A 55794-nucleotide genomic window follows, 5' to 3' on the forward strand; every position below is an offset into this window, starting at 1 on the left:
CCCCGTGGACGATCACGTCGACGGGGGGCCTCGCCGCCCTCGTCCCATATGGTGATGGGGGTCGTGGCGGGGGAGGGCGCTGACCGAGGTTGCGCCGGAAGGGCGCGCTTATGCGCCTGTGGATGCTTTAGGTCAAGATCGCCGGGGCTGGCCGGGCCCGAGGCAGGGCCGCGGCGGCCCGCGCCAGCTCGGTGATCCGGTCCCAGTCGCCGGCCGCCACGGCGTCGCGCGGCGCCACCCACGAGCCGCCGATGCAGGCGACATTGGGCTCCTTCAGATAGTCCGGCGCCCGCGCCGCATCGATGCCGCCGGTGGGGCAGAACACCGCCTGGGGGAAGGGGCTGGCGAAGGCCTTCACCAGGCCGACCCCGCCCACGGCGCTGGCCGGGAACAGCTTGAAGGCGGTGAAGCCGTGGTCGAGGCCGGCCATCAGCTCGGTGGCCGTGGCGATCCCCGACAGCAGGGGGACCGGCCCTTCGGCCCGCTCGCCGGCGATGAGGCCGGGGCTGACGGCGAAGCGGGCGCCGGCGTTGGCGACCGCCTGGCGCGCCGCCGCCGAGGTGATGGTGCCGGCGCCGACCACCGCATCCTCGACCTCGCCGGCGATGGCGCGGATGGCCTCAAGGGCCGCAGGGGTACGAAGCGTCACTTCCAGGGCGCGCAAGCCCCCGCGGGTCAGGGCGCGGGCCAGGGGGACGGCGTCAGCGACGTCCTCGATGATCAGCACCGGCACCACCGGGGCCAGGGCCATGATGTGGTCCAGCGTCATGGGCGGGGTCACAGGCGCATCCCTTCCAGCTGGGCCAGCTCCCGGCTGCAGCCCACCAGGGCCGCATAGGGATGGGTGATCAGATAGGTGGGGATCTCGCGCACATAGTCGCTCAGGCGGCCCTTGGCCTCGAACCGGGCGCGGAAACCGCCGGACATCAGGCGATCGCCCATACGCGGCGCGATGCCGCCGCTGACATAGATTCCGCCCCGGGCCCCATGAGTCAGGGCCAGATCGCCGGCCACCCCGCCGAGAATGGCGCAGAACCGGTCCAGCACGGCGCCGGCCGCGGTGTCGCCAGCATCGGCCGCCTTGACGACCGCGCGCTCGTCGGCGAGCGCCGGGTCGCGGCCGGCCATGTCCTCCAGGGCGAGATAGAGGTCGAACAGGCCCTGGCCCGACAAAATCCGCTCCACCGACACCCGGCCATAGAGCCCCTGAAGCCGACGCCAGACCTCCGCCTCGACCTCGTCATGGGGGGCGAAGCCGGCATGGCCGCCTTCGGTGGCCACGGCGATGTCCACATGCTGCGACCGGGCCACGGCGCCGACCCCAAACCCCGTGCCGGCGCCCAGCACGACAATGGGGCAGGTGGTGGCGCCGCGCAGGTCCGGGCCAATGCGGCGCAGGTCCGTGGGATCCAGCACCGGCGCGGCCATGGCCTGGGCGGCGAAATCATTGATGAGCTTGATGGCGTCAAAGCCGAAGCTGGCGATCAGGTCGGTCTCCGACACCCGCCAGTCGAGATTGGTGAATTCGATCTCGCCGTCCACCACAGGGCCGGCCACCGCGATGACGGCCCTGGCCGGGCGCTTCTTGCCGGCGGTCTCTTCCAGATATTCCGCGATGATCTCGTCCAGCGCGCCATAATCGGCGCAGGCATAGACCTTGGTGTTGCGCAGATGGCCTTCGCCATCGACCAGGGAGAAGCGGGCGTTGGTGCCCCCCACATCCCCCACCAGGCCGGCATAGATCACGCCCATTACGCCACCTCTTCAAACAGGACCGAGGCGCCCGCCTCGGCCGGACCGGCTGCGCGACGCATCCAGCCAAACAATTCACGCCCAAAGCCGACCTGTCGTTCGTGCGCGCGGGCCGGCTCCCGCCCCGCCAGCTCGCTCGGATCGACCTTGATCTCCAGCCGGCCGGTGCGCGCATCCACCAGGATCACGTCCCCGTCCCGCACCCGCGCAAGCGGCCCGCCGTCGGCGGCCTCCGGCGTCACATGGATGGCGGCCGGCACCTTGCCCGAGGCGCCGGACATCCGCCCGTCGGTGACCAGGGCCACCTTCAATCCGCGATCCAGCAGCACGCCGAGCGTCGGCGTCAGGCTGTGCAGCTCGGGCATGCCATTGGCCTTGGGGCCTTGGAAACGCACCACGGCGACGAAGTCCTGCGTCAGCTCTCCGCGGCGGTAGGCCTCCAGCAGGGCGTCCTGGTCGTCGAACACCCGGGCCGGCGCCTCGATCACGTGATGCTCGGCCTTGACCGCGGAGGTCTTCATCACCGCCCGCCCCAGGCCGCCCGCCATCAGGCGCAGGCCGCCCTCGGCCTGGAACGGGTCGCTGACCGGCCGCAGGATGTCGAGATTGAGGGAGGTCTCCGGCCCGTCGCGCCACACCAGGCGGCCCTCCTCTAGGAAGGGCTCGCGCTGATAGGCCCGCAGGCCGCCGCCGGCCACGGTGACCACGTCGTCGTGGGCCAGGCCCGCGTCCAGCAGCTGGCGGATGACGAAGGCCATGCCGCCGGCCGCCTGGAAGGCGTTCACATCCTCCGATCCGTTGGGATAGACCTTGGTGATCAGGGGGACGACGCGGGACAGGTCATCGAAGTCCGACCAGGTCAGGATGACGCCGGCCGCCCGGGCGATGGCCACCATGTGCAGGGTGTGGTTGGTCGAACCGCCGGTGGCCATCAGGCCGACCATGGCGTTGACCAGGCTCTTTTCGTCCACCACCCGGGCCATGGGCGTATAGGCCTCGGTCCCCGCGATGATCTCCACCGCCCGCTGGGCGGCCGCCGCCGTCAGGGCGTCGCGCAGGGGCGTATTGGGATGGACGAAGGCCGCGCCCGGCAGGTGCAGGCCGGTCATCTCCATCATCATCTGGTTGGTGTTGGCCGTGCCATAGAAGGTGCAGGTGCCCGGCCCGTGATAGGACTTCATCTCGGAGTCCAGCAGCTCTTCGCGGCCGATCTTGCCCTCGGCATAGAGGCCCCGCACCCGGGCCTTCTCGGCGTTGGAGAGGCCCGAGGTCATCGGCCCGGCGGGGACGAAGATCATCGGCAGGTGGCCGAACGCCAGGGCGCCGATGGTCAGGCCCGGTACGATCTTGTCGCAGATCCCCAGCATCAGGCCGGCGTCGAAGGCGTCGTGGGAGAGCGCGATGCCGGTCGACATGGCGATCACGTCCCGGGAGAACAGCGACAGCTCCATGCCGGGCCGCCCTTGCGTCACCCCATCGCACATGGCCGGCACCCCGCCAGCCACCTGGGCCGTGGCGCCCACCGACTGCGCCGCGGCGCGGATCACATCGGGAAACCGCTCGTAGGGCTGATGGGCCGAGAGCATGTCGTTATAGGCCGTCACGATCCCCAGGTTGGGCGCCGTGGGGTTGCGCATGCGGGTCTTGCCGTCCTCCGGCATGGCGGCGAAGGCGTGGGCGAAGTTGGCGCAGGACAGCTTGGCCCGGCCAGGCCCAGACCGGCTGGCCTCGTCGATCTGCGCCAGATAGGCGGCGCGGCTGTCCTGGCTGCGGGCTATGATCCGCGCGGTGACTTCGGCGACGACCGGATGGATGGGCATGTCTGTTCTCTCAGGGCGTCCAGAGAACCCGCACGGGAACCCGGGCCTGGGTCAAGAGCGCCCGGACCGGCAGATCGGCTCCCGCCAAGGCCCGCTCAATGACCCGGCGTTTCTCTGGACCGGCGATCAGGATGATGATGGCGTGGGATTGTAACAACGCCGCCAAGGTCAGGGTGATCCGCGGCAGGGGCGGATCGCCGATCGCCTGATCGAAACCCAGGCAGAACCGCGCGCCGTCTGGCGCCATGGCGGCCTCGAGCCCGACCGCGCCGGGAATCAGCGAGGCCACGTGGCCGTCCGGTCCCATACCCAGCAGGGTCATGTCGAAGGGCGCCAGGGCTGCGACCTGCGCCTCGGCCAGATCGGCGGCGGCGGCGGCGCTGGGCGCCTCGCCCATCAGGGGGACGAAGCCGGCGGCGGTCGCCTTGCCGGTCAGCAGGCGCGATCGCACCAGGGCCTCATTGGAGGCCGGATCGCTCGCGGGGACGAACCGCTCGTCCGACAGGGTGATGTCGACGGCGCCCCAGTCGAGGTCGGCCTGGGCCAGCCCGTCATAGACGGCGCCCGGCGAGCGTCCGCCTGTGGCCACCAGCCGGCCGCGGCCCCGGGCGGCGATCCCGGCGGCCAGGGCCGACACCGTCGCCGCAGCGGCGGCGCCCGCCAGGGCCTCAGGGGTGTCGAAGGGCTCGATCATGCCTCCTCATAGACCCTCTGACGCCGGCATACAGCCCCGCCCCTACGGCATGAACGCCTTCGTGAGCCGGGAGGCCTAGCGCCGGGGCACGTGGGCCAGACGCAGGATATTGGCCGCGCCGGGCGAGCCCATGGGCAGGCCGGCCAGGATCAGGATGCGACGCCCCGGGGCGGCCAGGGCCAGGTCCCGGGCGATCTCGGTGGCGATCTTGGCCAGCGATTCTGAGTCCGCCGGCTGGGGCACCACCCGGGCCTCGACGCCCCAGGTCAGCGCCAGGCGCCGGGCGACGCTGGCGTGGGGCGTCAGCGCCAGGGCCGGCTGCAACGGGCGCTCGCGGGCCAGGCGCAGGGCCGTCTGGCCGGTGGTGGTGAAGCTGGCCAGACAGGCGATGGAGGGCCCTTGCGCGGCGCGGCCGGCGGCGGCCACCAGGGCGTCGGCGTCGGCGTCTTCGATGGGATATTCCGCGGCCATCAGCTCGGGCCAGCGGGGGTCACGCTCCACCCGGGCGATGATGCGGTCCATGATCGAGACCGCCTCCAGGGGAAAGTCGCCAGACGCCGTCTCGGCCGACAGCATCAGGGCGTCGGCGCCCTCATAGACCGCGCCAGCCACGTCGGAGGCCTCGGCCCGCGTGGGCGTCGGCGCCGTGGTCATGGATTCCAGCATCTGGGTGGCGACGATCACCGGGATGCCCCGGGTGCGGCAGGCCCGGATCAGCGCCTTCTGCACCACCGGCACGTCCTCGGGCGCCAGTTCCACCCCCAGATCGCCGCGGGCCACCATCAACCCGTCGCAGAGGTCGAGAATCTCGTCCAGAGCCTCCAGGGCGGCGGGCTTTTCGATCTTGGCCAGGACAGCGGCGCGGCCCTGGACCAGCTGGCGCAGCTCGGCCATGTCGGCGGCCCGTTGCACGAAGGACAAGGCCACCCAGTCCACCCCCTGGTCGAGGGCGAAGGCCAGGTCGGTGCGGTCCTTGGGCGTCATGGCCGGGATCGGGATGGCGTGGCCCGGCAGGTTGAGCCCCTTGTTGTTGGACAGGGTCTCGCCGACCATCACCTCGGTCTCGGCGAAGTCGGCCCCGTGGCGCACCACCCGCAGGCGCACCCGACCATCATCGATCAGGATGTCGGCCCCGACCTTCACCGCCGCCAGGATTTCCGGATGCGGGGCGCAGACCCGCGCCGCGTCCCCGGGGGTCGGGTCGAGGTCCAGCCGGAAGGCCTGGCCGGGGCGGACACGCACCTGGCCATCGGCGAACTTGCCCAGGCGCAGCTTGGGGCCTTGCAGGTCGGCCAGGACAGCGATAGGCCGCCCGGTGGCGATCTCGGCCTGACGCACCGTGGCGATGGCGCGGGCGTGGTCCTCGTGGGTCCCGTGGCTGAAATTGACGCGGAAGACGTCAGCCCCGGCCCTGGCCAACGCCTCCACCTGGGCAGGGCTGCGGCTTGCGGGGCCCAAGGTGGCGACGATACGCGCGCGGCGGGCTCGGATCATGGGGTCCCCGTTTGGAAGAGCGGCCCGCACAGGGCCAAGATGGCGGCGAGTCACTTGGCGCGTCCCAGCTTAGCAAACGGCGCTGACCCGCCGTCGAGAAAAAGGACGCTGCCCCATGCGACACAACTGCGAGGCGCCTAACCTGTGATCCAGACCCTGGACCTGTTTCCCATCGGCAACTGCGCGGCCAGCGGCCTCGTGGACCGCCACGGCCGCATCGTCTGGGGCTGCGTGCCCCGGGTGGACGGCGATCCCTTCTTCTCGGCCCTGCTCAGCGACCGCGATCCCGCCGACCGGGACGTGCATGGCCTGTGGGCCATCGAGGCCGAGGATCACGCCAGCACCCGCCAGGCCTATCTGCGCAACACGCCCATCGTGCGCACCGAGGTGACCAACAAGCACGGCGACAGTTTCGAGATTCTCGACTTCTGCCCCCGCTATCGCCAGTTCGGCCGGGTCTATCGGCCGACGGCCTATATCCGTCTGGTCCGGCAGATCACCGGCGCGCCACGGATCCGCATCCGCCTGCGCCCGACCATCAACTGGGGCGAGGCGCCGGCCAAACAGACCACCGGCTCTAACCACATTCGCTATGTGGGCGGGCCGACCACCATGCGCCTGACCACCAACACCTCGGTCAGCCACATCACCGAGGAGCGCGTCTTCCGTCTGGAGGAGCCCATCGCCATGTTCCTCGGCCCCGACGAGGGGTTCGACGCCGATGTGATGGCCACCTCCTCGCGCATGCTGAACGAGACCACCGACTATTGGCGCGGCTGGGTGCGCACCCTGTCGGTGCCGGTGGAATGGCAGGAGGCGGTGATCCGCTCGGCCATCACGCTCAAGCTCTGCGCCTACGAAGAGACCGGCGCCATCGTCGCGGCGCTCACCACCTCGATCCCCGAACATGCGGAGTCCGGGCGCAACTGGGACTATCGCTACTGCTGGCTGCGGGACGCCTACTACGTGGTCCAGGCCCTGACGCGGCTGGGCGCCGCCGACATGCTGGAGAACTACCTCTCCTATCTGCGCAACCTGGTGGACACCGAGGGCGGCGGCCCTGTGCAGCCGGTCTATGGGGTGGGGCTGGAGCCTGGCCTCGTCGAGCGGTTCGCCGACGCCCTGCCCGGCTATCGCGGCATGGGGCCGGTGCGGATCGGCAACCAGGCCCACGAACACCTGCAGCACGACGTCTATGGCCAGATCATCCTGTCCACGGTCCAGGCCTTCTTCGACGAGCGCCTGCTGCGGCCGGCCACGGTGGAGGATTTCCGCGACCTCGAGCCCGTCGGCGAGCGGGCCTATGAGATGTACGCCACGCCGGACGCCAGCCTGTGGGAGTTCCGCGGGCGCGAGGCGATCCACACCTATTCGGCGGTGATGTGCTGGGCGGCCTGCGACCGGCTGGGCAATGCGGCCGTGCAGCTCGGCCTGCTGGAGCGGGCCAAGTACTGGAACGCCCGGGCCGACGAGATGCGCGCCGTCATCGAAGAGCGCGCCTATAATCCGGCGCTCGGCCGCTTCGCCGCCACCTTCGATGGGGATGAGCTGGACGCCAGCCTGCTGCAGCTGGTGGATGTGCGCTTCGTGGCGCCCAGCGACCCGCGCATGGCCGCCACCATCGAAGCGGTGGAAAAGGGCCTGCGCCGCGGACCCTACATGCTGCGCTACGCCCTGCCCGACGACTTCGGCGAGCCGAAGACCGCCTTCAACATCTGCACCTTCTGGCTGATCGAGGCCCTCTATCTCAGCGGCCGGGCCGGCGAGGCCCGCGAGCTGTTCGAGGAGATGCTGACAAGGCGGACGGCGGCGGGGCTGCTGTCGGAGGACATCTCGTTCGACGGCAACGAGCTGTGGGGCAACTATCCGCAGACCTATTCCCTGGTCGGCCTGATCAACTGCGCGGCGCTCTTGTCCAAGCCCTGGGCGGCGGTGCGCTAAACCAGCACGGTTAGAGCTTCAGCTCAGGCGCGGTGAAGCCGCGCACATTCTCGTCGATGGCCTGGGCCAGCGACAGGAGCCGCGCGTCGCCCCCGTGCGGCCCGATCAGCTGCGCGCCCACCGGCAGGCCGTCGGCCGAGACGCCGGCCGGGAGCGTCGTGGCCGGCAGCAGGCAGGCTGTGGCCAGACCGATCCAGCCCAGCAGGGTGACATAGGGGGCGCTGGTCCCATCCGACAGCTTCAGCGCCCGCGACGGGAACGAACCCTGGCTGTGGGCAAAGGCGGTGACCGGGGCCACCGGCGCCAGGATGGCGTCATAGGTGGCGAACACGCCCTCCATCTCGCGGCGCAGGCGGGCGCGGATGGCGTCGGCGGCCAGCCACTCGCGGTGGCGGGCGGTATAGGCCAGCGCCGTCGCCGCCCAGGAGAAGGGACCCGCCCCGCGGCTCCGGGCGATCTTCGCCGCCGGGCGCATCCACTCCATCTTGCGCAGGTCCTTCTCGCGCATGTCACCGCCGATGATGGCGCCCAGCAGGACCATATAGGCGTCCAGCAGGGTGGCCACGTCCACCGGGGGCGAGATGAATTCCACCGTGGCGCCGGCCTCCGACAGCTCGCCGGCGAAGGTCTCGATCACCGTTCTGACCTGCGGGTCCAGCGGCAGGCCCGGCGCCTCCACCCAGACCCCGATGCGGGCCTTGGCGAGATCGGCCGGGGGCGCCTTGGGCGAGACCCCGCCATCGCAGATCACCGACAGCAGAAGCCTCAGGTCCCGGGCCGAGCGGGCCATGGGGCCGATGACGTTCAGGTCCGGCTCCTGCCAGGAACCCGGCGCCGGCGGCACGTGGCCGTGCTGGGGCACCAGACCCCAGGTGGGCTTGTGCGAAAACACCCCGCAGAAATGGGCCGGAATGCGCAGGGAGCCGCCGATGTCCGAGCCGATCTCCAGAGCCGTGACCCCGCTGGCCAGGGCCGCGGCCGCCCCGCCCGACGAGCCGCCGGGCGTGCGCGTCACGTCCCAGGGATTGTTGGTGGTCCCATAAAGGCCGTTGAAGCTCTGCCAGTCGCCGGCCATCACCGGCACATTGGTCTTGCCCCAGATCACCGCCCCGGCCTTGCGCGCCAGAGCGCTCACCGTGGCGTCCTCGGCCTGGCGTCGGCGATGGGCCTCCAGGCCCGCCGAGGCCGGCAGGCCGCTGACGTCCAGGGTGTCCTTGATGGTCATGGGCAGGCCGGCCAGCGGCCCCAGCGTCCCGTCCCGAGCGCGAATGTCGTCGATGGCCTTGGCCCGCTCCAGGGCGCGCTCCAGGTCGGCGGCGATGACGGCGTTCAGGCGATGATGGGTCTGGGCGTGGCGGGCGAGCGCCAGCTTCAGCAGCTCCACGGCGCCGATCCGGCCGGCCGCTAGCAGGGCCAGCTGGCCGCTGGCGTCCAGGGCCAGGACGTCCAGATCGGGGTTCACGCGCCGGGCTTCCTGAGGCCCAGCACGTCCTGCATGTCATAGGCGCCCGGCGGCTGGCGCACGGCCCAGAGGCCGGCCTCCACCGCCCCGCGGGCGAACAGGCTGCGGTCCCGGGCCGAGTGGGAGAGGGTCAGAATCTCGTCGTCGGCGGCGAACACCACCGCGTGCTCGCCGATGATCCCGCCGCCGCGCATCACCGAATAGCCGATCTCGCCCTCTGGCCGCGCGCCGGTGATCCCGTCCCTTGCGGCCCGCGCCACCGTCTCCAGCGCCACACGACGCCCGTCGGCGGCGGCCTCCGCCAACATGATCGCCGTGCCCGAAGGCGCATCGACCTTGCGCCGGTGATGGGCCTCGAAGACCTCGATGTCATAGTCGGCCGCAGCCAAGGCCTGGGCCGCCTGCGCCACCAGGCCCAGCAGCATGTTGACGCCCAGCGAGAAGTTGCCGGCCCGCACGATGGGGATGGTCTTGGCCGCCTCGCCGATCACCGCGATCTGGGCCTCATCGAAGCCGGTGGAGCCGATCACCAGGGCGATATCGCCCCGGGCCGCGCACACCTGCGCCAGCTCCGCCGAGGCCTTGGGCGTAGAAAAGTCGATCACCAGATGCGCCGCCGCCAGCGCCGCCCCCCGCTCCACCAGCCGCGGGTCTTCCGCGCCCGGCCGATCGAATCGCGCAAACAGCTCGGCGTCCTCCCGCCCCGCCACCACGGCGGCCACAGCCTCCCCCATACGCCCCAAGGCGCCCGCGACAGCGATACGAACAGGTGCGGTCAGGACGGTCTCTCCGGGGCTGGGCGCGCAAGGGATGCGAATGTCGCCCCTGGGCGGCCGCGGTCAAGGGGATGTCGCGACAGGCCGAAGCGAAATGACGCCGGCCGGATGCGAGCGCCAGAGACTCGGGCGTTCCCCATCCTGCGACGCCGCTGATCATTTGTCGGACTAAACCGACGGAGGGGATCACCTTAGATTTCCAGGAAGCATCGAGCGCTCCGCCCTGTCGTCACCTGGACGTGAGGAGGCTCGCTCATCACAGGAAGGAGGCCCTCATGCCGAACCGCCGCTACCCCGTCGGCCTGAGCCTGAGGGTCGCCTTCGACCCGTTCTCGGCGAGGCTGACTCTAATCTCGGAGAGCCGGCTGAGGTTCGAGATCGAAGATGGCCCCTTCGCGCGCAGCGAGACCGTCGACATCCAGGTCACGCCCATCGGCGACAGTCTGTTCTTGGTCAGCTGGCAGGAGCAATCGGGCGCCACCGTCACCCACATCCAGGATTTCGATCGGGAGGTGATCCACTCTCATGCGACCCTGCCCGATGGCCGCTTCCTGCGGATGACGGGTCCCATGACGATCGTCACGCCCGCCGAACAGCCGTCCGACGAGCGCCCCCAGCGAAACAAGGCGCTGGTTCTTGACGCCATGACCAGTCTCTTCCAGCGGCGGGACGCCTCGGCGGTGGACCGCCTCTACGTCGAAGACTACGTGCAGCATAACCCGCACATCCCACAGGGGCGCGCAGCGCTGAAGGCGCTGGTCGCCAGTCTGTCCAACGAGGTCTGGTACGAGCCGGGACTGATCCTGGCGGAGGGCGACTTCGTCGCGATCCACGGGCGCATCCGCGGCTGGGCTGACCGACCGCAGGTCGTCGTGGACCTGTTTCGCATCGAGGGCGGGCGGCTGGCGGAGCATTGGGACGTGCTCCAGGACGAGGTTTCCGCCGACCTAGGCCTCAGCCCGTCCATGTTCGACCCGCACGAAGCCCCGCGGGCTCCGACGATCCAAGTCCCAACCCTGGAGACCCCATGACCGAGCCGGAGATTCGCGACGCCCCTGAGCGCCGCCGCTATGAGCTCTCGATGCTCGGCGACGTCGCCGTCGTCACCTACAACCTGAATCCGCCGAACCTGATGATCACCGAGACCCTGGTCCCCGAACGGCTTGAGGGTCAGGGGCTGGCGAGCCGACTGGCAAGACACGTGATCGCCGACGCCAAGGCCCGCGGCCTGCTGATCCTCCCGGTCTGCCCCTACTTCTCGGCCTATCTTCAGAAGCACCCCGAGGAGGCCGAGGTCGTCCATCCGACCTATCGCGGCATCCTCGGCGTCTAGCCGGCCGCCCCGAGGCGTCGCTTGGGCTGATTGCAGTATTCGATCAGCAGCTCGGTGAGCAGGCGGATCTTGCGCGCAGGGTGCTGACCTGGCGCCCGAAGGATGTAGGCCGCAGCGGGCGGGGACGGATAGCGGGTCATCACCGGCGTCAGGGCGCCGGCCGCCACATGCTCGTCAATGTAGTAGTCCGGGACCCTGGCAAGCCCGACGCCGGCCAAGCACGCCTCGACCAAGGCGGCCGCATTGTCGGCCTTGAAGCGGCCCTGCGGGCGGACCGTGACCATCTTGTCCCCGTCGAGAAACGACCAGGTCTCCGTGCCTTGCATGAGCGCTTCGTGCCGGACGAGGTCGTCCGGCGTCTCGGGGGCGCCGTGCGCCGCGATATAGGCAGGGCTCGCGACGAGCTTTCCCAGGATCGGGGCGATGCGGCGCGCGATCAGATTGGAGTCCGGGAGGTATCCCACGCGGATGGCGCAGTCGAAGCCCTCCGCGACGAGATCGACGAAGCGGTCGGTGTAGCAGGTCCTGATGCTCAGTTGCGGATGGCGTCGCGCCATTTCGGCCAAGGCCGGCGCGAAGTGTGTCGGTCCGAACGTCAGCGGGGCCGAGACGCGCAACTGACCGCGCAGCTCGCCTTCGGGCAGGATCGTTTCCCGCGCGAGATCGACTTCGGCCGTGATGCGGACGGCGTGGCGCTGAAAGGCCGCTCCGGCCTCGGTCAGGGTGGCGCCCCGGGTGGTGCGGGTCAGGAGCTGGACGCCGAGCTCGGCCTCAAGCCGTAGCAGCCGCCGGCTCACGATTGACTTGGCGATCCCCAATCGACGTGAGGCCTGAGAGACTCCGCCAGCGTCGGCCACCTCCACGAACGTCCGAAAGTCTTCGATTTCCAAAATCGCGTTCCTCAAGCAGGGACACAACGTACCGCTCTCACGGCATACCGCAGCGGAAAGAGGGATGCCAATGTCCGCAAGTCGCCTTTGTGCGGCCCCTTAGTTCCTATTCACGCCTCAGCCGCAGAGAGCATCATGACCTTCCGCAACGGCCTGGACTCGCTTCTCCGCCCCGAAGACTCGGTGCTCGTCCTGATCGACCACCAGCCCTACCAGCTGGCGAACCTCAACAGCCACGATCCCCATATGGTGGTGAACGCCTCCGCCGGACTGGCCAAGGCCGCGAAGGTGTTCAACGTCCCCACCATCCTCACGAGCGTCGTCGCCGAGCGCGGCGGGCTGATCTTCCCACAGATCACCAGCGTGTTCCCCGATCAGGAGGTCATCGACCGGACCTTCATCAACACCTGGGAGGACCCCAAGGTGGTGGATGCGGTGAAGGCGACCGGCCGCAGACAGCTGATCATCGCCGGGCTCTGGACCGAGGTGTGCGTCGCCATGCCCGCGATCCAGGCGGCCGGAGAAGGCTGGGATGTCACAGTGATCACCGACGCCTCGGGCGGCACCTCGGTCGAAGCCCACGAAGTGGCGATCCAACGCATGATCGCCGCCGGGGTGAACATGATGACCTGGATGGCGCTTGCCGCGGAATGGCAGCGGGACTGGGCCCGCATGGAGTCGGCGGTGGCGCTGACCAATGTGGTGCAGGAGCACTTCGCCGGCAGCGGCATCGCGTACTTCTGGGAGCAGCAACTTCTCAACACGCCGGTCCCGAAGGCGGCAGGCGTCGGGGCCTAAATCCAACGGGCGGACTGAGCGTCGGAGGGTTCGGGAAGGCCCGAACCTTCCGACGCCGCCATGAGCGCGAACTTATCGCCACACAGCGGGAGGGGTCGGTTGCAATCGCCCCCTTCGCAGAGCGACGGAGACATCAAATTGATCGAGATGGTCATCGACCAACGCCGCCGTGACCTCGGCGGCGGGTTCGAGGTCGGCAGAGTGTTGCCGTCCACGCAGCGGCGGATGGTGGGGCCCTTCATCTTCTTCGACCACATCGGGCCGGTGGAGATCGAAGCAGGCGTCCCGCGAGACGTCGATGTGCGGCCGCATCCGCATATCGGCCTTTCGACGGTCACCTATCTGTTCGACGGGGAAATGACGCACCGTGACAGCCTGGGCTATCACCAGGCGGTGCGTCCTCGCGAGGTGAACTGGATGACCGCGGGCCGTGGGATTACGCACAGCGAACGCCTTGAGAAGGCCCGCGCCGAGGGGAGTCGCCTGCACGGGATCCAGGCCTGGGTGGCCTTGCCGATCGAGCATGAAGAGACCGCCCCGGCCTTCTCCCATCATGGAGGTGATGATCTGCCCTCCTGGGAGAGCGCCAGCGTGCGCGGCCACCTCATCGCGGGAAGCGCCTACGGTCTCACGGCAGGCGTCCGCACTCATTCCCCGCTGTTCTATGCGCACCTGGAGCTGGGAGCTGGCGCCGTCGCAGAGATTCCGACGGCCTTTAGCGAGCGCGCCGTCTATGTCGCCGCTGGCGAGATCGAGGTCGGCGGCTCATCGCTGCGCGGCGGCCAGATGGCGGTCCTGAGTCAGAGCGCATCGTCCTTGCGCGCCGCGCGCCCCTCCACGGTCATGCTGCTTGGCGGAGACCCCGTGGGCGAACGCTACCTGTACTGGAATTTTGTGTCGTCCTCGCCGGACCGCCTCCGCCAGGCCGCGGAGGACTGGAAGGCCGGACGCATGACGCTTCCCGACGGCGACGACCAGGAGTTCACGCCCCTGCCTCAGAATGCGAGGTTTCCCTCCCCTTCGGCCTGAAGCGCGACGATCAGGGCCACCGCACTCACCCCCCCTCCCGCAATTCCTACCACCCCGCAGGAGTCTTGAGGTTGTGGCGGGGGGGCGGCCTATGTAGGTTGCGGCCCTCATCCCATCACCCGTGTCTGCAAGGACCGTCCGCGCTCATGAGCGACGCCGAGAAACGCACCTTCACCGACGAGGAGGCGCTCAGCTTCCACCGTCACCCCACGCCTGGAAAAATCGCCATCGTGCCGACCAAGCCGATGGCCACGCAGCGGGACCTCTCGCTGGCCTATTCCCCCGGCGTGGCCGTACCGGTGCTGGCCATCGCCGAGGACCCGGACAAGGCCTACGACTATACGTCCAAGGGCAATCTGGTGGCGGTGATCTCCAACGGCACGGCGATCCTGGGCCTCGGCAATCTGGGCGCGCTGGCGTCGAAGCCGGTGATGGAGGGCAAGAGCGTCCTCTTCAAGCGCTTCGCCGACGTGGACTCCATCGACGTCGAGGTCTCGGCCACCGATCCGGACGAGATCATCACCGTCGTCAAGAATATCGGCATCACCTATGGCGGCATCAATCTGGAGGACATCAAGTCCCCGGAATGCTTCCGCATCGAGACCGAGCTGCAGGAGCTGCTCGACATCCCGGTCTTCCATGACGACCAGCATGGCACGGCGATCATCTCGGCCGCGGGCCTGCTCAACGCCTGCAAGATCACCGGCCGGGAACTGGCCGATGTGAAGCTGGTGCTGTGCGGCGCGGGCGCGGCCGGCATCGCCTCGCTGGAGTTGATGAAGGCCATGGGGGTGCGGTCGGAAAACTGCATCGCCGTCGACAATACCGGCGTCATCTATCGCGGCCGGTCGGAGAGCATGAACCAGTGGAAGTCCGCCCATGCGGTGGACACCGACAAGCGCACGCTCGCCGAGGCGCTGGAAGGCGCCGACGTGTTCCTGGGCCTGTCGGTCAAGGGCGCGGTGACCGCCGACATGGTGGCCGCCATGGCCCCCAATCCGATCATCTTCGCCATGGCCAATCCCGATCCGGAGATCACGCCGGAAGAGGTTCACGCCGTGCGCAGCGACGCCATCATGGCGACCGGCCGCAGCGACTATCCCAACCAGGTGAACAACGTCCTGGGCTTCCCCTACATCTTCCGCGGCGCGCTCGACGTGCGCGCCCGGCGGGTGAACATGGAGATGAAGATCGCCTGCGCCCAGGCGCTGGCCATGCTGGCCCGCGAGGACGTGCCCGACGAGGTGGCCGCGGCCTATCACGGCCTGCAGCTGAAGTTCGGCCCGGACTACATCATCCCCACCCCCTTCGATCCGCGGCTGATCTGGTACATCCCGCCCTTCGTGGCCCAGGCGGCCATGGACACCGGGGTGGCGCGCAAGCCCATCGAGGACATGGACGCCTATCGCGCCCAGCTGGCCCAGCGCCTCGACCCCACGGCGGCCTTCCTGCAGAAGCTGCAGGGCTCGGTCCTGTCGGGCCCGAAGAAGCGGGTGGTGTTCGCCGAGGGCGAGGAGCCGAGCGTGATCCGCGCGGCCTACGCCTTCCAGACGGCGGGCCTGGGCGAGGCCATCCTGGTCGGCCGCGAGGAGCTGGTGGCCGAGAACATGCGCACCGTGGGCCTCAGCCCCGAGGGCGCCGGCCTGAAGGTGATCAACGCCCGGGTCTCCGAGCACAATCCGGAGTTCGCCAACTATCTGTACGAGCGGCTGCAGCGTCAGGGCTATCTGATGCGCGACGTCCAGCGGCTGGTGAACCAGGACCGCAACACCTTCGCCGCCTGCATGGTGGCGCTCGGCCACGCCGACGCCATGGTCACCGGCGTGACCCGCTCCTACGACCAGGTGCTGGACGAGGTTCTGCGGGTGATCGATCCCGCCGCCGGCGGCCGGGTGATGGGCATGTCGGTGCTGCTGGGCAAGGGCCACACCCTGTTCATCGCCGACACCAATGTCACCGAGATGCCCGAGGCCGAGGACCTGGTGGAGATCGCGCTGGAGGCCGCCCAGGCGGTCAAGGCGCTGGGCTACACCCCGCGCCTGGCCTTCATGTCCTATTCCACCTTCGGCAATCCCATGGGCGACCGCTCCGAAAAGGTGCGCGAGGCCGTGGCCATGCTCGACGAGATGGACCTGGACTTCGAATATGAGGGCGAGATGCCCCCGGCCCTGGCGCTCGAGCCGGAACGCCGCGGCAACTTCCCCTTCATGCGCCTGACCGGCCCGGCCAATGTGCTGATCATGCCGGCCATCCATTCGGCGGCCATCTCGACCCAGCTGGTCCAGGCCTTTGGCGGCGCGACCGTGGTGGGGCCGATCCTGCTCGGCCTCGAAAAGTCGGTGCAGATCTGCCCGCTCTCGGCCTCGGTGTCGCGCATCCTGCAGCTCGCCACCCTGGCGGCCTATGACCACCAGAGCCAGGGCGAGGCCGTTCTGTGATCGCCAAGGCAGACCACCGCCTGACCTAGGGATCGCGCGCCTCCGGGCGGCGGGCGATCCGTCGCCGCCGCTCCGGGGGAGACCGCGCCATGGGCGCCTCAGATACCGCCTCGTCCGCCCCCGGCTTCACCCTGGGGGTGGACTTCGGCACCACCAACACCGTCGTGGCGCTGGCCCTGCCCGGCGAGCCGGCCCGGCTGGTGCGGTTTCCCGCGCCCGAGGGCGAGCTCTTCGCCTTCCGCTCGGCGCTGGCCTTCCACGCCCCGCCCGAGCATCCCACCGAACGCACGGTGGAGGCCGGCCCCTGGGCTATCGAGGCCTATGTGGAGGACCCGCTGGAGACGCGGTTCATCCAGTCCTTCAAGACCTTCGCGGCCTCGGCCAACTTCACCGAGACCCAGATCCTGGGCCGCCGCTACGCCTTCGAGGACCTGCTCTCGGCCTTCCTGCTGAAGCTGCGCGACCATGCGGGCGGAGCGCTGAAGGACCTGCCGGCCCGGGTGATCGTCGGGCGCCCCGTCACCTTCGCCGGCGCCGCGCCCAAGGCCGAGCTGGCCCTGGCCCGCTACGAGACGGCCTTTTCCCGCCTGGGGTTCTCGGAAATCCTCTATGTCTATGAACCGGTGGGCGCGGCCTTCTTCTTCGCCCGCACGCTCAAGGCCGACGCCACCGTCCTGGTGGGCGACTTCGGCGGCGGCACCAGCGACTTCTCGATCATCCGCTTCCATCGCGATGAGGGCGGCGCCTTCCGGGCCGAGCCCCTCGGGCGGTCGGGCGTCGGCGTGGCCGGCGACGCCTTCGACTACCGGATCATCGACAACCTGGTCTCGCCGGCGCTCGGCAAGGGGTCGAGCTACAAGACCTTCGGCAAGGTCCTGCCCATCCCCAACCGCTACTATTCGGCCTTCGCCCGCTGGGACCAGCTGGCCCTGCTGCGGGCCTCGCGGGACATGCGCGAGATCCGCCGCCTGGAGCGCGAGGCCGTGGAGCCCGAAAAGATCGCCGCCCTGGTGGAGATCCTCGACGACAACCACGCCTATCCCCTCTACCGCGCGGTCTCGCGCCTGAAGGAGACCCTGTCGGCCAAGGACGAGGCCACCTTCGCCTTCGAGGCCGGCGCGGTCTCCATTACGCGGGCCGTAACCCGGTCCGAGTTCGAATCCTGGATCGCGCCGGAACTGGCCCAGATCGAAGGCGCGGTGGACTCAGCCCTGGCGGACGCCGGGCTGGACGCCGGCCAGATCGACCGGGTCTTCCTGACCGGCGGCTCGTCCCTGACGCCGGCCGTGCGGGCCATCTTCGCCCGCCGCTTCGCCGCCGAACGGATCGAGACCGGCGGGGAGCTGGAATCCATCGCCTCGGGTCTGGCCCTGATGGGCCACGAACCCGACCTCGACCGCTGGGGCGAGCGGGCGGCGATCGGCGCCTGAGGGCTGTTCAGACCGCCGTCACCCGCAGGGCGGCCAACACCTCGTCGGCGGCCCGCAGGCCGGTCTCCCAGGCCCCGTGGGCGGTGGAGAAGGCGTGGGTCGAGGTGGCCTCGCCGGCGAAGAAAAGCCGCCCTTCGACCGGTTCGGCCAGCACTTGGCGCGCCTTGGCGCAGCCGGGCAGGGCATGGGAATAGGCGCCCAGCGCCCAGGGGTCCTGGCTCCAGCTGGTGGCCGCCAGCAGGCGAAGTTGCGGCCGGATGTCAGCGCCATAGACGCCCACCAGCTCCTCGATAGCGAAGTCGGCCGCCGCGCCAGGGCCTTCGGCGGCCAGGGCCCGGGCGTGATCGCCGCCGAAATAGGCCTCGATCAACGGCCGCCCCAGGGGCCGCAGATAATAGCTGCCGGTCGCAGGCGTCGCGACATCGCCCCACAGGTGATGCTCCCGGGGAAACACCTCCGGGGCGGCGGGGCTCAGGAAGACCTTGTCGGCCAGGCCGAGCGGCAGGCCGGTGGCCGCGTCGGTCTTGGCCGGCAGAGGGGGATGCAGGCGGATCGCCTCCCGGGCCAGGAGATCGCTGGAGATGGTCAGCACCACGGCCCGCGCCGTCACCGTGCCCCGGGCCGTCTCCAGCCGCAGGGCCTGGCCGCTGTGGTCGATGGACAGCACCGCGCAGTGGGGCACGATCAGGGAGCGATCGGCCAGGTCGCAGATGGCCGCCCCATAGCCCTCGACCGCCCGCCAGTCGACGCCGGTGTCGATGAAGGCGCCATAGTCCTGCACCGAGACCTGCGACAGGGGCGCGCCGTTGTAATAGCTGGAAAAGGCCTCCAGCAGCGGCCGCCAACGGGCCGCCCGGGGCAGGTGGGCATGGGCGCGGCCCTCCTGGCCGGCCTTGGCTGCCTTTTCCAGGGCGGCCTCGAAGGCGCCCATGGCGGCCTCGAAGCTCGCCCGGTCCTGCGGCGTCAGGCTGAGATTGGCCTCTGGCCGGCGCCAGGCCGGCGGGCTGCGATCCACCGGAATATCGGCGCGCTCAAAGAGCGGGACAAAGGGGTTACGGTCGGCGCTGTGGAGCCAGCCGCAGCCAAGATCGAGCGGCAGGTCTGGCCGGGCCGCCAGGGTATGGGCCCGGCCGCCGATGCGCCCCTGCCCCTCCAGCACCACCACCGACAGCGGCGCGCGGGACAGGCGCGCGGCCGCGGCTATGCCCGCCGCCCCAGCCCCCACGACGACCACATCGAACCGATCCTGCATGCCCCATCCAGGCATGGTCCAAGGCCAAGGTTCAACCCCCGTTGGGGGGTCTTGGTCGACTAATCGACCCGGGTCAGGGTTTCGGAGTCGAGGTCGAGATCCTCAGCCGCGATGATCCGCAGATCCGGCGCCCGCTGCCGCAGGCCCGCCTCGAACAGCTTGGCGTCGCCGGCCACGATGACGGCGGCGTCGGCGGGCGACAGGCGCGCGGCGGCGAAGGCGTTCACCTGCTCGGCGCTCACCGCCTCGACCTTGGCCGTATAGGCGCCGATCTCTTCCAGGGGCACGTCCTGCACCGCCAGATCCCCCAGCACGCCGCCGAGGCCCCCGGCGGTCCCGAGCGCCCGGCCAAAGCCGCCGATCAGCACCGACTTGCGGGCCTTCAGTTCATCGGCCGAGACCGGCTCGGCCGCGAGCCGGGTCATTTCGGCGGCGATCAGATCGACCACCTCGGGCGCGGACTCGTTCTTGGTCTGGGCCTGGGCATGGAAGGCGCCGGCCGAGCGACGGGCCGACAGCGACGAGCCCGCCCCGTAGGAGAGGCCCCGCTTGATGCGGATCTCCTGGTTCAGCCGGGCCGAATAGCCGCCGCCCAGGACAGAGTTGGCGACGATCGCCGGATAGTAGGCGTCATCGCTGCGCGCGATGGTCGGCTTGGCCAGGCGCACGGCGGCCTGCCCGGCGCCCGGCAGGTCGATCACCAGCGTCTGGCGCGCGGGCGTGGGCGAGATCTCCGGCTGGGCCGGCCGGGGGCTTGCGGGCGCGGTCCAGTCGCCGAAGGCCTGGCGGGCCAGGGCGAAGCCCGCCTCCGGTGCGATGTCGCCGGTCAGCACCAGAATGGCGTTGTCCGGTCGGAAATAGGTTCCGTGCAGGCTGCGCAGGGTCTCGGGCGTCAGCTTGGGCAGGGAGGCCGGCGTCCCGTCGGCGGCATGGCCGAAGGGGGTGCCGGCGAAGATGACCGGGCTCGCCGTCATCGCCGCCAGCTGGCCGGGATCGCCATAGGCCACCGACAGGCCGTCCAGGGCCTGGGCGGTCTGCCGCTCCAGCTCTTCGGCCGCAAAGGCCGGGTTGCGGACCACATCCGACAGGATAGCGAAGGCCGGGGCCACCTTGTCGGTCATCACGGTCAGGCCGACGCTGGAGGATTCCGCGCCGGCGGCCGAGGACAGGGTCGCCCCCAGGGCTTCCACCTGCTGGGCGATCTGCGGCGCCGTGCGGGTGGTGGTGCCCTCGGTGAGCATGCCGGCCGTCATCGACATGGCGCCGGCCAGGCCCTTCGGATCGGCCCAGGCGCCGGCCCGCACGATCACGGCGGCGGACACCAGGGGCAGGTCGCTGGAGCGAGCGACGATCACCCGCAGGCCGTTGTCCAGGGTGGTTTCGGCCGGTTGCGGCAGGACGGGATCCACCGGCTCGGCCACCGGCGGCGGCGCCTGGCGCTCGGCCTCCGGCGCCAGGGTGACGATCTCGCCGTCGAACACCACCGCCTGGGCCGGCGGCGCGGCGGGCGCAGCCGCGACCTCGCCGGCCGGACGCTCGGATTCGGGCCGGTAGCGGATGGTCATCCGCCGGTTCTCGGCCAGGTATTTCTGCGCCACCCGCTGCACATCGGCGGCGGTGACGGCGGCGAGATCCGCCAACTCGGTATTGGCCCGGGACGGATCGCCTTGCGTCGCCCAGGCATAGCCCAGGGCGAAGGCGCGGCCATCGACGGTTTCGCGCTCGCGCAGGGCGCCGGCGATCACCTCGTTGCGGGCCTCGTTCAGCTCGGCCTCGGTCGGCGGGGCGTCCCGCAAGCGGGCGACCTCCGCCAGCAGGGCGGCCTCGCCCGCCTCCACGGTCTGGCCGCTGGAGAGAATGGCGCCGACGGCGAACAGGCCCGGCTGCTGGGGCAGGTCGGCCTGGGACAGGGCCTCCACCGCGATCTGTTGGTCATAGACCAGCGCATTATAGAGCCGCGAGGACTTGCCCCCGGACAGGATGGTGTCGAGCACCTGCAGGGCCGGGGCGTCGGGGCTGGCCGCCTCGGCGCCCAGCCAGGTCAGGATCACCGCCGGCAGCGGCACATTGGGGCCATAGCCGTCATAGACGCCGGGACCGGTGCGCGGCGGCTCCACGGCGGTCACGCGCTTCAGTGGGGTGTCAGGGGTTTTCAGGGGCGCGAAGTACTTGTCCACCCAGGCGTCGAGCTCGGCTGGCTGGAAATTGCCGATGACGATCAGCACGGCGTTGTCGGGACGGTAATAGTCCCGGTGGAAGGCGCGCACATCGTCGATGGTGGCAGCGTCCAGCTCGGCGATGGAACCGATGCCCGGCCGCTTATAGGGATGCTCCTGATAGCTCGCCTGAGGGATCATCAGTCCAAACAGCCGACCATAGGGGGCGGCCAGGATGCGCTGGCGCAGCTCCTCCTTCACCACGTCCCGCTCGGAATTGAAGATCTCGGCGTCCACCACCAGCGAGCCCATCCGCTCGGCCTCGGCCCAGAGCAGGCGCTCCAGATGGTTGGCGGGGATCACCTCGAAATAGTTGGTGAAGTCGTCATAGGTCGAGGCGTTGTTGAAGCCGCCCACATCCTCGGTCATCCGGTCCATGGTCTCGGAGGGCATGTTCCGGGTGGTCTTGAACATCATGTGCTCGAAGAGGTGCGCAAAGCCCGAGCGCCCCTCCGGATCGTCCTTGGAGCCGACCCCGTACCAGACCTGGACCGTCACATTGGGGGTGGTGGCGTCCACCCCGCTCAGCACCCGCAGGCCGTTGTCCAGCACCCGCTCGCGATATTCGATGGGCGGAATGTCGGCCGCCTGGACAGCCAGGGGCGCGGCCAGCACGACGAGGGCCAGGGCGATTCGGGTGAAGGCGCGAAACATGGCGGGCTCCGGGAACGGTCGAAGCCAAATCCATAGCATTCTGAGCGCTCTGCGAAAGCGCGCGCATGGCGCCGCCCGCCCGGGCGAGGCCCCGGTAGCCGCCGCCCTCGCTTAAGGCCTCAGGCCGCCTTTGGCCGGCGCCGCACACGGGCCAGACGCCGCAGACGGCGCCAGAAGCGGGTCTTTTCCGGCTCGGGATAGGGCTGCAGGTTGCGCACGAAGTCCTCGGCGCAGGCCTTCCAGGAGAAGGTTTCGGCAAAGGCCCGCACCGCCTTCCGGTCGAGCGCCAGGGCCTCCATGCAGGCTTCCTTCAGCCCCTCGGTGGCCGAGGTGGCCAGCGCCCCGGCCCCGGAGCCGGGGATGATGTCGATAGGACCAGGCGCCGGATAGGCCGCCACAGGGGTCCCTGAGGCCATGGCCTCCAGGATCACCAGGCCGAAGGTGTCGGTGAGCGAGGGGAAGACGAAGACGTCGGCGCAGGCGAAGTGGGCCGACAGCTCCTCGCCGAACTTCGAGCCGGTGAACACCGCGCTCCGATAGCGCTCGGCCAGTTCGTCCTTCTGCGGCCCGTCGCCCACCACCACCTTGGTGCCGGGCAGGTCGAGGCCAAGGAAGGCTTCGATATTCTTCTCCACCGCCACGCGGCCCACATAGAGGAAGATCGGCTTGGGCAGGTGGGCGAAGATGTCCGGGTCGCCCTCGTGCCGCGGATGGAACATCTCGGTGTCCACGCCCCGAGACCAGGACGAGATGTTGCGGAAGCCGTGGCGGGTCAGCTCGTCGCGCATGGTCGGCGTGGCCACCATCAGCCGCCCCGAGGGGCGGTGGAACCAGCGCATATAGGTGTAGCCCACCGACAGCGGCACAGGCAGGCGGGCCGAGACGTATTCGGGGAAACGGGTGTGATAGCTGGTGGTGAAGGGCAGCTTCCATTCCACGCAGATCCGCCGGGCGGCGAGGCCGATGGGGCCTTCGGTGGCGATGTGGATGGCCTCGGGCTCGAAGGCCTTGAACCGCTCCTGCACCGGCTCATAGGCGCCGATGGCCACCTTGATCTCGGGATAGGTGGGCAGCGGCAGGGTCTTGAACTGGTCGGGGCGGATCACCTCGACCTCGTGGCCCAGCTCGCGCAGTTCGCGCACCACCCGGGTCAGGGTGCGGACGACGCCGTTGACCTGCGGCTCCCAGGCGTCGGTGGCCAGCAGGATGCGCATCGGGCGCTGGACGTCGTCCACCGGGGCGGCCGGCTCCCACATCCGCTGGGCCGGCGAGCGCACGGGCGTGGGCTGGGCGACCGGCTCCGGCGCAGGCGCCGGCGTCGACGGCTGGACCCGTTCGGCCAGGGGCAGGGTGGCCTGGGCCTGGGCCCAGGCGAAGAAGGCGCCGAGCAGGGCCTCGCGGGTGGGGAAGTGGCGATAGACCGTGCGTTCGCCGACCCCGGCGTCCTTGGCGATCTCGGCGAAGGACAGCTCGTCCAGGGGCCCGGCCTCCAACCGCGCGCCGACGGCGCGGAGGATCTGGTCGCGGGTGGCGGCTTTCTGGCGGTCGCGGGCGTCGCCAGCAGCGTTGTCATCTTCGCTCATGACAGTCCAACTGTCACGAGTTCGGCGGGCTGTCAACGAAGGCTGTACGCCTCAGGCGAGGATCGGTTCCGGCCGCGCCAGGTCCGGCTCGCGGACGCCTTCGCCCGCAAGGCCTGAGGCGGGTTCCGGCAGGGTGCGGGCCTGACGAACCGCGGTCCAGGAGCGGAGCTTGGCCCACTCGAGGATCTCCATGCGGCCGTCCATATGCTCGACCAGGGCGGTGCAGCTCTCCACCCAGTCGCCGTCGTTGATATAGAGGATGTCCTCGATCTGGCGCATCTCGGCCTTATGGATATGGCCGCAGATCACCCCGTCGACCCCGCGGCGCCGGGCCTCCTCGGCCACCGCGCCCTCGAAGTTCTCGATGAAGTGCAGGGCGTTCTTCACCTTGGTCTTCAGATAGGCCGAGAGGCTCCAATAGCCGAAGCCCATGCGGCGCCGCACACGGTTGAACAGGGTGTTGGCGGCCAGAAGCCCGCGATAGGAATAGTCGCCGAGGAAGGCCAGCCACTTGGCGTGCTGCACGACGCCGTCGAATTCATCGCCATGGGTGACCAGGAACCGGCGCCCGTCGGCGCCTTCGTGGATCGCGTCGCGGGCGACAACGACACCGCCGAAGTGAATGCCGCAGAAGTCGCGAATCCGGTCGTCGTGGTTACCGGGAATATAGACGACGTTCACACCCTTGCGCGCCAGGCGAAGGATCTTCTGAACCACGTCGTTGTGCGCCTGCGGCCAGTACCAGCCGCTTTTCATCTTCCAGCCGTCGACGATGTCGCCGACCAGATACAATGTGTCGCACTCCATGTGACGGATGAAGTCCAATAGCATCTCGGCCTGACAGCCGCGGGTGCCCAGGTGGACGTCCGAAACAAACACTGTTCGATAACGCTGGATTCCGATATCGCCCACGAACGCCTCCGGAGCGGCCTCATCTGACTGTCGGGTAGGCTGATTGCGTGTCGCTTTCATGAAACCGCACTGCAACACTGGCGCTGCAGCATAGCTCGCCATATGTCAGCCGCACTTTGATTGAACCCTAGCCCGTGCAGATGGACGCCCGAACCTATCCCGCCAAAGAGACCCCGAAGTCTCGCCGGACCCGCGCCCGTATCCTGGACGCGGCCATGCGCCTGTTCGCCGAGGTCGGCTATCATGCGGCCACCAACGCCCTGATCGCCGAGGCGGCCAACCTGACCCGCGGGGCGATGCTCTATCACTTCGCCAGCCGCGAAGAGCTGGTGGAGGCGGCGGTGGCCCATATCGAGGTCGAGCGCGCGCGCCTGTTCGAACAGGCCGCCTCCAGTCCCGCAGGCCCCGGCGTGGACGCGGCCGAGCACGCCATCGACGCCTATTGGGCCCTGCTGCACGAGACGCCCTTCGTGGCCTTCGCCGAACTCGAGGCCGCCGCCCGCACCGATCCGATGCTGCGCACGCGCCTGGCCAACGCCCAGAGCGCCTTTGACCGCAATCAGGTGGGGGAACGCTTCCTGGCGCTGACCCAGGCCGGCAGCGATCCACGCTTCCAGACCAGCCGCGACCTGGGCCGCTTCCTGCTGGAGGGCCTGGCGCGAGGCTCGCTGACCTATGACGAGATCGCAAGGCGCGAGCGCCTGCTGGCGGTGGTCAAGCGCGCCGTCCGCGCCCTGAACCGCAAGGGCGAGGCCCAGGACCTCTGGGTCGACTAGAGCATTTCCCGATAAGTGCGACGCGGTTATCGGATCGAGAAATGCTCTAACTCTAGAGCTTATTCCGCCGGCTCTGCGCCGGGCGCGAGGCGTTCGGCCAGGCGGATCAGGTACTGGCCATATTCGCCCTTGGCCTGGGAGCGGCCCAGATCGGCCAGCTGCGCCCGGTCGATGAAGCCCTTGGAATAGGCGACCTCTTCGATACAGCCGATCCGCAGCCCCTGGCGCAGCTCCAGGGTGCGGATCAGCTCGCCGGCCTGGATCAGGCTGTCATGGGTGCCGGTGTCCAGCCAGGCGAAGCCGCGGCCCAAAAGCTCGACGTTCAGCTCGCCGGCGTCCAGATAGACCTGGTTGAGCGCCGTAATCTCCAGCTCGCCCCGGTGCGAGGGCTTGAGGCTCTTGGCGTATTCGCTGGCCTTGCCGTCGTAGAAGTAGAGCCCGGTCACCGCATAGTTGGACTTGGGCGCGGCGGGCTTTTCCTCGATGCCCAGGACCTTGCCGCCCTCGCCGAGCTCGACCACCCCATAACGCTCAGGATCGTTGACCGGATAGCCGAACACCGTGGCGCCGGCGGTCCGCTCATCGGCCGAGCGGAGCATCTGGCTGAAGTTCTGGCCGAAAAAGATGTTGTCGCCGAGCACCATGATGCTGGGCTCGCCACCGACGAACTCCTCCCCCAGCAGATAGGCCTGGGCCAGGCCCTCCGGCTTGGGCTGCACCAGGAACTCGAACCGCACGCCCAGCTGCGAGCCGTCGCCCAGCAGGCGCTTGAAGGCGGCCTGGTCTTCCGGGGTGGTGATGATCAGGATCTCGCGCACGCCGGCCAGCAGCAGGACCGACAGCGGATAATAGATCATCGGCTTGTCGTAGATGGGCAGCAGCTGCTTGGAGACCGCCAGGGTCAGGGGATGCAGCCGGGTGCCGGAGCCCCCCGCCAGGATGATGCCACGTCTCACACCGTCTCCTTCTGGGCCGAAAGCTGGGCCACCACGTCCTCCAGCGCCTCCTGCCAGGGGCGAAGCTGCAGGGAGAAGACCGCCTGCATGCGGCCGGAGTCCAGTTCCCCGTTCAGGGCGCGCCTGGCCGGGGTCGGGAAGGCGCTGGTGGGCACCGGCTCCATGACCGGCGGATCGCCGGGCCGCGTCAGGGCGAAGATCGCCTGGGCCATGTCATAGCGGCTGGCCGCGCCCTCATTGACCACGTGCAGCAGGCCCCATTCCGGGGCCCCGGCCGGCGCCCCCGCCAGGCGCTCGCCCTGGCTGAGGATGAAGGCCGCCAGGTCGCCGCTGGCGGTGGGACAGGCGCGCTGGTCGGCCACCACCTTGAGCACCGGCTGGGTCTGGCTCAGGCGCAGCATCATCTGCAGGAAGTTCTGCCCATAGGCCGAGAACAGCCAGGAGACCCGCATCACCAGGGCGCGGTCGCAGGCGGCCAGCACGGCCTGTTCGCCGGCCAGCTTGGAGGAGCCATAGACGTGCAGCGGGGCGGGCGCGTCGGTCTCCACATAGGGGCCGGCCTTGTCGCCGGAAAACACCATGTCGGTGGAGACGTGCAGCAGGGGCAGGCCGCGGGCCTGACAGGCCCTGGCCATGGCGCCCGGCGCCCAGGCGTTCACTGCATAGGCCAGGTCCGGCTCGCTCTCGGCCTTGTCGACGGCGGTATAGGCCGCAGCGTTCAGCACCAGGTCGATCTCGCCCGCCTCGCCGATCGCCCGGGCGACGGCGTCGGGGTCGGTCAGGTCGACCTCGGCCCGCGAGAGGGCGGTGATCGCCACCCCGGGGCCGGCGCGGTCGAGCATCTCCCGGGCAAGCTGCCCGGTGGCGCCGAACTGCAGGATGCGCAGGCTCATGCCTTGGCCAGGCCCAGGCGCTCGGAATGGAAGCCCTTGTCGCGGATCGCCTGCCACCAGTCGCGGTTCTCCACATACCAGGCGACGGTCTGGGCCAGGCCCTGATCGAGGGGCGTGGCCGGCTCCCAGCCGAGCTCGGCCTTCAGCTTGGCGGCGTCGATGGAATAGCGGAAGTCGTGGCCCGGCCGGTCGGCGACGAAGGTGATCTTTTCGGCGTGCGGCGTATTGCCGGGCGCCAGCCTGTCCAGCTCGGCGCAAAGGATCTGGATCACTTCCAGATTGCGATGGGTGGAGTCCCCGCCGATGCAATAGGTCTCGCCCAGGCGGCCCTTCTGTAGCACCAGCAGCAGGGCCTGGGCGTGGTCGTCCACATGCAGCCAGTCGCGGACCTGCCGACCGTCCCCATAGACGGGGATGGTCTTGCCCTCCATGGCCCGGACCACCACCGTCGGGATCAGCTTTTCGGGAAACTGGAAGGGGCCGTAATTGTTGGCGCAGTTGGTGATCACCACCGGCAGGCCATAGGTCCGGCCCCAGGCCCGGACCAGATGGTCGGCGCCGGCCTTGCTGGCCGAATAGGGGGAATTGGGATCGTAGGGGGTCTCTTCGGTGAAGGCGCCGTCTTCGCCCAGGGCGCCGAACACCTCGTCGGTGGAGACATGGTGGAAGCGGAAGGCGTCCTTGGCCGGTGAGGACAGACCGTTCCAATAGGCCCGGGCGGCCTCCAGCAGCACGGCCGTGCCGGTGACATTGGTGCGCACGAAGTCCAGCGGCCCGTCGATGGCCCGGTCGTTGTGGCTCTCGGCGGCCAGGTGCATCACCGCGTCGGGGCGGTGACGGGCGAAGATCTCCGCCATTCTGCCAGCGTCGCAGATGTCGGCCTCTTCGAAGGCGTAGCGCGGCGAGCCCGCCACCTCCGCGACATTGTCGAGATTGGCCGAGTAGGTCAGGACGTCGAGGTTCACCACCTCGTGTCCCTGGGCGATAGCCTGGCGCACCACCGCCGACCCGATGAAGCCGGCCCCGCCGGTGATCAGAATTTTCATGCGGACCTTCATCTGCGGGCGTTCGTCCGCGCCCGTTCCACGGCCCTTGCTCATACAGTGAAATGCGGCAGGCTCAAGACGGGCGGCCTTTCGCGCGGGTTGTGGCCGGCCGCTGGCCTGCCTAGAGTTGAGGTCGCGCGTACGGGGATAGTCAGTCTTGGAAGCCTCTACCGAAGAGCCCGTCGGCCCCGCCGCCAAGGCCCGTTCCGGTCGTCAGATGGACCTGGTCCAGGGGCCGATCGGCAAGAGCCTGATCGCCTTCACCCTGCCCGTGCTCGGCGCCAACCTGCTCCAATCCCTGAACGGCACCGCCAACGCCGCCTGGGTCAGCCACATCCTGGGGCCGGCCGCCCTGACGGCCACGGCCAACGCCAACAACATCCTGTTCCTGCTGCTGGGCGCGGTGTTCGGCCTGGCCATGGCCGCCAACCTGCTGATCGCTCAGGCGGTGGGGGCGGGCGACACCCATCAGGTGAAGCGGGTGGCGGGCTCCAGCACCCTGTTCTTCGCGGTCATGTCGATGGGCGTCGGGATCACCGGCATCTTCGCCACCCCCGCCATACTGGACGCCATGGGCACGCCGGGCGACGCCCGGGCCGACGCCATCACCTATCTGCGGGTGATCTTCGCGGCCATGCCGTTCATGTACTTCTTCTCGTTCGTGATGATGGCCATGCGCGGGGCTGGCGACTCCCGGACGCCCTTCTATTTCTCCCTCTGCGCCGTCGGCCTCGACATCGTCCTCAACCCGGTCCTGATCATGGGCCTGGGTCCGGCGCCGCAGCTGGGCATCGGCGGCTCGGCCGCCGCCACCCTGATCAGCCAGACGCTGACCCTGGCCGGCATGATCGTCTATCTCTACCGCAGCGGCAGCGTGCTGGTCCTGCGGCGCGGCGAGTGGAAGATGCTGCGCCCCGACCCGGCCATCCTGCGCACCCTGGTGGTCAAGGGTCTGCCCATGGCCATGCACATGCTGGTGGTGTCGGGCGCCGCCGTGGTCATGCTGGCCTTCGTCAACGCCTATGGCTCGCAGACCGCCGCGGCCTATGCGGCCTCGATGCAGCTCTGGACCTATATCCAGATGCCGGCCATGGCGCTCGGGGCGGCGGTCTCCTCCATGGCCGCCCAGAATGTCGGGGCCGGGCGCATGGACCGGGTCGACCGCATCGCCCAGATGGGCGCCCTGTTCGCCATCGGCATGACGGCCGCGCCGGTGGTGCTGATCTATCTGGTGGAGCCCATCGTCCTGCAGCTCTTCCTGCCGGCCGACAGCGCCTCGACCCCCATCGCCCGGCATATCAACGCCCTGGCCATGTGGGGCTTCATCCCGTTCGGCGTGGCCTTCATCTTCGCCGGCGTCGTGCGGGCCACCGGCGCGGTGATCGCCCCGCTGCTGGCCATGGTCGTCTCGCTCTGGGTGGTGCGCATTCCCTTCGTCCACTTCATGACGCCGGTGCTGGGCGCCGACGCCATCTGGTGGAGCTTCCCGCTGGGCAGCGTGATGACCGTGATCCTGGCCGGGGGCTATTACCTCTGGGGGAACTGGCGGACCTCAAAGCTGATGCCCGCCCCGCCCCGCGGCGCCGCCGCCGACACCGGCCAGGCGACGCCGGCCATGGCGCCGGTGGTCGGGTCCGACTGACGGCTTGCGCCTCGGCGCAGGGGGCGGTGGCGGCCCAACCCTCCGCCATCCCCCGTCATCCTGGGCCCTGTGCCCAGGATCCCTCGTGACGCTTGCGCCCGCCCTCGACAGGGACCCTCGGGACGAGCCCGAGGGTGACGATTGAGAGCTTGGCGGGGTGAGGCGGACGATCGTCGTCAACCGGCAGAGCGACATAAGCGGCGTATTATCAGTTACTTAGACGATCACTTTGCCCCCGGTTGCGTCGCGCGCCTTCGCGCCTGATAATGACGGGAGGCGGCCGAGGCCGGTCGCTGCATTTTGAATTTCCGGTATGCTCGGCGCCCCGAAACATACCGTATTTACGAAACGCCTCGCGCCAGGGCGCGGCGAGGCTCAAAGGAGGACGACATGGCCTGGGACTTTGAAACCGACCCCGAATTCCAGAAGAAGCTCGACTGGATCGAAGACTTCATGCGCGAGGAGGTCGAACCCCTCAGCCATCTGGGCATGGCCGCCCACGGCCCGCTCGGCCGCGAGAAGTTCATCAAGCCCCTGCAGCAGAAGGTGAAGGACCAGGGTCTGTGGGCCTGCCACCTCGGCCCCGAGCTTGGCGGCCAGGGCTATGGCCAGCTCAAGCTCGGCCTGATGAACGAGAAGCTGGGGCGCAACTCCATCGCCCCCACCGTCTTCGGCTGCCAGGCGCCCGACACCGGCAACGCCGAGATCATCGCCCACTACGGCACCGACGCCCAGAAGGAGCGCTGGCTCTGGCCGCTGCTGAACGGCGAGATCCGCTCGGCCTTCTCGATGTCCGAGCCCGCCGGCGGGTCCGATCCCCTGACCTTCACCACCCGCGCGGTGCAGGACGGCAAGGACTGGATCATCAATGGCGAGAAGTGGTTCTCCACCAACGCCCGCTATTCGAAGCTGCTGGTGGTCTATGCGATCACCGATCCGGACGCCAAGGACCCCTATCGGCGCACCTCGATCTTCCTGGTGCCCACCGACACCCCCGGCGTGGAGATCATCCGCAACGTGGCCGTCGGCGCCGGCGGCGAGATCGGCAGCGGGACCGAGGGCTATATGCGCTACACCAATGTCCGGGTGGGGCCTGAGGCCCTGCTGGGCGACCGGGGCGCGGCCTTCGTCATCGCCCAGGTCCGCCTGGGCGGCGGCCGGGTCCACCACGCCATGCGCACGGTCGGCGCCTGCCGCCATGCCCTGGACCTGATGTGCCAGCGGGCCGTCTCGCGCACCACCCGCGACGGGCGCCTCTCGGACCTGCAGATGGTGCAGGAGCAGATCGCCGACTCCTGGATCGCCGTCGAGCAGTTCCGCCTGCTGGTCCTGCGCACCGCCTGGCTGATCGACAAGCACAAGGACTACAACAAGGTCCGCAAGGACATCGCCGCCATCAAGGTGGCCATGCCCAAGGTCTATAACGACGTGGCCACCAAGGCCGCCCACCTGCATGGCGCGCTGGGCGTATCCAACGAAATGCCGTTCATGCGGATGGTGACGAGCTCGCTGGTCATGGGCATCGCCGACGGCCCCACCGAGGTGCACAAGGTCACGCTGGCCAAGCAGATCCTCAAGGACTACCGGCCCGAGAACGAACTCTTCCCCAGCTACCACATCCCGCGCCTGCAGGAGGAAGCCAAGGAGAAGTACGCCAAGGAGCTGAACGAGCTGAAGGAAGGCTACGCCAAGCTGAAGGCCGAACGGGAAAAGACCCCGGCCTGATCGTCGGCGACACCATCTCCGTCATGCTCGGCCTTGTGCCGAGCATCCCTCGTCGGGGCGGGCGCAAGCTCCACGAGGGATCCTGGGCACAAGGCCCAGGATGACGGTTGAGGGAAATGACGCGCCGCGGGCGATAAGAGAGAAAACCACGAAGGACACGAAGACCACGAAGATGCTGCGGCCCCTTCGTGTCCTTTGTGTCCCCTCTTTTTTCTGGCGCTCCGCGCCGCGCCGGATGCTCGGACTTGCCTCACGGCCAAGGCTCGGCTTTCTGAGCGCACAGGTCGCGACAAGACGACCAACCCCCACCCGAGGACACCAGGACCCCCATGACCGAGACCGCCGCCAAGCCCTGGCCCGTCATGTCCATCGAAGAGGCCCACGCGCAGCTGACCGCGCCCGGCCAGCGCTTCGAGCTGGATCGGGCGGTGATCGACGGGGTCCCCACCAAGGTCTGGAAGAACGCCCCGCCCACCCTGCGCGACGTGCTGCTGAACGGCCGGGCCTTCGGCGACCGCGAATTCCTGGTCTATGAGGACGACCGCGCCAGCTTCGAGGCCTTCACCCGCGCGGTCATCACGCTGGCCCACCAGTTGCAGGCCGACGGGGTGAGGCCCGGCGACCGGGTGGCCCTGGTCATGCGCAACCTGCCCGAATGGCCCGTGGCCTTCTTCGCCGGCGCCATCGTGGGCGCGATCGTCACCCCGCTGAACGCCTGGTGGACCGGGCCTGAGCTGGAGTTCGGCCTCGCCGATTCCGGCGCCAAGGTCGCCCTGGTAGATGACGAGCGGCTGGAGCGCATCCTCGAGCACCTGGACGCCTGCCCGGATCTCGCCCGCATCTATGTCACCCGCGCCGATGCCCTGCCCGCCGACCCGCGCCTGGCCAGGTTGGAGGAGGTGATCGGACCGGTTAACAGCTGGAAGGATCTGGCCGACCAGCCGCTGCCCGATGTGACCCTGGCGCCCGACGATGTGGCGACGATCTTCTACACCTCCGGCACCACGGGGAAGCCCAAGGGGGCGCTGGGGACCCATCGCAACCTGACGGCAAATATCCTGGCCAGCGCCTGCGCCGGCGCCCGCGGCTTCCTGCGCCGCGGCGAGCCGATCCCCGAACAGGACCCGCACAAGCTGCCGCAGCGGGTCTATCTGCTGGTGGTGCCCCTGTTTCACGTCACCGGCTGCAATGCGACCCTGTCGCCGGCCATCAATTCGGGCGCCAAGCTGGTCCTGATGCGCAAGTGGGAGCCGGTCGAGGCCATGGGCCTGATCGAACGCGAGCGGGTGACCAACACCGGCGGCGTGCCCACCATCGCCTGGCAGCTGATCGAGCATCCGGCCCGCAAGGATTTCGACCTGTCGTCGCTCACCACCGTGGCCTATGGGGGCGCGCCCTCGGCGCCGGATCTGGTGCGCAAGATCGTGGAGACCTTCCCGGGCTCGGCGCCGTCCAACGGCTGGGGCATGACCGAGACCTCGGCCACCTGCACCACAAACATCGGCAAGGACTACGAGCATCGCCCCGACAGCTGCGGCGTCGCCCCGCCGCCCTGTGAGCTGAAGATCGTCGATCCCGCCGACGGAGTCACCGAACTGCCGGTGGGCAAGGTGGGCGAGTTGTGGGCCAAGGGTCCCAACATCGTCAAAGGCTACTGGAACCGGCCGGAGGCCACCGCCGAGACCTTTGTCGAGGGCTGGGTGCGCACGGGCGATCTGGCCTTCCTGGACGAGGAAGGCTTCTGCTTCATCGTCGACCGGGCGAAGGACATGCTGATCCGCGGTGGCGAGAACATCTACTGCGTCGAGGTGGAGAATGTCCTCTACGACCATCCCGACGTGATGGACGCCGCCCTGATCGGCCTGCCCCACCGCACGCTCGGCGAAGAGCCGGCGGCGGTGGTTCATCTCAAACCCGGCGGCCAGGCCACCGAGGACGAGCTCCGGACCTTCGTCCGGGCGCGACTGGCCAGCTTCAAGGTCCCGGTGAAGGTGGCCTTCTGGCCTGAAACCTTGCCGCGCAACGCCAATGGCAAGATCCTGAAGGCGGAGCTGAAGTCCGCCTTCGAGGATCAGCCGGCCTGACTTAAGCCGCCGGCGCTTCCACGGGCTTGCCATAGACCAGCTCGGCGCCCTTCATGGACCGGGTTTCCGGGGTCGGCAGGCCGCTGGCCTTGATCTGGGCCTGAAGCTCGGCCTTGCGGGCGGCCATCTTCTCGCCGAGCGCGTCGAGGTCCACGTCGGTGCGGCGGCACTGGGCGAACATGCCCTCGGACGGCCGCTCCTCTTCCTTGACGTGGTGCTCGATCTCTTCGGACAGCACCGAGACCTTGGCGTCGTAGAAGGGATCGTCGGGCGCGCCGGCCATCAGCTCGGCGATCAGCACCTTGGCGCCGTCGTGCTCCACATAGCCTTCGTCGAGGATGTCGTCTTCGATCTTGCCGCGGAAGGTCGGATAGAAGAGCTCTTCCTCGATCAGGCTGTGAATGGTCAGCTCGGTGCAGATCTTCTCGACGATCTTGGCCTTGCGATCCTTGGAGGTCGCCTTTTCGAATTGCTCGAACAGGTCCTCCACCTCGCGGTGGTCCTGTTTCAGCAGCTTAATCGCATCGATCTTGTCGGTCTTGGCCATGGGTCTCTCCCGCTGTCTGGCGCTTGCAGGCCTAACGCCGTGCGGTGGGATAGGATGCTCGGTCGGAAATGCGACTCAGGCCCCGAGAGAATTGCCAAGTCGGCCGGTTTTCCGCCAATCTGTCGCCATCCTGCGCCGGCGCGGATTTTCACGCCGACGATCCATGACCGTTTCTCATCGCCGGCCCGCCGGCCCCATTTCAGACCGATCCCTTTTCGAGCCCCATCCCATGACCGAGATCCTTGTCCCGCGGCAGTTCCGCGGCCCCCCCGTCACCGCCAATGGCGGCTATATCTGCGGCGTCCTGGCCAAGGCCGTGGGCGGCAAGGGCAGCGCCATGCTGCGCGCCGGCGTACCCCTGGATACGCCGGTCCAGCTGGTCACGGCTGAGGATGGGTCGGTCACGGCCCTGAACGCCGAGGGGCAGGTGCTGGGCCTGGCCAAGGTCGCCACCGACGACCAGATCCCCGCCCCGCCGCCCTCGCCGGGGATCGAGGCCGCCCGCGCCGCCGCTGCGGCCTCGGCCTTCGCCACCCGCTCCCTGCACCGCGGCTGCTTCTCCTGCTGCATCGAGCGCGAGCAGGGCGAGGGCCTTGGCGTCCATGTGGGCCAGCTTCCGGGCGCCGAGCCCGGCGTCTGCGCCGGCCTGTGGGTTCCCCACGCGAATTTCGCCGGCCCCGACGGGACCATGCCCGACGAGATCACCTGGGGCGCCCTGGACTGCTCGGGCTCCATGGCCTGGTGGATCAAGACCGGCTCGCCTGTCGGCCTGCTGGGCACCATGGCCGGCGAGGTGCTGAAAGCCCCCAAGGCCGGCGAGACCTATGTGGTGGTCGCCTGGGCGCGGGAGTCCGAAGGCCGCAAGTTCTTCGCGGGCGTCGCCCTCTATGACGCCGCCGGCGAGGTGGTGGCCAGGAGCGGCCAGATCTGGATCGGCCGACCGGCCGGCGCCCCGGCCCCCGCGCCTTTGGCCTCGGCCGCCAGCGCCTGAGGGGCTGGCTTTTCCCGGGGCTTTCCCGATCGGCGGCCTTCACGCTATCGGGAAAGCCCGCGGCCGGGCATTTCCTTTCCGGAGGAACGGGCCTATACGGAATATTGACAACCGCCCGGCCGAAAGGCCGGGCGCCGTCGTTTCTGGAGTACGGCCATGACCGACATCTTGATGCCCAAGGCGACCGCCGTCTGGCTGGTCGACAACACCTCTCTGACCTTCGACCAGATTGCCGACTTCTGCGGCCTGCACCCCCTTGAGGTGCGCGGCATCGCCGACGGCGAGGTGGCGCGCGACATCCGCGGCGCCGACCCGATCGCCAATGGCCAGCTGTCCCGCGAAGAGCTGGACGCCGCGCAGGCGAGCTCGGCCTATCGCATGAAGGCCCAGAAAAGCCGGCACGCCGAGCTGCTCAAGCCGACCAAGAAGGCGCCGCGCTACACGCCGGTGTCCCGTCGGCAGGACCGCCCCGACGCTATCGCCTGGTTCCTGCGGAATCACCCCGAAGTGGCCGATTCGCAGATCGCCCGCCTGCTGGGCACCACCAAGGCGACCATCGACCAGATCCGCAACCGCACCCACTGGAACTCGGCCAATATCAAGCCGGTGGACCCGGTGACGCTGGGCCTGTCGACCCAGATGGAGCTGGACGGCGTGGTGCGTAAGGCCGCCGACAAGAAGGCCAAGGACGACGCCAAGGCCGGGATCACCGATCCCGATGGCCCGTCCCTGCGCCCGGCCTCGGAAACCGGCGTCATCGCCGACGAGCCCGACCTGGACATGACGGCCGAGCAGGACTGACCTCGGCCCACCAGGCCCTGGAAACGCAAGAGGCCCGCGCGATGCGCGGGCCTCTTTTGGTTCTGGAAGATCAGTGAGCCTTGCGCTGCAAGGTTTCCATCTCTTCCTTGAGCTTAAGCTTTCGTCGCTTGAGTTCCTGTAGACGGAGGTCGTCTCCCGCGGGGCTTCGCACTTCGTCCTGAATCGCCTTGTCCAGATTCTGATGGCGAGATCCAAGTTCACGGATGCGGGCTTCAACGGCCATAGGTTACGCCTCCTTCAAGGGTTTTTCGACACAACACCTGATCACCCCTTCGCGGGGGTGTCAGATCAAATATGATTGCTCGGGGTTGAGTTCGGATTAGGGCCAGTTTTTTTGGCGTGGGTGAGACGGTATGTCGCAAATGGGTCAAACGGCTCTTGAGACCCCTCAGGCGCGCCCCCGGCTGGTGATCGGCGTGGCCGGCGCCAGCGGCGTCGCCTATGGCCTGCGCGCCCTGGCCGCCTGCCGCGATCTCGGGGTGGAAAGCCATCTGGTGATGAGCCGGGCTGCGGCGCTCACCCTGGCCCAGGAGACGGCGCTGTCGGTGGCTGACGTCCAGGCCATGGCCGATGTGGCCTATCGCCCCGGCGACGTGGGCGCGGCCATCGCCTCAGGCTCCTTTCCGACGCTGGGCATGCTGATCGCGCCGTGTTCGGTGCGCACCATGAGCGAGATCGCCACCGGCGTGACCTCGTCCCTGATGACCCGGGCCGCCGACGTGACCCTGAAGGAGCGCCGCCCCCTGGTGCTGATGGTCCGCGAGACCCCCCTGCACCTGGGCCATCTGCGCACCATGGTGAAGCTGGCCGAGATGGGCGCCGTGATCGCCCCGCCCCTGCCGGCCTTCTACGCCAAGCCGGTCAGCCTGGAGGAGATGGTGGACCAGTCGGTGGGCCGGGCGCTGGATCTGTTCGGCCTCTCCTGGGCCAGGGTGAAGCGCTGGGGCCAGGACATGGCCATGCCGCCGGTGCAGGACTGAGCGCCATGGGCCTGTGGAACTGGGCGGTGGACACCTATGGGCGTCCCGGCGTCGCGGAAGCGGCCCTGGCCCTGCAGGACGACCACGGCCAGAACGTTCCCCTGCTGCTCTGGGCGGCCTTCGCCCGCACCACCGATCCCGCCGCCCTGGACGCCGCCGCCGCCCTGGCCCGGGCCTGGGAGGCGGCCGCCATCCTCCCCTTGCGCGCCGCCCGCCGGGCCTTGAAGGCGCCCCTGCCCCCGACGCCGGACGCGACGAGAGAGGCCTTGCGGGCGCAGGTGAAGGCGGCCGAACTGGCGGCCGAGCGCCGCCTGCTTGAGGCGCTGGAGACGATCGATCCCGGCCAGACGCCCCTGGTTCCCCTGAGCGACGCCCTGGCGGCGGCGGGCCATGCCTGGGACCCGGCCCTCGACCCCGCCGACCTCGCGGCTCTGGCCCGCGTTCTGGCCTGAAGTGAGGGCGGAGGCATAAGGCCGCCTTTACCCCTGAGGCGCAAAATCCGATGATGTCGGGACGCTGGCGGGCGTCGCGGGTGCAAGGGGAGCGGTAGCCGCATGAACGATCTAGGACCCGATCCCGAGACCCAATTGCGCGACCGGCTGGCCGCCGCCCGGCAGGAACATGCCGACCTGGACGTGGCCGTTCAGGCCATCAGCGCCATGCCGACCCCGAGCCTCGGGACCCTGGGCCGCTTCAAACGCCGCAAGCTCGCCTTGAAGGACGAGATCGCGGCCCTGGAAGACCAGCTGACCCCCGACATCATCGCATAGCGCGGGTTCCGGTCAGTCGATGACCTTGAACCGGCCCTTGTCGAACACCCGCAGGACCTGGTCCAGCTCGTGGCCCCGGCGCAGGATCATGCCGCCCTGGCCGATCACCGCCCATGCGCCCTGCCGCCTGGCCAAGGCTGGGCGTTTCTCGATCCGGTAGAGCGGCGCCTCCGAAGCCCGGCGGAACACCGAGAAGGCGCAGGCCTCGAGCCCGGGCTCGATGGAATAGTCCCGCCATTCGCCGGCCGCCACCATCCGCCCATAGAGGGCGAGCAGGCGCTGGAACTCCTGGCGCTGGAAAAAGATCGGCGCGCCCTTGCGGCCGGGCGGGTTGGACTCGTTGGCGGACGGATCAATGGCCATCGCCCATGAGCGTGACTCAATCTCGCGACGAAATCGAGAGGTCACGTGGGGTCGGCCGCCAGATGACCCACGCCGTGAAAAGACCTTATTTCGGTCCTGCGCCCGCCTGTTTGAGCCTCGATAAGGAGAGCGTCGGTTGATCGGGACTTCGCGGTTCCGGATCCTGAACAGCCCCCCCAGCCCCCCTGGGATCACGGGCCTCGGTCAGCCGGCGTCATATCCTCTTCCCCTGAGAAGACCCGCGCGGAGTCAGCCCCACTCCTTCGCGCGGGTCTTTTTCGTTCTGCGGCTTATATTTACCTAGGGCCGGGCGAGCAGGGTCTGGCGGGGCATGGCCGCCAGGATCTTGCCGCCCTTGGGCGCCTGGACGATCAGCAGGGTCTCAAGCCCCTCTTCCGCAGCCTCTGGCATGACATAGGCGGTGGGTCGGCCGCGCCACTCGCCCAGGCGGGCGATCTGGCGCACCACATTGCGCTGGGTCAGGGTCTGACCACGGTTCTCACCCCGGCGCACGACCACCTCGCGGGGCTTGGGATCATAGCGCACCAGCCAGACCTCGGCGCCGCCGCGGGGCGCGGGGCCTGAGCCCACATCCACCCGGCGCGGACCGATGAACTGGATATCCGGGGCCGGCTGCCGGGCCAGGGCCGCCTGATTGAGCAGGGCCTCGACCTTCTCGGCCTCGACCGCCGAGACCTCCAACGCCCCATTGATCACCAGCTGCGGCGTATAGGGCTCGCGCAGGGACAGGGGCGTCAGATAGGAGCGCTGGCGTTCGGCGAATTCCGGCAGGGCGAAGGTGTCCTGCCAACCCAGATAGTCCCAGTAGTCGACGGCGAAGGTCAGGGCGACGACGCCCGGCCGCTCGGCCAGATCGTTGACGAAGGTGTTGGCCTCGGCGCAGGCCGCGCAGCCCTGGGCGGTATAGAACTCCACCACCACAGGCGCCTTCGCCGCGGCGGCGGCGGTCGGGGCCGCCAGGAGACACAGGGTTGCGAGCAGGGCTCTGATCATGGTGGGGCAATAAAGCCGAGTTGTCGGGCCAGTGCGTTTCAACAAGGTGTGAGCGGAAGCCGACATAGGGTTCGACGTCTCAAAAAAAGCAGTCCCTCAAAAAACGGAAAAGGGGGCCGCGGCGACCGCGACCCCCTCATCTTCAGCCCTGGTCCGTGCGGCGTCAGGCGTCTTGCGAGGCCAGGTTGCGCAGCACGTAGTTCAGCACGCCGCCGTTCTTGAAATACTCAAGCTCGGTGGGGGTATCGATCCGGCAGCGGACCGGGAAGCGGGCCACGCGGCCGTCGCCGGCGCGGTAGAGCTCGACGGTCAGCTGCTTGCGGGGCGACAGGTCCTGCAGGCCGCGGATCGAGACGATCTCCTCGCCGGTCAGGCCGAGCTTCTGCCAGCCTTCCTGGGTGAACTGCAGGGGCAGGACGCCCATGCCCACCAGGTTGGACCGGTGGATACGCTCGAAGCTCTCGGCGATCACCGCGCGCACGCCCAGGAGCTTGGTGCCCTTGGCCGCCCAGTCGCGGGACGAGCCGGTGCCGTATTCCTTGCCGGCGAAGACCACCAGCGGGCGGCCCTCGGCCTGGTAGCGCATGGCCGCGTCATAGATCGACATCACTTCGCCGGTGGGGAAGTGCTTGGTCACGCCGCCTTCGATCTCCGGGGTCAGCTTGTTGCGGATCCGGATGTTGGCGAAGGTGCCGCGCATCATGACCTCATGGTTCCCGCGGCGGGCGCCGTAGGAGTTGAAGTCGGTCTGCGGCACCTGGCGTTCACGCAGGTATTCGCCAGCCGGGGAGGTCAGCTTGATCGAGCCGGCGGGGCTGATGTGGTCGGTGGTGATCGAGTCGCCGAACACGCCGAGGACACGGGCCTCGATGATGTCGGTGATCGCGTCCGGCTCCATGCTCATGCCCTCGAAATAGGGCGGGTTCTGAACATAGGTGGAGCCCACGTCCCAGGCGTAGGTCTGGCCGCCAGCCACCTTGATGCCCTGCCAGGCCTTGTCGCCCTTGAAGACGTCGGCGTAGCGGGTGGCGAACATCTTGTCGGTGACGTGCTTGCGTTGCAGCACGGCGATCTCTTCGTTGGTCGGCCAGATGTCCTTCAGATAGACCGGCTGGCCGTCCTTGCCCTCACCCAGGGGCTCAGTGGTCAGGTCGATCTGCATCGAGCCGGCGAGCGCATAGGCGACCACCAGGGGCGGCGAGGCCAGATAGTTGGCCCGCACGTCGGGGTTCACCCGGCCTTCGAAGTTACGGTTGCCCGACAGGACCGAGCAGGCCACCAGGTCGCCCTGCTGGACGGCCTCGGAGATGGCTTCCGGCAGCGGGCCGGAATTGCCGATGCAGGTGGTGCAGCCATAGCCCACCAGGTTGAAGCCGAGCGCGTCGAGCGACTTGGTCAGGCCGGCGCTCTTCAGATAGTCGGTGACCACCTGAGAGCCGGGCGCCAACGAGGTCTTCACCCACGGCTTGACCTTCAGGCCCTTTTCGATGGCCTTCTTGGCCACCAGGCCCGCGGCGATCAGCACGCTGGGGTTGGAGGTGTTGGTGCACGAGGTGATGGCGGCGATGACCACGTCGCCATGGCCCACATCGAACTTCTCGCCAGCCACCGGCACGCGGGCCTCGATGGAATCGGCCTTGCCGAAGTCCTTGGCCAGGGCTTCCTTGAAGTCCGAGGCCGCGCTGGTCAGCAGCACCCGGTCCTGGGGACGCTTGGGGCCGGCCAGCGACGGCACGACGCTGGAGAGGTCGAGCTCGAGGGTGTCGGTGAACACCGGATCGGGCTCGTCGCCCTCGCGCCACATGCCCTGGGCCTTGGCGTAGGCTTCCACCAGGGCGACGCGGTCGGCGTCACGGCCAGTGGCGGCCAGATAGTCGATGGTCGCCCGGGTGATCGGGAAGAAGCCGCAGGTGGCGCCGTATTCCGGCGCCATGTTGGCGATGGTCGCCTGATCTTCCAGGGTCATCTTGGCGAGGCCCGGACCGAAGAACTCGACGAACTTGCCGACGACGCCCTTCTTGCGGAGCATCTGCGTGACGGTCAGCACCAGGTCGGTGGCGGTCGCGCCTTCCGGCATGGCGCCGGTCAGCTTGAAGCCGATGACCTCGGGGATCAGCATCGGGATCGGCTGGCCGAGCATGGCGGCCTCGGCCTCGATGCCGCCCACGCCCCAGCCCAGGACCGACAGGCCGTTGATCATGGTGGTGTGGGAGTCGGTGCCGACGACGGTGTCCGGATAGGCGACGGTGTCGCCGTCCACATCGTTGGTCCAGACGGTCTGGGCCAGATATTCCAGGTTCACCTGGTGGCAGATGCCGGTGCCGGGCGGCACCACGCGGAAGTTGTTGAAGGCCGAGGAGCCCCAGCGCAGGAAGCGATAGCGCTCGATATTGCGCTCATATTCCCGCTCGACGTTTTCGCCGAAGGCCTTGGCGTTGCCGAAATAGTCGACCATCACCGAGTGGTCGATGACCAGGTCCACCGGGTTCAGCGGATTGATCTTTTCCGGATTGGCGCCGAGCTTGGTCATGGCGTCGCGCATGGCGGCCAGGTCGACCACGGCCGGCACGCCGGTGAAGTCCTGCATCAGCACGCGGGCCGGGCGGAAGCTGATCTCGTGCTCCTTGGCGCCCCGGTTTTCGATCCAGGCGGCGACGGCCTTCAGGTCGGCCTCGCCCACCGAAACCCCGTCCTCGTTGCGCAGCAGGTTCTCGAGCAGAACCTTCATCGAAACGGGCAGGCTGGAAATTCCGTTCAGGCCGGCGTCTTCCGCAGCGGCCAGGCTGTAGTAGACGTAAGTCTTGTCGCCCACCGTCAATTCGCGGCGGGTCTTCAGGGTGTCGATCGACGCCATCCTAAAGGATCCTCTCTCTGTTCACGGCCGTTCATCTACCGCCCCCGGGATCGCGCGCTCAAAGGGAAGGACACACAGCGTCCGACCCCGCGCCGCGTACGCCCCCTCGGGTGGCGACGGCCGCGGCTGTCATAGACCCGGCCGCGGGACTCGTCCATGCGAGGCGTGAGGACAATTTGCGTCCTTTTCTAGTGTTGGCAGGGTCGCCCACGTGATCTCAGAGGTTTCGATCCAGTCCCTGGCCCTGTCGCGCGGGGGCCGCCAGTTGTTTTCGCGACTTATTCTCAACTTGACCCGAGGGGAGGCCGTCGCCCTGGTGGGGCGCAACGGGGCGGGAAAGACCAGTCTTTTGCGGGCCATAGCCGGCCTGATCGCCCCTGACGAGGGGACCATCGCCTTTGGCGACATCGACCCCGCCGAGGCCCGGGAGGCGATTCATCTGCTCGGTCATCTGGACGGACTGAAGTCTTCACGTACGGCCCGCGATGAGCTTGGCTTCTGGACCGGGTTCGCTGGCGGGGCCCGCGGCGCGCTGGACGCCGCCGCCGCCCGGCTGGATCTGACGCCGCTGCTCGACCTCGAGGTCCGGCGCCTGTCGGCGGGCCAGCGTCGCCGCCTGGCGCTGGCCCGCCTGCTGGCCGCGCCCCGGCCCCTGTGGCTGCTGGATGAGCCGCTCAGCCCCCTGGACGCCGAATGGCGCGCCCGCTTCGGCGAGATCATGGGCGAGCATCTGGCCACGGGCGGCATGATCCTGGCCGCCGTCCACGATCCTCTGCCGCTGGCGACCCGTACCGTGGAGATCGGCCGATGAGCCCGATCGCGATCCTGCTGGGCCGGGAGACGGCGCTGGCCTGGGGCAAGGGCGGCGGCCCCATGGTGGCCGTCGGCTTCTATGCCGGGGTCGCCACCCTGCTGCCCCTGGCCGTGGGCTCAGAGCCCGAACGGCTGGCGGCCGTCGCGCCCGGCGCGGCCTGGGTCGCCCTGGCGCTGGCCGCCCTGCTCTCTCTCGACCGCCTGTTCGAGCGCGACTATGAGGACGGCGCCCTGGACCTGCTGACCCTGTCGCCGGTTCCGCTGGAGATCGTCTGCGCGGTCAAGTGCCTGGCCCAGTGGCTGGCCACCGGCCTGCCCCTGGCGCTGGCCGCGCCGGTGGCGGCCATCGCGCTGGGGGCCTCGCCGCAGCTCAGCGGCCTGGTGGTGGCCTGTGCGCTGCTGGGAGGCTTGGCGTTCGCCTTCATGGGCGGGATCGGCGCAGCCCTCAGCCTGGGGGCGCGCCGGGGCGGGCTGTTGACCGCGGTGATCGTCCTGCCGCTCTTCGTGCCGCCGGTGATCTTCGGCGGCGGCGCCCTGGCCAGGCTGGACGCGGGCCTGCCGTGGACGGCGGGCTTCGCCCTGCTCGGCGCATATGCCGCAGCCGCCGTCGCGCTGGGTCCCATCGCCATGGCGGCGGCCTGTCGCAACGCCCTGTCCTGAGGCCGCCGCCAGACCTCCGGAAAGAATCTTCGACGGAGCCGCCTCGTCCGGGCGTGGAAGTCTTCAGAGGGACACCACTGGAGACCCATGATGAAGACGATCAAGACCATCGCCATCGGCGGCGCCCTGGCCAGCCTGGCCTTCGCTTCGACCAGCTTCGCCCAGCAGCCGCCGGCGCCAGGCCAAGGCCAGCGCCCGGCCATGGAAGGCCGCGAGCGTCCGAGCCCCGAACAGATGCGTGGCCATATGGCCGAGCGCCTGCGCACCACCCTGCAGCTCACCAGCCAGCAGGACGCCGCGCTCAACGCCTATGTCAGCGCCATCAGCCCGCAGCCGGGCGCGCGCCCCGCGCGCGGCGACCGTCAGTCGATGCGCGACATGACCACGCCGCAGCGTCTGGACGCCATGGCCGCCCATATGGCCCAGCGCCAGCAGGCCTTCGCTACCCGCGCCGAGGCCACCAAGCGCTTCTACGCCCAGCTGACGCCGGCCCAGCAAAAGGCCTTCGACGCCCTGCGCCCGGCCGGCCGCGGCATGGGCCATGGCGGCAAGGGCATGGGCGACAAGGGTTGGGGCGGCCATCGCGGCGGTCCCGGCGGCCGCTAAGGCCCGCTCAAGGAACGGCTAGACGGGACAGGCCGGCGGTTTCGCCGTCCTGCCCGTCCGAGGCCTGTCAGTCCAGGTCCAGCCAGCCTGCCGAGCCGATCGGCATGCCGGGCGGGGTTTCCGGGCGGACCTCCTTGGCGGCGGCCAGACGGCGCAGTTCGGCCGGGTTTGCGATCAGCGCCGCCAGCCGCGCCCGGTGCGCGCGGGTCGCCTCGTCCCCGCCGCGGGCGCTCCCCAGACGCGTGGCGATCGACGCCAGGGCGGCGCTGGCCTGGGCCGCCACGCCGGGCGCAGCGCCGGGATCGGCGGCCAGGCGGCCCAGATCCAGCACGGCCCGGGCCTGCACCCGCTGGGCGATCGGGACCAGGGCCGTGTCCGTGGGCTCGGCGAAGACCTTGGCGATCAGGGCCTCCATCACCTCGCCGGCCCCTGGCAGGGATGGATCGCGGCGATGCTGCTCGATCAGCCGCGCCAGCCGCTGGTCGTTGAGCAACACGTCGAGCGGCAGGCCCGCGGCCACCTCGGCGGCGGCCAGCGGGTCGAAGATCGGCCCGGCCAGGGTCGGGAAGAGCTCGATCTCCGTCTGGCGATCATTGCGACCGGTCAGGCCGGCCGACATCAGGGGCGTCAGGCCCCGCGGGGTTTCCAGCACCCGGGGCTCCAGGGCCGCCAGCAGGGCGTCCAGCGCCGCTCGCTGGGCCTGGGCCGGGACCGCGGGCGAGGTCTCCCGCCCATCGCCGATCACCGAATAGGCGAAATCGACGCCGCCCAGCAGCTTGCCGGCGGCCTCCACCTGATAGCGGTGCATCAGATAGATCGGCACATACTTGCGGCGCAGGGCCGCCACCGGCTCGCCCGGATAGAGCGCGCCGAGGCCAAAGCTGGACAGCGCGGCCTCGCGCACCGCCATCATCCGGGTCAGCTCGGCGGCCGGATCGGGGCCGTCATCCCACAGGCTGCCCCAGGGCTGGCCGACGCCTAAGCCGCGGGAATCGGCGTCGGTGATGTAGCGCAGGCCGTCCGGCGCCGTGGCGTTCTGGTGCAGCAGGGCCTGGGCCTGATCCTCCGGCCCATAGACGGCCGCGACGCTGACCTTGTCCCAGTCGCCGATGCCGACCGCATAGGCCTCCGACAGGTCGGGCCGGCCATCCTTCAGCAGGATGCGCGGGGCCGGATAGTCCATCACCGAAGTCCGGCCCTGGGTCGAGCCGGCGAAGTTGTGCGCAAAGCCGATGGAATGGCCGACCTCATGGGCGCCCAGCTGGCGCAGGCGGGCCAGGGCCACCTCGGCCGGATCATTGGGGCCGCCCTTGCCGGTCATGTGCGCGCCGACCAGGCCTTCGAAGATCAGCATGTCCTGGCGCACCCGCAGGGCGCCCAGCACCACCGAGCCTTTCAGAATCTCGCCCGTGCGTGGGTCGATGATGGTCTGGCCGTAGGACCAGCCCCGGGTCGCCCGATCGGCCCAGTTGATCATGCTGTAGCGCACGTCCAGGGGATCGGCGCCCGGCGGCAGCAGTTCGACCCGGTAGGCGTCCTGGAACCCGGCGGCCTCGAAGGCGTCGGCCCACCAGGCCGCCCCCTCGATCAGGGCGTTGCGGATCGGCTCTGGGGCTGCGGGGTCCATATAGAAGATGATCGGCTTCTTCACCGGCGAGACCGCGGCGGTGGGGTCTGTCTTCTCCAGGCGGAAGCGCAGGGCGTACTGCTGGACGATGGGCTGGCCGAGCGGCGCGGCGAAATCCAGGAACTGCAGGGCGTTGCCGCCGCTGCGGGGATCGAAGGCCCGCGGCTGATAGCCGGGCTCGGGCAGCTTGACGAAGGAGTGGCGGACCTTGAGCGTCATGCGCTTGGCGTCCGGGGTGATGTTGGCCACCTCCGCGCCGGGCGTCTCCGACACGAAGGTCTGGATCGCCTCCAGCTCGACATTCTCCGGGAAGGCCTTGGCCGCCCCGGGATCGGCCAGGCTGAGGTCCTTCGACAGGCTCCAGCCGCTCTCGCCCGAGCTCTTCATGGCGTCGGCGACGCCCAGGCTGTCCTGGGTCAGGAAGCTGGAGATGTCGATCAGGATGCGGCCCTGGGCGTCGCTCGACAGCACCTCGCCGGCCCAGACCATGGACGGCGCAAAGGCTTCGCGGGCCGAGGCCTGTTCGGCGGCCGGCGCGCCGACCGCGCGGAAGCGGGGGTTTTCGTACTCGGCCACCACCTTGGCGCCCACCCGGCGGAAGGTCAGCAGCCGCGAGGGGCCGAGTCGGGCCTTATCCAGGCCGATGGGGGCCGAGCCCAGGCCGGTGCGCAGGCTGGCCACATGGATATAGCGGCCGCTGATCCCCTCGGCGTCCGGCGCCGGCAGCAGCATCAGCACCCGGCCGCCCTGGGCGTCGGCATAGATCGGGATCAGGCCCTCGGTGCGGGAAAGGCCAGCGGTGGCCTCGGCCATGGGTCGCGGCGCGGCGTTCGCCCCCAACGGACAGGCCAACAGCGCGGCGACGGCGCTCGCCGCCAGCAGAGTTTTACGGATCATGGAAGACGCCCCTGGATTGAATGGCCAAGCCTAGGGCGGCCAGGCCGCCGAGGTCTACGACAGAGGGCCTCAAATCCCCCAGGAACGCCCAGGCGCCTGCGGTTCGCGCAGGCCCCTCGTCTTGACGTTAACGTAAGATGCCGCTTACGCTGTCAGCCAGAAACAAGCCGCCAAAAACCAGGCTCAACCGGAGACGCCCCAATGCCCACCGACCTGCGCCGCCCCCAACGCACCTATACGATCCGCCAGCTCTGCCTGGAGTTCAAATGCACGCCGCGCGCCCTGCGCTTCTATGAGGACAAGGGCCTGCTGACGCCCGCCCGCGACGGGATGAACCGGGTCTATTCCTATAAGGACCGCGCTCGCCTGAAGCTGATCCTGCAGGGCAAGCGCGTCGGCCTGTCGCTCGCCGAAATCGGGGAAATCCTCGACCTCTATGACCTGGACGACGGCGGCGCGGCCCAGATGGCCAAGTCCCTGCGCAAGTTCAAGGAGCGCATCGTCGCCCTGGAAAGCCAGCGCGAGGACATCGACCGCGCCATCCAGGAACTGCGGGCCGGCTGCGACAATCTCGAACGCAAGCTGATCGCCACCCGGCCTGACCTGCTGCCCCGAGCGGCCGACTATGATCAGATGCTGCGCCAGCGCCTCGACGGCCTGGAGCATGTGGGCGCCAAGTAAGCGCCCACGCCGCCCTGACCACCACACCTTGACCGGGCCGGGCGACCGGCCCGGGCCGTCACCGGAGTCTCCATGCCCTACCAGCCCCCCGTCCGTGATCATCTCTTCCTGCTGCGCGACGTCCTGCAGATCGAGCGCTACGGGGACCTGCCCGGCTTTTCCGAAGCCTCGATGGATGTGGTCGGCCAGATCATCGAAGAGGCCGGCCGGTTCACGGGCGAGGTGCTGGCCCCGCTCAACAGCGTCGGCGACAAGCAGGGCTGCACCTGGCATCCGGACCATTCGGTCACCACGCCGGACGGCTTCAAGGCCGCCTACAAGGCCCTGGTCGAGGGCGGCTGGCCGGCTCTGGGCGCCGACAAGGCCTATGGCGGCCAAGGCATGGCCCATGTGGTGAACCTGTCCTTCTCCGAGATGTCGTCCTCGGCCAACATGGCCTTCTCCATGTATCCGGGCCTGACGCACGGGGCCTATTCGGCCATCCACACCGGCGGCTCCCAGGACCAGAAGGACCTCTATCTGCCCAAGCTCGCCTCGGGCGAATGGGGCGGGACCATGAACCTGACCGAGCCGCACTGCGGCACGGATCTGGGTCTTCTGCGGACCAAGGCGGTCCCGCAGGCCGACGGCTCCTATCGCATCACCGGCCAGAAGATCTGGATCTCCGGGGGCGAGCACGACATGGCCGACAATATCGTCCACCTGGTCCTGGCCCGCATCGAAGGCGCGCCGGCCGGCACCCGCGGCATCAGCCTGTTCATCGTGCCCAAGTTCATCCCGGACGCCGACGGCAAGCCCGGCGAGCGCAACACCGTCTTCTGCGCCGGCCTGGAAGAGAAGATGGGCATCCACGGCAACGCCACCTGCGTCATCCAGCACGAGGAGTCGGTGGGCTGGCTGGTGGGCGAGGAGAACCAGGGCCTTCGCCTGATGTTCGTGATGATGAACGAGGCCCGCATCGGGGTCGGCCTGCAAGGGGTCGCCCAGGCCGAGGCCGCCTATCAGGCCGCCGCCAGCTTCGCCAAGGACCGCCTGCAGGGCCGCTCGCTGACCGGGCCGAAGAACCCCGACGGCCCCGCCGACCCGATCATCGTCCATCCCGACGTGCGCCGCATGCTGATGGACTCCAAGGCCGTCATCGAGGCCGGCCGCGCCTTCCTGTTCTGGACCGCCCTGCACGGGGACCTGGCCCATGGCAGCCCCGACGAGGCGGTGCGCCAGAAGGGGGGCGACTACATGGCGCTGATGACCCCGGTGGTGAAGGGCTTCCTCACCGACCGCGGCTTCAAGGTCTGTTCCGACGCCGTCCAGGTGCACGGCGGCTCGGGCTTCACCGAGCACTTCCCGGTCAGCCAGTACATGCGCGATTGCCGCATCGCGCTGATCTATGAGGGCACCAACGGCGTCCAGGCGCTCGACCTGGTGGGCCGCAAGCTGGCGGCCGAGGGCGGGCGCGGGGTCATGGGCTTCTTCGCCGAGATCGACGCCTATGTGGGCGCCCACGAAAACGACAAGGCGCTGGCCCCGATCATCGAGGGCCTGTCCCAGGCCAAGGAAGAGCTGCAGGACGCCACCATGTGGCTGATGGCCAATGGCCTGGCCAATCCCGACAACGCCGGGGCGGCCTCGACCGACTACATGCACCTCTTTGGCCTGACGGCGCTCGCCTATATGTGGGCGATGATGGCGCAGGCCGCGCAAGGCAAGATCGCCGCGGGCGACACCGATCCCTTCTACGCCCACAAGCTGGTGCTGGCCCGCTACTATGTGGAGCGCATCCTGCCCGAGACCTCGACCCATCTGGCCAAGCTGAAGACCGGCGCCGACACCCTGATGAGCCTGCCGGCCGAGGCCTTCTGATGGCGACCTATCGGGCCACGGTCACCTGGCGGCTGTCGGCGGGAGAGGACTTTCCCGCCGGTCGCTACAGTCGTGGCCACGAGCTGGGCTTCGACCGGGGCACCACGGTACCCGGCACCGCCTCGCGCCACGTGGTCGGCAACAAGTGGTCGGTGGAGGGGGCGGTCGATCCGGAACAGATGCTGGTTTCGGCCCTGTCGTCCTGCCACATGCTGGTCTTCCTGCACCGGGCCCGGCTGGCCGGCTTTTCCGTGGCCGCCTATGCCGACGAGGCCTGCGGGGTGATGGAAGAGATCGCCCCGGGCCGCCAGGCGGTGACCAAGGTCACCCTCAATCCCGTCATCGAATGGGCCGGCGCCGAACCGGACGCCGAGACCCTCGCGCGCCTGCATCACGAGGCGCACGAGGGCTGCTTCATCGCCAACTCCGTAAAGACCGAAGTCGTCGTGGCCTAAAGCCTTAGTCGGCCAGCTTGACCAGCATCTTGCCGGAGTTGGCGCCTTCCAGCAGGCCGATCAGGGCCTGGGGCGCGGACGTGATGCCGTCCATCACCGTCTCCTGGTACTTGATCTTGCCCTCGCGCAGCCAGGCGGCCATATCGCGCTGGAAGTCCGGCTGCAGGTGCATGAAGTCCGTGCCCACAAAGCCCCGCAGCATCACCCGCGAATAGATGATGTTGGACAGGTTGCGCACCGGCGCCTGGCCCTCGTTATAGCCCGAGATCATGCCGCAGACGGCGATGCGGCCGAGCGTGTTCATCCGGCGCAGCGCGGCCTCCAGATGCTCGCCGCCGACATTCTCGAAATAGACGTCGATGCCCTTGGGCGTGGCCTCTTCCAGGGCCTGGCGGATGGGTTGCGTCTTGTAGTTGATCACCGCGTCCAGGCCGATCTCGTCGCGCAGCCAGGCGGCCTTGTCGTCCGAGCCGGTGGATCCGACCACATAGCCGTTCTTGAGCTTGGCGATCTGGGCGGCGATCGAGCCCACGGCGCCGGCGGCGGTGGAGACGAACACCTGCTCGCCCTCCTTCATCGCGCCGATGAACAGCAGGCCGCCGTAAGCCGTGAACCCGGTCATGCCGAGCGCATGCATGTGCACCGTCAGCGGCAGGCCCTCAGCCGGCGTCAGCTTGGACAGGCCTTTGGCGTCGGACACGAAATATTCCCGGAAGCCCAGGCGGTTGTTGACCAGGTCGCCGACCGCGAAGTCCGGGCTCTTGGACTGGACCACCCGGCCCAGCGCCCCGCCCATCATGGCCTCGTTCAGGGCCTGGCCGGCGGTCAGCCGCGGACGCATGGCCGGGTCCACCGACATATAGAGGTTCTGGACCAGCACCTGGCCGTCGGCGGCGTCAGGGACGTTGGTCTCGACGATCTCGAATTCGCTCGGCTGCGGCATGCCGCTCGGGCGGGTGATGAGGTGAACTTCGCGGCTGATGGGCATATGGCCCTCCCTTATGCGTCTCGAATGGCGAAAACAATGGGGCGGACCATGGACCGCACCGATCAGGGGCTTCAACCCTGACGCAAGGGAAGGCGACGACGCGATGGCCGAGCGGGTCAAGGTGGACGAGGCGACGGTCGCCGTCCTGGTGGCCGACCAGTTTCCCCAATGGGGGGACCTGGCCGTGACCCGGGTGCGGCCGGGCGGCTGGGACAATCGCACCTTCCGGCTGGGCGACGCCTTGCTGGTCCGCATGCCCGCCGCAGCCCACTACATCGCCCAGGTGGAGAAGGAGCAGGCCTGGCTGCCCAGGCTGGCGGCCGCCCTACCCCTGCCGATTCCGGCGCCGGTGGCGGTGGGCGCGCCGGGGCGTGGCTATCCCTTCCCCTGGTCGATCTGCGCCTGGATCGAGGGCGAGACCGTGGCGGCGGCCGAAGGTCTCGACCATGAGGCTCTCGCCCAGGATCTAGCCAACTTCCTTCTCGCCCTGCACGCCATCGACGCGTCGGACGGCCCGGCGGCGGGCGCCCACAACTTCCACCGCGGCGGCGACCCGGCGGTCTATGACGGCCAGACCCGGGCGGCGGTGGAGACCCTGGGCGACCAGATCGACGGCGCCGCAGCGCTCGCCCTCTGGGACGCCGCGCTGGCCACCCGATGGGACCGCCTGCAAGTCTGGATCCACGGGGACGTGGCGCCGGGCAATCTGCTGGTCCGGGACGGCCGACTGGCCGCGGTGATCGACTTCGGGACCTGCGGGGTCGGCGATCCGGCCTGCGACCTGGCGTTCGCCTGGACCTTTCTGAGCGAGGCCGCCCGCGAAATCTTCCGCCAGCGCCTGGGCCTGGACGACGACACCTGGCTTCGCGGCCAGGCCTGGGCCCTGTGGAAAGCGCTGATCGTCGTCGCCGGCGCCCCCGGCGTCCACACCCACGAACGCGACCTGCACCTGCGGGTGCTGCAGCGGCTAGGCGTGATGTAGCGCGTCGGCGCGCCCGGTTCAGGTGGCGCCGAGACTGGCCAGACTGGCCCGCAGCGCCTGGTCCAGAGGCGTCCGCGGTTCGGACCCGAGAAGCTCCACCAGCCGCCGGTTGTCGAACCGCGCCGGCCAGCGCCAGTAGGGCGCGATGTCGGCCGCCTCCTTCGGAAAGCCGCCGAAGGGGCTCAAGGCCTGCATCATCCACCAGGGAAAGGCCCCGCTCGGAATGTCTCGCCCCAGGGCGCGACGAATCCCGTCGGCGAGCACGGTTCCGGACTCGTCATAGAGGCCTTCGAACTGCAGGCGCTCGAAGGAGTGCAGCCGCTCCGGGGCCTCCATCAGGCTTGCAAACGTTTCGGCGAGGTCCGGCAGATAGGCCCAGCTGTGACCCGGCCCGCGGGCAACATTGACGATCTTGCGCACCGGCTGGTCCGGCTTGACCATGGCTTGCGAGAACCAGCTCGAACGGGCGCCGGGGCCGAAGAAGTCGCCGGCCCGCAGGATCAGGGACGGAACCTCGGGCGCCGCGGCCTCCAGCCGCTGCTCCATGGCCACGCGGATCACGCCCTTGCGGCTGCGGGGTTCTTGCGGCGTCTCGGCGCCGATCAGCGGGGTGCGGGCGACGTCGTAGTTGTAGATCGTGCCGGGCAGGACGACCCGCGCGCCCCCGGCGGCTCGCGCCGCAGCGATCGTGTTGTCGATCATCGGCAGGACCAGCGTCTCCCAATTGAGATACCCGGCCGGGTTCACCGCGTGGACGATGGCCGACACGCCGTCTGCGGCCGCGCTCACCTGCTCGGCGTTCATGGCGTCGCCGGTCCGCCAGTCGATCCCGGGAAGGGCTTGGCGCCCAGCGCTCGGATCGCGGGCCAGGCCCCGCACCTGCCAACCGCGCTGCAGCAGGGCCTTGGCCACTGCGCCGCCGATCCGGCCGTTGGCGCCTACGATCAGGACTGTCTTTCGGGTGGTCATCGCTGCTCTCCTCTTGCTGAGGCCAAACTTGCGCCGCCGATCACCTGTTAGAAATTGCAAGAACGTCGTGAGCTGCTAGTAGGAAACTTATGAGCAATCCCGTCTCCTGGGAGGATCAGCAGGCCTTCCTGGCCGTGCTGGACGAAGGCAGCTTGGCGGGCGCCGCGCGCCGGCTCGGGGTCTCCCACGCCACGGCCCGCAGCCGCATCACGACCCTGGAAACCGCCCTGGGCGCGGTGCTCTTCACCCGCTCGGTCAACGGCCTGACCCCCACCGAGCAGGCCCGCGCCCTGGAAGGGCCGGCCCGGGCCATGGCCATGGCCTCGGCCCATTTCATCCGCATGGCCGCCGCCGCCCCGGGCGAGGTCGCCGGCGTCGTCCGCCTCAGCGTGCCCGACTTCATCGGGGTGGAGGTGATAGCGCCCATGCTGAAGGCCCTGCGCGACGCCCATCCTGCAATCCAGATCGAGCTGTCGCTCAGCAACGCCCATGCCAATCTGCTGGCCCAGGAGGTGGATGTGGCGGTGCGGACGGTCCGGCCCACCCAGGAGTCCCTGGTGGCGCGCCGCGCCGCCGTGATCCCGATCGGCCTCTTCGCCGCCGAGGCCTATCTGCGGATCCGGGGGACGCCCACCTCGCTGGCGGACCTGGAGGACCACGACCTCATCGGCCCCGACCGCGCCCCGGCCGACCTGGCCTTCGCCGAGACCTTGGGTCCCGCCTTCGCCCGCGAGCGGCTCGTCCTGCGCACCGACAGCCACCCGGCCCAGCTCGCCGCCGCCCGCGCCGGCCTCGGCCTCGCCTTCGCCCAGGTCCCGGTCGGCCGCCGCGATCCTCGCCTGCGCCACGTCCTGCCAGACTGGACGCCCATGGCCCTGGAGACCTGGATCGTGACCCACGAGAGCCTGCGCCGCGTCCCGCGCATCCGCGCGGTGATGGCGGTCCTGGCGAACGAATTCGCGCGCTATCACCCCCCGGGCTGAGGCGCCTTCATCCCTGGCGCCCGACGGGAACCTCGCAGACCAGCAGGCCCGGCGCGTCCAGGGGCAGTTGGGCCACGACCTCGCCTTGCGCGTCCAGCAACGCCGTCGGTCCCCAGGCCACGCGATCGCCCCGTTCGCCGGTGACATCGGCGGAGAGACACCACAGGCCGGTCTCGCGGCAGCGGTCGCCCCGCACAAGATTGTGCCGATCCTTCCACTCCACGGCGATGGCGCGCGGCAGCATGTTGTTGGCCGGGCAGACCAGCAGGCTTGCGCCCTGCTCGGCCACCTTTTGCGCGGCTTCCGGGAAGTTGGTGTCGAAGCAGATATTGATCCCGAAGCGCAGACCGCCGGCCTCGAACACCGGACAGTCGTCACCAGGCGAAAACACCGCCTCGCTCTTCAGCAGGTGGGTCTTGCGGTAGCGGCCGATCAGCCGGCGGCCTTCGAGCACCACGGCGGTGTTGTAGAGCCGTTCGCCCTCCGCCTCGATCATACCCAGGACCAGCATGGGCCCGGCCTCAGGCAGCTGGCCGACCACATCGGCGAAGGCCGAGGATCCCAGATCCAGGGCCGCGCGGCGCGCCAACTCCGGCGCCACGAGATAGCCCTGCAGAAACCCTTCCGGAAAACAGAGCAGCGCCGCGCCCGCGTCGTGGGCCTCGCCGATCACATCCCGCGCATAGGCCAGGGCGCCGTCGATATCCTCCCAGAAGACCGGGGTCTGGGCCGCAGCGATGCGGACTTGGTTGTCGATTGGGGTCATGGGGATCTCTCCGGAGCCAACCGCAAGAATGCGCGAGGATCATGACGAACGCCTCGGGCGGCAGCCCCGTCAGGCGACCAGGGCCGCCAGTTGTGCGAAGGCGGTGGGCGGCGGACCTTGGGTCACCCGCCGGCCAATCGCCTCGGCGCCGGCTTCGGGAGCCAGGACTGAAGTGTCCACCTCCAGGTCGTAGAGGCCCGGCCTGTGGACCTCGTCCTGGAAGCGCTGGACCGGGGCCGGGATCGGGTCGCCAGGCGACCAGGCCTGGTTCCAGGTGGCCGAGCGGCGCGCCATCACCACCTCGATCGGACAGCGGACGCCGATCAGCCAGGCGGGCAGGCCCTCCAGGACGCGGGCGCAGGCCGGCAGGATGTGGCGCGGTTGCGAATATCCGTCGTGATGGCCGAGGTCGGCGACGACGTTCAGCCCCAGTCGGCTGTGGGCGGCGATGGACTGATAAAGGGCCAAGTAGAGGCTGACGATCAGGGGCTCGAGGTCCGGCCGCTCGCCGCCGGGGCGCAGGCCGATCCCGGGCTGGAAGCGCTGGGGCGTCATGGCCTTGAAGCCATCCACGCCGAGGTTCATCCAGACCCCGTCGAAGCTGTCCTGGATCGCCTTGGCCAAGCTCGACTTGCCGGCGCGCGGGACGCCGTTGAGGACGATGATCTGGCCGGGCGCCGTCATGGTCAGGCCGTCACCACCCGGCCGTCGCGGACCTCGACCGGCCAGGGGGCGAGGCGTTCGCCGAAGCAGGGGCCGACGACGCATTCGCCGTCGAGCGGGCGGAACAGGGCGCCGTGGCCCGCGCAGAGAATGTGGCGGTGGTCCCGGGTCAGATAGCGGTCGTCCAGGGCCGAGAGCGGCCAGCCGGCGTGGGGGCAGCTATCCACATAGCCGCGGATCTCGTCGCCGATCCGCACCACGACGCCGGCGAACATCGCCGCCTCGGCGCGAAAGCGGAACCCCTTGGCGCCCGGCTCGGCCACCTCGTCCAGGGCGCAGAGGTCGGTTCCGGCCGGCGGTCGGGCGGGGTTGCCGCTCAAGCCAGGGCCCCGCGGGTGACCTTGAAGGCGGCGATCTCCACCCGCTCGAAGACATCGGCGGCCTTGTAGGGGTCGCCGGCGGCGAAGGCCTCGACTTCGGCGCGGTCTTCCGCCTCATAGATGATCAGGGAGCCGGCCATGTCGCCGCCCTCGGTCAGCAGGGGACCGGCCAGCTTCACCTTTTCCAGGCGCTGTTCGATATAGGCCAGGTGGTCGGCGCGGGCGGCGGTGCGGCGCGGCAGGGCGTCGGCCTTGTCGAAGCACATCAGGACAAACAGGCTCATTCAAGGTCCTCACGTTCGTCCCTCAGGGGACGGGACAACAGGTTTTCGATGGCGACGTCCACGGCGACCTCGCCGGCCAGGATGGCCGCCACCGCCTCGCAGATCGGGGTCTCGACGGCGAGCCTGGCCGTCAGCTCGCGCACGGCGGGCGCGGACGCCACGCCCTCGGCCACCGACAGCTTGCCGGCCAGGGCCGCCTCCAGGGTCTGGCCGCCCCCCAGCGCCAGGCCGACGCTCATATTG

At 69.3% G+C, this 55794-nt stretch carries 52 protein-coding genes and 1 pseudogene (1 of these 53 only partly in view); 24 read left to right on the forward strand and 29 right to left on the reverse strand.

Going from position 1 to position 55794, the window contains the following annotated elements; all coding sequences use genetic code 11:
* Positions 1-127 precede the first annotated feature (127 nt).
* The 5 genes from eda to pyk all read right to left on the reverse strand — a co-directional run bounded on the left by eda (position 128) and on the right by pyk (position 5760).
* Positions 128-781 carry a bifunctional 4-hydroxy-2-oxoglutarate aldolase/2-dehydro-3-deoxy-phosphogluconate aldolase gene (eda, locus tag Q8L83_RS09390; protein ID WP_305286304.1) on the reverse strand — a complete coding sequence of 218 codons (654 nt, stop codon included), beginning with the start codon at positions 779-781 and terminating at the stop codon, positions 128-130.
* Positions 778-1752, reverse strand: a complete 975-nt coding sequence (gene glk, locus Q8L83_RS09395) for a glucokinase (protein WP_305286306.1) — start codon at positions 1750-1752, stop codon at positions 778-780. The genes eda and glk overlap by 4 nt, the downstream gene beginning before the upstream one ends.
* Positions 1752-3566 carry a phosphogluconate dehydratase gene (gene edd / locus Q8L83_RS09400; protein WP_370868379.1) on the reverse strand — a complete coding sequence of 605 codons (1815 nt, stop codon included), beginning with the start codon at positions 3564-3566 and terminating at the stop codon, positions 1752-1754. The genes glk and edd overlap by 1 nt, the downstream gene beginning before the upstream one ends.
* Before the next feature lie 16 nt (positions 3567-3582).
* Entirely contained in the window at positions 3583-4266 is a 684-nt protein-coding gene (pgl, locus tag Q8L83_RS09405) for a 6-phosphogluconolactonase (RefSeq protein WP_305286310.1), read from the reverse strand.
* A gap of 75 nt (positions 4267-4341) precedes the next feature.
* A complete protein-coding gene (gene pyk / locus Q8L83_RS09410) occupies positions 4342-5760 on the reverse strand; it encodes a pyruvate kinase (RefSeq protein WP_305286312.1) in 1419 nt (472 codons plus the stop codon).
* Between the two features lie 144 nt (positions 5761-5904).
* Here pyk and Q8L83_RS09415 point away from each other — a divergent pair, with 144 nt between their 5' ends.
* On the forward strand, positions 5905-7701 hold the full coding sequence (locus tag Q8L83_RS09415) for a glycoside hydrolase family 15 protein (RefSeq protein ID WP_305286314.1): 1797 nt from the start codon (positions 5905-5907) through the stop codon (positions 7699-7701).
* Positions 7702-7711: 10 nt separating this feature from the next.
* Here the strand turns inward: Q8L83_RS09415 and Q8L83_RS09420 are convergent, their stop codons facing one another.
* On the reverse strand, positions 7712-9163 hold the full coding sequence (locus tag Q8L83_RS09420) for an amidase family protein (protein ID WP_305286316.1): 1452 nt from the start codon (positions 9161-9163) through the stop codon (positions 7712-7714).
* Positions 9160-9942, reverse strand: coding sequence for a 4-hydroxy-tetrahydrodipicolinate reductase (gene dapB, locus Q8L83_RS09425; RefSeq protein ID WP_305286423.1), 783 nt, complete (start codon positions 9940-9942; stop codon positions 9160-9162). The genes Q8L83_RS09420 and dapB overlap by 4 nt, the downstream gene beginning before the upstream one ends.
* Positions 9943-10214: 272 nt before the next feature.
* Between dapB and Q8L83_RS09430 the strand changes: the two genes are divergently transcribed.
* Positions 10215-10970, forward strand: coding sequence for a nuclear transport factor 2 family protein (locus Q8L83_RS09430; protein WP_305286318.1), 756 nt, complete (start codon positions 10215-10217; stop codon positions 10968-10970).
* Complete coding sequence (locus Q8L83_RS09435; protein ID WP_305286320.1) at positions 10967-11272, forward strand: GNAT family N-acetyltransferase; 306 nt, start codon at positions 10967-10969, stop codon at positions 11270-11272. Before Q8L83_RS09430 ends, Q8L83_RS09435 begins: the two co-directional genes overlap by 4 nt.
* On the opposite strand, the gene Q8L83_RS09440 is transcribed toward Q8L83_RS09435, so the two are convergent.
* A complete protein-coding gene (locus tag Q8L83_RS09440; RefSeq protein ID WP_370868377.1) occupies positions 11269-12189 on the reverse strand; it encodes a LysR family transcriptional regulator in 921 nt (306 codons plus the stop codon). The two genes, Q8L83_RS09435 and Q8L83_RS09440, sit on opposite strands and share 4 nt — an antisense overlap.
* Before the next feature lie 108 nt (positions 12190-12297).
* Here Q8L83_RS09440 and Q8L83_RS09445 point away from each other — a divergent pair, with 108 nt between their 5' ends.
* The 4 genes from Q8L83_RS09445 to Q8L83_RS09460 all read left to right on the forward strand — a co-directional run bounded on the left by Q8L83_RS09445 (position 12298) and on the right by Q8L83_RS09460 (position 17857).
* Positions 12298-12960, forward strand: coding sequence for a hydrolase (locus Q8L83_RS09445; RefSeq protein ID WP_305286323.1), 663 nt, complete (start codon positions 12298-12300; stop codon positions 12958-12960).
* Between the two features lie 138 nt (positions 12961-13098).
* Positions 13099-13989: a pirin family protein gene (locus tag Q8L83_RS09450; RefSeq protein WP_305286325.1), complete on the forward strand. Its 891-nt coding sequence runs from the start codon at positions 13099-13101 to the stop codon at positions 13987-13989.
* 146 nt (positions 13990-14135) lie between these two features.
* A complete protein-coding gene (locus tag Q8L83_RS09455; protein WP_305286327.1) occupies positions 14136-16427 on the forward strand; it encodes an NADP-dependent malic enzyme in 2292 nt (763 codons plus the stop codon).
* 89 nt (positions 16428-16516) lie between these two features.
* On the forward strand, positions 16517-17857 hold the full coding sequence (locus Q8L83_RS09460) for an Hsp70 family protein (RefSeq protein ID WP_305286329.1): 1341 nt from the start codon (positions 16517-16519) through the stop codon (positions 17855-17857).
* Positions 17858-17864: 7 nt separating this feature from the next.
* On the opposite strand, the gene Q8L83_RS09465 is transcribed toward Q8L83_RS09460, so the two are convergent.
* The 5 genes and pseudogenes from Q8L83_RS09465 to Q8L83_RS09485 all read right to left on the reverse strand — a co-directional run bounded on the left by Q8L83_RS09465 (position 17865) and on the right by Q8L83_RS09485 (position 24534).
* Positions 17865-19109 carry an NAD(P)/FAD-dependent oxidoreductase gene (locus Q8L83_RS09465; protein WP_305286331.1) on the reverse strand — a complete coding sequence of 415 codons (1245 nt, stop codon included), beginning with the start codon at positions 19107-19109 and terminating at the stop codon, positions 17865-17867.
* 59 nt (positions 19110-19168) lie between these two features.
* Positions 19169-21979, reverse strand: coding sequence for a pitrilysin family protein (locus Q8L83_RS09470; protein ID WP_305286333.1), 2811 nt, complete (start codon positions 21977-21979; stop codon positions 19169-19171).
* A 119-nt stretch (positions 21980-22098) separates the two neighbouring features.
* Positions 22099-23193, reverse strand: a complete 1095-nt coding sequence (locus tag Q8L83_RS09475) for a glycosyltransferase family 1 protein (protein WP_305286424.1) — start codon at positions 23191-23193, stop codon at positions 22099-22101.
* Between the two features lie 177 nt (positions 23194-23370).
* Positions 23371-23562: pseudogene (locus Q8L83_RS09480) on the reverse strand (TetR/AcrR family transcriptional regulator); the annotation flags it as partial.
* Between the two features lie 51 nt (positions 23563-23613).
* Positions 23614-24534 (reverse strand): UDP-2,3-diacylglucosamine diphosphatase, encoded by a 921-nt coding sequence (locus Q8L83_RS09485; protein WP_370868378.1) that lies wholly within the window; start codon positions 24532-24534, stop codon positions 23614-23616.
* 80 nt (positions 24535-24614) lie between these two features.
* Here Q8L83_RS09485 and Q8L83_RS09490 point away from each other — a divergent pair, with 80 nt between their 5' ends.
* Complete coding sequence (locus tag Q8L83_RS09490) at positions 24615-25250, forward strand: TetR/AcrR family transcriptional regulator (RefSeq protein ID WP_305286337.1); 636 nt, start codon at positions 24615-24617, stop codon at positions 25248-25250.
* A 59-nt stretch (positions 25251-25309) separates the two neighbouring features.
* Here Q8L83_RS09490 and rfbA read toward each other — a convergent pair whose 3' ends face one another.
* From rfbA to rfbB, 3 genes are read right to left on the reverse strand one after another with little or no spacing between them, the layout of a single operon-like run.
* Positions 25310-26206, reverse strand: a complete 897-nt coding sequence (gene rfbA, locus Q8L83_RS09495) for a glucose-1-phosphate thymidylyltransferase RfbA (protein WP_305286339.1) — start codon at positions 26204-26206, stop codon at positions 25310-25312.
* Positions 26203-27099: a dTDP-4-dehydrorhamnose reductase gene (gene rfbD / locus Q8L83_RS09500; RefSeq protein ID WP_305286341.1), complete on the reverse strand. Its 897-nt coding sequence runs from the start codon at positions 27097-27099 to the stop codon at positions 26203-26205. Before rfbD ends, rfbA begins: the two co-directional genes overlap by 4 nt.
* A complete protein-coding gene (rfbB, locus tag Q8L83_RS09505; protein WP_305286343.1) occupies positions 27096-28145 on the reverse strand; it encodes a dTDP-glucose 4,6-dehydratase in 1050 nt (349 codons plus the stop codon). Before rfbB ends, rfbD begins: the two co-directional genes overlap by 4 nt.
* Before the next feature lie 157 nt (positions 28146-28302).
* Here rfbB and Q8L83_RS09510 point away from each other — a divergent pair, with 157 nt between their 5' ends.
* From Q8L83_RS09510 to Q8L83_RS09520, 3 genes are all read left to right on the forward strand, one after another.
* The gene (locus Q8L83_RS09510) at positions 28303-29787 is read left to right on the forward strand and encodes an MATE family efflux transporter (protein WP_305286345.1); all 1485 of its coding nucleotides are present in this window, start codon (positions 28303-28305) and stop codon (positions 29785-29787) included.
* Between the two features lie 390 nt (positions 29788-30177).
* Complete coding sequence (locus Q8L83_RS09515) at positions 30178-31512, forward strand: acyl-CoA dehydrogenase family protein (RefSeq protein WP_305286347.1); 1335 nt, start codon at positions 30178-30180, stop codon at positions 31510-31512.
* A 329-nt stretch (positions 31513-31841) separates the two neighbouring features.
* Positions 31842-33596, forward strand: a complete 1755-nt coding sequence (locus Q8L83_RS09520) for a class I adenylate-forming enzyme family protein (RefSeq protein WP_305286349.1) — start codon at positions 31842-31844, stop codon at positions 33594-33596.
* 1 nt (position 33597) lies between these two features.
* Here Q8L83_RS09520 and Q8L83_RS09525 read toward each other — a convergent pair whose 3' ends face one another.
* Positions 33598-34143, reverse strand: coding sequence for a hemerythrin domain-containing protein (locus Q8L83_RS09525; RefSeq protein WP_305286351.1), 546 nt, complete (start codon positions 34141-34143; stop codon positions 33598-33600).
* A 229-nt stretch (positions 34144-34372) separates the two neighbouring features.
* On the opposite strand from Q8L83_RS09525, the gene Q8L83_RS09530 reads away from it, so the two are divergent.
* Together Q8L83_RS09530 and Q8L83_RS09535 are read left to right on the forward strand one after the other, a co-directional pair.
* A complete protein-coding gene (locus Q8L83_RS09530) occupies positions 34373-35134 on the forward strand; it encodes a hypothetical protein (RefSeq protein WP_305286353.1) in 762 nt (253 codons plus the stop codon).
* A 156-nt stretch (positions 35135-35290) separates the two neighbouring features.
* Positions 35291-35935 (forward strand): DUF1013 domain-containing protein, encoded by a 645-nt coding sequence (locus Q8L83_RS09535; RefSeq protein ID WP_305286355.1) that lies wholly within the window; start codon positions 35291-35293, stop codon positions 35933-35935.
* A 70-nt stretch (positions 35936-36005) separates the two neighbouring features.
* On the opposite strand, the gene Q8L83_RS09540 is transcribed toward Q8L83_RS09535, so the two are convergent.
* A complete protein-coding gene (locus Q8L83_RS09540; protein WP_300574469.1) occupies positions 36006-36179 on the reverse strand; it encodes a YdcH family protein in 174 nt (57 codons plus the stop codon).
* A 139-nt stretch (positions 36180-36318) separates the two neighbouring features.
* Here Q8L83_RS09540 and Q8L83_RS09545 point away from each other — a divergent pair, with 139 nt between their 5' ends.
* The 3 genes from Q8L83_RS09545 to Q8L83_RS09555 all read left to right on the forward strand — a co-directional run bounded on the left by Q8L83_RS09545 (position 36319) and on the right by Q8L83_RS09555 (position 37706).
* Complete coding sequence (locus Q8L83_RS09545) at positions 36319-36936, forward strand: UbiX family flavin prenyltransferase (RefSeq protein WP_305286357.1); 618 nt, start codon at positions 36319-36321, stop codon at positions 36934-36936.
* 5 nt (positions 36937-36941) lie between these two features.
* Positions 36942-37388 carry a TIGR02444 family protein gene (locus Q8L83_RS09550; protein ID WP_305286359.1) on the forward strand — a complete coding sequence of 149 codons (447 nt, stop codon included), beginning with the start codon at positions 36942-36944 and terminating at the stop codon, positions 37386-37388.
* A gap of 102 nt (positions 37389-37490) precedes the next feature.
* Positions 37491-37706, forward strand: coding sequence for a YdcH family protein (locus Q8L83_RS09555; RefSeq protein WP_305286361.1), 216 nt, complete (start codon positions 37491-37493; stop codon positions 37704-37706).
* 12 nt (positions 37707-37718) lie between these two features.
* Here the strand turns inward: Q8L83_RS09555 and Q8L83_RS09560 are convergent, their stop codons facing one another.
* From Q8L83_RS09560 to acnA, 3 genes are all read right to left on the reverse strand, one after another.
* Positions 37719-38069: a DUF2794 domain-containing protein gene (locus tag Q8L83_RS09560; RefSeq protein WP_305286363.1), complete on the reverse strand. Its 351-nt coding sequence runs from the start codon at positions 38067-38069 to the stop codon at positions 37719-37721.
* Between the two features lie 300 nt (positions 38070-38369).
* The gene (locus Q8L83_RS09565) at positions 38370-39083 is read right to left on the reverse strand and encodes a thioredoxin family protein (protein ID WP_305286365.1); all 714 of its coding nucleotides are present in this window, start codon (positions 39081-39083) and stop codon (positions 38370-38372) included.
* A gap of 163 nt (positions 39084-39246) precedes the next feature.
* Positions 39247-41937: an aconitate hydratase AcnA gene (gene acnA, locus Q8L83_RS09570; RefSeq protein ID WP_305286367.1), complete on the reverse strand. Its 2691-nt coding sequence runs from the start codon at positions 41935-41937 to the stop codon at positions 39247-39249.
* 211 nt (positions 41938-42148) lie between these two features.
* Between acnA and ccmA the strand changes: the two genes are divergently transcribed.
* From ccmA to Q8L83_RS09585, 3 genes are all read left to right on the forward strand, one after another.
* Positions 42149-42748, forward strand: coding sequence for a heme ABC exporter ATP-binding protein CcmA (ccmA, locus tag Q8L83_RS09575; protein ID WP_305286368.1), 600 nt, complete (start codon positions 42149-42151; stop codon positions 42746-42748).
* Entirely contained in the window at positions 42745-43410 is a 666-nt protein-coding gene (ccmB, locus tag Q8L83_RS09580) for a heme exporter protein CcmB (RefSeq protein WP_305286369.1), read from the forward strand. The genes ccmA and ccmB overlap by 4 nt, the downstream gene beginning before the upstream one ends.
* A gap of 90 nt (positions 43411-43500) precedes the next feature.
* Positions 43501-44016, forward strand: a complete 516-nt coding sequence (locus Q8L83_RS09585) for a Spy/CpxP family protein refolding chaperone (protein ID WP_305286370.1) — start codon at positions 43501-43503, stop codon at positions 44014-44016.
* A gap of 67 nt (positions 44017-44083) precedes the next feature.
* Here the strand turns inward: Q8L83_RS09585 and Q8L83_RS09590 are convergent, their stop codons facing one another.
* Positions 44084-46540, reverse strand: coding sequence for a zinc-dependent metalloprotease (locus Q8L83_RS09590; protein WP_305286371.1), 2457 nt, complete (start codon positions 46538-46540; stop codon positions 44084-44086).
* 201 nt (positions 46541-46741) lie between these two features.
* Between Q8L83_RS09590 and Q8L83_RS09595 the strand changes: the two genes are divergently transcribed.
* The 3 genes from Q8L83_RS09595 to Q8L83_RS09605 all read left to right on the forward strand — a co-directional run bounded on the left by Q8L83_RS09595 (position 46742) and on the right by Q8L83_RS09605 (position 49536).
* A complete protein-coding gene (locus Q8L83_RS09595; protein ID WP_305286373.1) occupies positions 46742-47221 on the forward strand; it encodes a MerR family DNA-binding transcriptional regulator in 480 nt (159 codons plus the stop codon).
* Positions 47222-47293: 72 nt separating this feature from the next.
* Positions 47294-49081, forward strand: coding sequence for an acyl-CoA dehydrogenase C-terminal domain-containing protein (locus Q8L83_RS09600; protein ID WP_305286374.1), 1788 nt, complete (start codon positions 47294-47296; stop codon positions 49079-49081).
* Positions 49081-49536: an OsmC family protein gene (locus tag Q8L83_RS09605; RefSeq protein WP_305286376.1), complete on the forward strand. Its 456-nt coding sequence runs from the start codon at positions 49081-49083 to the stop codon at positions 49534-49536. Before Q8L83_RS09600 ends, Q8L83_RS09605 begins: the two co-directional genes overlap by 1 nt.
* A 4-nt stretch (positions 49537-49540) precedes the next feature.
* Here the strand turns inward: Q8L83_RS09605 and Q8L83_RS09610 are convergent, their stop codons facing one another.
* The gene (locus tag Q8L83_RS09610; protein ID WP_305286378.1) at positions 49541-50524 is read right to left on the reverse strand and encodes an NADP-dependent oxidoreductase; all 984 of its coding nucleotides are present in this window, start codon (positions 50522-50524) and stop codon (positions 49541-49543) included.
* A 103-nt stretch (positions 50525-50627) separates the two neighbouring features.
* Here Q8L83_RS09610 and Q8L83_RS09615 point away from each other — a divergent pair, with 103 nt between their 5' ends.
* A complete protein-coding gene (locus tag Q8L83_RS09615; protein WP_305286381.1) occupies positions 50628-51506 on the forward strand; it encodes an aminoglycoside phosphotransferase family protein in 879 nt (292 codons plus the stop codon).
* Positions 51507-51524: 18 nt separating this feature from the next.
* On the opposite strand, the gene Q8L83_RS09620 is transcribed toward Q8L83_RS09615, so the two are convergent.
* Positions 51525-52475 (reverse strand): NAD(P)H-binding protein, encoded by a 951-nt coding sequence (locus Q8L83_RS09620; protein ID WP_305286383.1) that lies wholly within the window; start codon positions 52473-52475, stop codon positions 51525-51527.
* Between the two features lie 89 nt (positions 52476-52564).
* Between Q8L83_RS09620 and Q8L83_RS09625 the strand changes: the two genes are divergently transcribed.
* Positions 52565-53458 carry a LysR family transcriptional regulator gene (locus Q8L83_RS09625; RefSeq protein WP_305286384.1) on the forward strand — a complete coding sequence of 298 codons (894 nt, stop codon included), beginning with the start codon at positions 52565-52567 and terminating at the stop codon, positions 53456-53458.
* Between the two features lie 7 nt (positions 53459-53465).
* Here the strand turns inward: Q8L83_RS09625 and Q8L83_RS09630 are convergent, their stop codons facing one another.
* From Q8L83_RS09630 to Q8L83_RS09650, 5 genes are all read right to left on the reverse strand, one after another.
* On the reverse strand, positions 53466-54224 hold the full coding sequence (locus Q8L83_RS09630; protein WP_305286386.1) for a carbon-nitrogen hydrolase family protein: 759 nt from the start codon (positions 54222-54224) through the stop codon (positions 53466-53468).
* A 69-nt stretch (positions 54225-54293) separates the two neighbouring features.
* A complete protein-coding gene (locus Q8L83_RS09635) occupies positions 54294-54908 on the reverse strand; it encodes a chloramphenicol phosphotransferase CPT family protein (protein WP_305286388.1) in 615 nt (204 codons plus the stop codon).
* Between the two features lie 2 nt (positions 54909-54910).
* Positions 54911-55267 (reverse strand): Rieske (2Fe-2S) protein, encoded by a 357-nt coding sequence (locus tag Q8L83_RS09640; RefSeq protein WP_305286389.1) that lies wholly within the window; start codon positions 55265-55267, stop codon positions 54911-54913.
* On the reverse strand, positions 55264-55551 hold the full coding sequence (locus tag Q8L83_RS09645) for a YciI family protein (RefSeq protein ID WP_305286390.1): 288 nt from the start codon (positions 55549-55551) through the stop codon (positions 55264-55266). Before Q8L83_RS09645 ends, Q8L83_RS09640 begins: the two co-directional genes overlap by 4 nt.
* Positions 55548-55794, reverse strand: the 3' portion of a protein-coding gene (locus Q8L83_RS09650) for an NAD(P)H-dependent glycerol-3-phosphate dehydrogenase (RefSeq protein ID WP_305286391.1). 767 nt of this gene lie beyond the right edge of the window; 247 of the gene's 1014 nt are visible here — the last part of the coding sequence; the start codon falls outside the window, past its right edge; its stop codon occupies positions 55548-55550. Before Q8L83_RS09650 ends, Q8L83_RS09645 begins: the two co-directional genes overlap by 4 nt.

The organism is Phenylobacterium sp. (assembly GCF_030680185.1).
GTDB lineage: Bacteria > Pseudomonadota > Alphaproteobacteria > Caulobacterales > Caulobacteraceae > Phenylobacterium.

What these genes read in the sequence shown, in the direction of transcription:
- acnA (WP_305286367.1), bottom strand. Translation starts at nt 41,937, where the DNA reads ATGGCGTCGATCGACACCCTGAAGACCCGCCGCGAATTGACGGTGGGC.
- Q8L83_RS09535 (WP_305286355.1), top strand. Translation starts at nt 35,291, where the DNA reads ATGACCGACATCTTGATGCCCAAGGCGACCGCCGTCTGGCTGGTCGAC.
- Q8L83_RS09585 (WP_305286370.1), top strand. Translation starts at nt 43,501, where the DNA reads ATGAAGACGATCAAGACCATCGCCATCGGCGGCGCCCTGGCCAGCCTG.
- Q8L83_RS09555 (WP_305286361.1), top strand. Translation starts at nt 37,491, where the DNA reads ATGAACGATCTAGGACCCGATCCCGAGACCCAATTGCGCGACCGGCTG.
- Q8L83_RS09620 (WP_305286383.1), bottom strand. Translation starts at nt 52,475, where the DNA reads ATGACCACCCGAAAGACAGTCCTGATCGTAGGCGCCAACGGCCGGATC.
- Q8L83_RS09435 (WP_305286320.1), top strand. Translation starts at nt 10,967, where the DNA reads ATGACCGAGCCGGAGATTCGCGACGCCCCTGAGCGCCGCCGCTATGAG.
- Q8L83_RS09600 (WP_305286374.1), top strand. Translation starts at nt 47,294, where the DNA reads ATGCCCTACCAGCCCCCCGTCCGTGATCATCTCTTCCTGCTGCGCGAC.
- Q8L83_RS09590 (WP_305286371.1), bottom strand. Translation starts at nt 46,540, where the DNA reads ATGATCCGTAAAACTCTGCTGGCGGCGAGCGCCGTCGCCGCGCTGTTG.
- pgl (WP_305286310.1), bottom strand. Translation starts at nt 4,266, where the DNA reads ATGATCGAGCCCTTCGACACCCCTGAGGCCCTGGCGGGCGCCGCCGCT.
- Q8L83_RS09520 (WP_305286349.1), top strand. Translation starts at nt 31,842, where the DNA reads ATGACCGAGACCGCCGCCAAGCCCTGGCCCGTCATGTCCATCGAAGAG.
- Q8L83_RS09430 (WP_305286318.1), top strand. Translation starts at nt 10,215, where the DNA reads ATGCCGAACCGCCGCTACCCCGTCGGCCTGAGCCTGAGGGTCGCCTTC.
- Q8L83_RS09550 (WP_305286359.1), top strand. Translation starts at nt 36,942, where the DNA reads ATGGGCCTGTGGAACTGGGCGGTGGACACCTATGGGCGTCCCGGCGTC.
- Q8L83_RS09565 (WP_305286365.1), bottom strand. Translation starts at nt 39,083, where the DNA reads ATGATCAGAGCCCTGCTCGCAACCCTGTGTCTCCTGGCGGCCCCGACC.
- Q8L83_RS09625 (WP_305286384.1), top strand. Translation starts at nt 52,565, where the DNA reads ATGAGCAATCCCGTCTCCTGGGAGGATCAGCAGGCCTTCCTGGCCGTG.
- Q8L83_RS09615 (WP_305286381.1), top strand. Translation starts at nt 50,628, where the DNA reads ATGGCCGAGCGGGTCAAGGTGGACGAGGCGACGGTCGCCGTCCTGGTG.
- Q8L83_RS09460 (WP_305286329.1), top strand. Translation starts at nt 16,517, where the DNA reads ATGGGCGCCTCAGATACCGCCTCGTCCGCCCCCGGCTTCACCCTGGGG.
- ccmB (WP_305286369.1), top strand. Translation starts at nt 42,745, where the DNA reads ATGAGCCCGATCGCGATCCTGCTGGGCCGGGAGACGGCGCTGGCCTGG.
- Q8L83_RS09645 (WP_305286390.1), bottom strand. Translation starts at nt 55,551, where the DNA reads ATGAGCCTGTTTGTCCTGATGTGCTTCGACAAGGCCGACGCCCTGCCG.
- Q8L83_RS09445 (WP_305286323.1), top strand. Translation starts at nt 12,298, where the DNA reads ATGACCTTCCGCAACGGCCTGGACTCGCTTCTCCGCCCCGAAGACTCG.
- Q8L83_RS09475 (WP_305286424.1), bottom strand. Translation starts at nt 23,193, where the DNA reads ATGCGCATCCTGCTGGCCACCGACGCCTGGGAGCCGCAGGTCAACGGC.
- Q8L83_RS09610 (WP_305286378.1), bottom strand. Translation starts at nt 50,524, where the DNA reads ATGCCCATCAGCCGCGAAGTTCACCTCATCACCCGCCCGAGCGGCATG.
- rfbB (WP_305286343.1), bottom strand. Translation starts at nt 28,145, where the DNA reads ATGAAAATTCTGATCACCGGCGGGGCCGGCTTCATCGGGTCGGCGGTG.
- Q8L83_RS09630 (WP_305286386.1), bottom strand. Translation starts at nt 54,224, where the DNA reads ATGACCCCAATCGACAACCAAGTCCGCATCGCTGCGGCCCAGACCCCG.
- Q8L83_RS09635 (WP_305286388.1), bottom strand. Translation starts at nt 54,908, where the DNA reads ATGACGGCGCCCGGCCAGATCATCGTCCTCAACGGCGTCCCGCGCGCC.
- Q8L83_RS09545 (WP_305286357.1), top strand. Translation starts at nt 36,319, where the DNA reads ATGGGTCAAACGGCTCTTGAGACCCCTCAGGCGCGCCCCCGGCTGGTG.
- Q8L83_RS09485 (WP_370868378.1), bottom strand. Translation starts at nt 24,534, where the DNA reads ATGAAAGCGACACGCAATCAGCCTACCCGACAGTCAGATGAGGCCGCT.
- Q8L83_RS09560 (WP_305286363.1), bottom strand. Translation starts at nt 38,069, where the DNA reads ATGGCCATTGATCCGTCCGCCAACGAGTCCAACCCGCCCGGCCGCAAG.
- pyk (WP_305286312.1), bottom strand. Translation starts at nt 5,760, where the DNA reads ATGATCCGAGCCCGCCGCGCGCGTATCGTCGCCACCTTGGGCCCCGCA.
- Q8L83_RS09595 (WP_305286373.1), top strand. Translation starts at nt 46,742, where the DNA reads ATGCCCACCGACCTGCGCCGCCCCCAACGCACCTATACGATCCGCCAG.
- Q8L83_RS09530 (WP_305286353.1), top strand. Translation starts at nt 34,373, where the DNA reads ATGACCGAGATCCTTGTCCCGCGGCAGTTCCGCGGCCCCCCCGTCACC.
- Q8L83_RS09605 (WP_305286376.1), top strand. Translation starts at nt 49,081, where the DNA reads ATGGCGACCTATCGGGCCACGGTCACCTGGCGGCTGTCGGCGGGAGAG.
- Q8L83_RS09540 (WP_300574469.1), bottom strand. Translation starts at nt 36,179, where the DNA reads ATGGCCGTTGAAGCCCGCATCCGTGAACTTGGATCTCGCCATCAGAAT.
- Q8L83_RS09455 (WP_305286327.1), top strand. Translation starts at nt 14,136, where the DNA reads ATGAGCGACGCCGAGAAACGCACCTTCACCGACGAGGAGGCGCTCAGC.
- Q8L83_RS09465 (WP_305286331.1), bottom strand. Translation starts at nt 19,109, where the DNA reads ATGCAGGATCGGTTCGATGTGGTCGTCGTGGGGGCTGGGGCGGCGGGC.
- Q8L83_RS09490 (WP_305286337.1), top strand. Translation starts at nt 24,615, where the DNA reads ATGGACGCCCGAACCTATCCCGCCAAAGAGACCCCGAAGTCTCGCCGG.
- Q8L83_RS09525 (WP_305286351.1), bottom strand. Translation starts at nt 34,143, where the DNA reads ATGGCCAAGACCGACAAGATCGATGCGATTAAGCTGCTGAAACAGGAC.
- Q8L83_RS09515 (WP_305286347.1), top strand. Translation starts at nt 30,178, where the DNA reads ATGGCCTGGGACTTTGAAACCGACCCCGAATTCCAGAAGAAGCTCGAC.
- Q8L83_RS09470 (WP_305286333.1), bottom strand. Translation starts at nt 21,979, where the DNA reads ATGTTTCGCGCCTTCACCCGAATCGCCCTGGCCCTCGTCGTGCTGGCC.
- glk (WP_305286306.1), bottom strand. Translation starts at nt 1,752, where the DNA reads ATGGGCGTGATCTATGCCGGCCTGGTGGGGGATGTGGGGGGCACCAAC.
- rfbD (WP_305286341.1), bottom strand. Translation starts at nt 27,099, where the DNA reads ATGAGCCTGCGCATCCTGCAGTTCGGCGCCACCGGGCAGCTTGCCCGG.